This is a genomic window from Kitasatospora sp. NPDC051853, assembly GCF_044452665.1.
In the GTDB taxonomy this organism is placed as follows: domain Bacteria; phylum Actinomycetota; class Actinomycetes; order Streptomycetales; family Streptomycetaceae; genus Kitasatospora.
Window position 1 is genome coordinate 115344 of record NZ_JBITBY010000007.1, and the last position, 57671, is coordinate 173014.

Below are 57671 nucleotides of genomic sequence, written 5' to 3' on the forward strand. Positions count from 1 at the left end.
TGGACCCCGGACTACGCGGACGCGGACAACTTCGTCGGCCCGCTGCTGGTCGACGGCGGCGCCTTCCACAACGGCTGGGACGACCCGAAGATCAGCCAGAAGCTGCTCCCGGAGAGCATCAAGCAGACCGACCGCAGCGCCGGCGGCGCCTACGGCCAGGTGCAGAACCTGGTCGCCGAGGCCGTTCCGATGCTCCCGATCTTCCAGAACAAGGCCTTCTACGCCTCCCGCACCGACATCACCGGCGTGGACAGCACGGTGGACACCACCGGCGTGTTCCGCTTCTGGGAGATCGGCCGCACCAAGAAGTGACGTTCCGTCACCCCTGACACGACGAAGCCCGCCCGCTCCGAGCAAGGAGCGGGCGGGCTTCGTCGTGCCGGGAGGGAGCCGCTACTGGGCGCCCGGACGGACCAGGCCGCTCTCGTAGGCGTACACCGCGGCCTGCACCCGGTCCCGCAGTTGGAGCTTGGTCAGCACGTGGCCGACGTGGGTCTTCACGGTGGTCTCGCTGACGTACAGCTCGCCGGCGATCTCCGCGTTGGAGAGGCCGCGGGCGACCAGCTTGAGCACCTCCAGCTCACGCTCCGTCAGGGCGGTGAGTGCCTGCGGCGGGGCCTCGTCGCCGGACGGCAGCTTGGTGGCGTACATGTCCAGCAGCCGGCGGGTGATCGAGGGCGCCAGCATCGCCGCGCCGTCGGCCACCACCCGGATCGCCTGCACCAGCTCCTCGGCCGGGACGTCCTTGAGCAGGAAGCCACTGGCCCCCGCCCGGAGCGCCTCGACCACGTACTCGTCCAGGTCGAAGGTGGTCAGCACCAGCACCTTGGCCGGACCGTCCCGGCCGGGGCCGGCGATCCGTCGGGTGGCCTCGACCCCGTCCATCCGGGGCATCCGGATGTCCATCAGCACCACGTCCGGCTGGAGCGCGCGCACCTGGTCGAGCGCCTGCTGCCCGTCCCCGGCCTCACCCACCACCACCAGGTCGGACTCGGCCTCCAGGATCATCCGGAAACCGGTTCGCAGCAGCGGCTGGTCGTCGACCAGCAGCACTCGGATCGTCACTCGGACTCCTTGCTCGTCTCTTCGCTCGTCCGCCCCGCGGCCGGAGGCAGCTCCGGCCCGGGACCCTCGTCGGTCCGCCCCGCGGCCGGAAGCACGTCCGGCCCGGGGACCTCGTCGTCGTGCGGCCGCCGCTGGAGCGGCAGCGGGTAGGGCGGGGGAGTGCCCCCGAACTCCGGGCAGCTGGCCTTGTGGTCGCACCAGTCGCAGAGCCGGTTCCGGGTGGCCGGGAAGTCCCCGGTGGCCACTGCCCGGTTGATGGTCTCCCAGAGCGCGGTGAGCTTGCGCTCCACCGCCAGCAGGTCGGCCTCGTCCGGGTCGTAGGTGACCACGTCACCCCCGCCGCCCAGGTAGACCAGCTGGAGGCGCTTGGGCAGCACGCCCTTCCACCGCCAGACCACCAGGGCGTAGAACTTCATCTGGAACATCGCCTTGCCCTCGAAGTCCCGCGAGGGCGCGCGGCCGGTCTTGTAGTCCACCAGCCGGACCTCGCCGGTCGGGGCCACGTCCACCCGGTCGATGTAGCCGCGCAGCAGCAGGCCGGAGTCCAGCACCGTCTCCACGTAGAGCTCGCGCTCCACCGGGTGCAGCCGGGTCGGGTCCTCCAGCCGGAACCAACGGTCGATCAGCTTCTCGGCGTCGCCCAGCCAGCGGGTCAGTGCCGTGCCGTCCGGGTCGTCCGGGAAGAGCCCGGCCAGCTCCGGCCGCTCGCCGAGCAGCCGCTCCCACTGCGGGCGGAGCAGGCCGAGCGCCTGCTCCGGGGTCCGCTCCGCCGCCGGGCTGTCGAACAGCCGCTCCAGCACCGCGTGCACCACCGTGCCCCGGGTGGCCGCCGAGCTGGGCGGTTCCGGCAGCTTGTCGATCACCCGCAGCCGGTAGAGCAGCGGGCAGGTCATGAAGTCCCCCGCCCGGGAGGGCGAGAGTCCGGTCGGCGCCTGGGCCGGCCGGGGCGCGGCGGGCGCCCCGGTGGAGCGGTCGGTCTCGTGCTGCATACCCCGACCCTATTGCCCCGGGCTGCCATCCCGCCGTCACCCCACTGTCACGGCCGATCCGACGGTCCGGACACGGCTCGGCAACGACGGGGGCGGCCCGTGCGTTGACCGGGTACAGGACCGGCACGGGGCGGACGGCCGGATCCGGCCGGAGATCACGTAGCGTGGCGCGGTGGGGCCCGCACGGGCACCACGGGCACCACGGGTGCCACACGGGCGCCACGGGACGACGCGGACACCCGTACGGTGCCCGCCGCAGGACGACGACGCCCGTACGGCGGGCACCGCAGGACGACGAGGACGAAGGGACCACGGTGAGCGAGAGCAGGGGTCAGCAGGAGCGGCCGGGCGGCATCCTGATGGGCCGTCCGTTCGGCGTGCCGGTCTACGTCACCCCGTCCTGGTTCGTGATCGCCGCGTTGATCACCTGGATCTTCGGCGGTCAGCTCACCGAGGTGCTCCCCGAGCTGGGCGGCACCCGCTACCTGGTCTCCTTCTCCTTCGCGGTGGCCTTCTACGCCTCCGTCCTGGTGCACGAGCTGGCGCACACCGTGGTCGCGCTCCGGCAGGAGCTCAACCCGCGCCGGATCCAGCTCCAGTTCTTCGGCGGGGTCTCGGAGATCGAGAAGGAGGCGCCCACCCCGGCCCGGGAGTTCTGGCTGGCCTTCGTCGGCCCGCTGCTCTCGCTGGTCCTCGGCGGCCTGTTCTACCTGGCCTTCCTGGCGGTCCGGCCGGCCAGCGTGCCCGGTGTGCTGCTGGCCGGACTGTTCGTCAGCAACCTGGTGGTGGCCGCCTTCAACCTGCTGCCCGGTCTCCCGCTGGACGGCGGCCGCATCCTGCGGGCGCTGGTCTGGGGCCTGACGGGCCGTCCGATGACCGGCACGGTGGCGGCCGTCTGGGCGGGCCGGGTGCTGGCCCTGGTGGTGCTGTTCGGGCTGCCGGTGCTGGCCGCGGCCCGCGGCGGGGCGGAGCGTTCGACCACCGACAGCCTGATCGACAGCGTGCTGGCGGCGATCCTCGCCGTGATCATCTGGAACGGGGCCGGCGGCGCCCTGCGCAACGCCCGCCTCAAGCAGGCCCTGCCCGGCCTGCGGCCCGTCGGGCTGGCCCGCCGGGCGGTCCAGGTCACCGCCGACACCCCGCTCGGCGAGGCGGTCCGGCGGGCCCGGGAGGCCGAGGCCGGGGCGATGGTGGTGGTGGACGGCCGGGGCGAGCCCACCGGGCTGGTCAAGGAGGCGGCGGTGAACGCCGTCCCGGAGCACCGCCGTCCCTGGGTCCAGGTCGGCGCGCTGGCCCGCGACCTGGAACCGGGCCTGCGGCTGGGCACCGAGCTCTCGGGGGAGGAGCTGCTGGCCGCGCTCCGGAGTACCCCCGCCACCGAGTACCTGGTGGTCCGCCCGGACGGCACCGTCTACGGGGTGCTCACCCTGACCGACCTGGAGCGGTACCTCAGCACCGCGATGGGCCGCCGCTGAGCGGGAGCCGGGCAACCACGGAGCCGCCGCCGGGCAGCCGCGGAGCCGCCGCCGGGCGCCCCGGCCGACCCGCTGGTCGGCCGCGCTCCGCCGGTCCCTTAGGATTGCCGTCATGTCCGAACCGACCGGTGCCACCCGCCGACGCGGGCCCTTCCAGGTCGGGGACCAGGTCCAGCTGACCGACCCCAAGGGCCGCCACTACACGTTCACGCTCCAGGCCGGGAACCAGTTCCACACCCACAAGGGTGCGTTCCCCCACGACGAGCTGATCGGCGCCCCCGAGGGCACTGTCGTGCGCACCACGGGGAACGTCCCGTACCTCGCGCTGCGCCCCCTGCTCCCCGACTACGTCCTCTCCATGCCCCGCGGCGCCGCCGTGATCTACCCCAAGGACGCGGGGCAGATCCTGGCCATGGCCGACATCTTCGCGGGCGCCCGCGTGGTCGAGGCGGGCGTCGGCTCCGGCGCGCTCTCCACGTACCTGCTGCGCGCCGTCGGTGACACCGGCATGCTCGCCTCGTACGAGCGCCGCCAGGACTTCGCCGACATCGCGAAGAGCAACGTGGAGCGCTACTTCGGCGGGTCGCACCCGGCCTGGAAGCTGACGGTGGGTGACCTCCAGGACAACCTGGTGGAGACCGACGTCGACCGCGTCATCCTCGACATGCTCGCTCCCTGGGAGTGCCTGGACGTCGCCTCCAAGGCGCTCGTCCCCGGCGGTCTGATCTGCTGCTACGTGGCCACCACCACGCAGATGTCGAAGACCGTCGAGGCGCTCCGGGAGCACGGCACCTTCACCGAGCCGCAGGCCTGGGAGACCATGGTCCGCACCTGGCACCTGGAGGGCCTCGCGGTCCGCCCGGACCACCGGATGATCGGCCACACCGGCTTCCTGCTCACCGCCCGCCGCCTGGCCGACGGGGTCGAGCCCCCGCTGCGCCGCCGCCGCCCCGCCAAGGGCGCGTACGGCGAGGACTACGACAACGGCACCCCGGAGCCGAGCCTCGCCGAGCGCGCGGCCGCCCGGGCCGCCGCCAAGGCCGGGTCCGAGGCCGAGTCCGAGTAACGGCGCCGCCACGACGAACGAACGACCGAAGGGTGCACCCGTCCGCGGGTGCACCCTTCGTCGGTTCCGGGGGAGAAGGGTGCGGAGAGCTCCGGGGGAGAAGGACGCGGAGAGCGGGGAGCGGTGGGTCACCGCGCGCCCCCGGGCGTGGGATGATGCTCCCTCACACGCCACCCCGCCCAGGAGGGGACTGCCTGGTGGAACTCGCGGCCGAGACGGTGCAGATGACGACGGTGCAGACGGAGCAGACCGGAACGGACCACGGGCCGGGGGCCGGCCGGAGCCGGATACGTCACTGGGTGCTGGTCGCGGCGGCCACCGCCGCCGTGATCGCCGCGGGTCTGGCCGCCGGTCCGGCCGGCGGCGTGGTCCGGCCGACGGCGCACCCCGCCGGGCCCACCGCCTCGAAGGCCCCGGCCGCCCTGCCGAAGGAGTCCGCGCCGGACCCGGCCAAGGCCGCCCTGCCGCTCGACTGCGGCCCGTTCCCGGTGAAGGTCTCGCTCAGCTTCGCGGCCCTGCTCGACGGCCGCCCCAGCACCGTCCTGGCCGCCCACTGCGACGCCGGCAACGGCACCCCGCCGGACGGCGTCTACCTGCTGACCAACGGTCAGGACGGCCGCCCGCGGGTCGCCGCCACCCTGCTGGAGGACGCGGCCGGCCGCACCGTCACCGAGCTCAAGCTGCGCAGCGACGGCACCCTGACCGCCCGCGCCAAGGGCTACTCCAGCGACGAGGTGCCGCGCTACGCGCCGGACCTGCTGGTCTCCCTGGAGTGGCGCAAGCAGGCCGGTGGCGGCTGGCTCAGGTCCGAACGCACCGAGCCCGCCGCCACCGCCTGAGCCACCGCCTGAGCCACCGTCACCCGACGGCGCGTCAGGCCGCACCGCTCGCGTCAGTCCGCGTCGGGCCCGTACACCTCGACCCGGTCGCTCACCCGGCGGACGTGGATGCAGTCGCCGGGGCACTCCTTGGCCGAGTCCACCACGTCCTGAAGCAGCGTCAGCGGCACCGGTGCGGTCTCGCCCGGCTGCTGGCGCAGCTCGTCGTCGTCACCCTTCACGTAGGCCAGGCCGTCGATGTCCAACTCGAAGACCTCCGGGGCGTACTGGACGCAGATGCCGTCCCCGGTGCAGAGATCCTGATCGATCCAGACTTCCAGTGCTTCCTGGGTCTCCGACATGTCCCCTACCGCTCCTTCTGGCGAACTCCACGTACCGCGCCGGACACCGCCCGGTCACGATCGGACACCGAGCCTACCCGTCGGCCGCATTAGCGGGCCGACGGTGGGTATCCACTCAGCACGGGGGGCAGCATCCGAGCGCGAAGATCGGACACGCCCGGCCTTCTTTCTGATCTACGGGTTTACCCGGCAGGAATGAAGGTAGGTTTGGGTCGTCCAGCTCCCCCAGGAGGAGGTGAGGACCGTGGCATCCCACGATGACGACTACAACCGCAGCGCCGGCCGGCCCGCACGGGGTTCCGACGACCAGGCAGCTCAGGTCTCGTACCTCGAGCAGGAGATCGCCGTCCTGCGCCGCAAGCTCGCCGACTCACCGCGCAATTCGAGGATCCTCGAAGACCGCATCGTCGAGCTCCAGACCAACCTGGCCGGTGTGACCGCCCAGAACGAACGGCTCGTCTCCACGCTCCGGGAGGCCCGCGACCAGATCGTGGCCCTCAAGGAGGAGGTCGACCGGCTGGCCCAGCCGCCCGCCGGGTTCGGCACCTTCCTGAGCGCGAACGAGGACGGCACGGCCGACATCTTCACCGGCGGCCGCAAGCTGCGGGTGAACGTCAGCCCCAGCGTCGACCTCGACGAGCTCCGCCGCGGCCAGGAGGTGATGCTCAACGAGGCGCTGAACGTCGTGGACGCGCTCGCCTTCGAGAGCATCGGCGACATCGTCACCCTCAAGGAGGTGCTGGAGGACGGCGAGCGTGCGCTGGTCACCGGGCACACCGACGAGGAGCGGGTGGTCCGGCTCGCCGAGCCGCTGCGCGAGCTGACGCTGCGTCCGGGTGACGCGCTCCTGCTGGAGCCGCGTTCCGGCTACGTGTACGAGGTGGTCCCGAAGGCCGAGGTCGAGGAGCTGGTCCTTGAGGAGGTCCCGGACATCGACTACCGCCAGATCGGCGGTCTGGGGAACCAGATCGAGCAGATCCGGGACGCGGTCGAGCTGCCGTACCTGCACGCGGACCTGTTCAAGGAGTACGAGCTCCGGCCGCCGAAGGGCGTCCTGCTCTACGGCCCGCCCGGCTGCGGCAAGACGCTGATCGCCAAGGCGGTGGCCAACTCGCTGGCCAAGAAGGTCGCCGAGGTGACCGGCCGGCCGCAGGGCAAGAGCTACTTCCTGAACATCAAGGGCCCCGAGCTGCTCAACAAGTACGTCGGCGAGACCGAGCGGCAGATCCGCCTGGTCTTCCAGCGGGCCCGGGAGAAGGCCAGCGAGGGCACGCCCGTCATCGTCTTCTTCGACGAGATGGAGTCGCTCTTCCGCACCCGTGGGTCGGGCGTCAGCTCGGACGTGGAGAACACCATCGTCCCGCAGCTGCTCGCCGAGATCGACGGCGTGGAGGGCCTGGAGAACGTCATCGTGATCGGCGCCTCGAACCGCGAGGACATGATCGACCCGGCGATCCTGCGGCCCGGCCGTCTGGACGTCAAGATCAAGATCGAGCGCCCGGACGCCGAGGCCGCGAAGGACATCTTCTCCAAGTACCTCAAGGACTCGCTGCCGTTCCACCCGGACGACCTCAAGGAGCACGAGGGCTCCGTCGAGGCGACCGTCGGCGGCATGATCCAGGCCGTGGTCGAGCGGATGTACACCGAGACCGAGGAGAACCGCTTCCTGGAGGTCACCTACGCCAACGGTGACAAGGAGGTCCTGTACTTCAAGGACTTCAACTCCGGCGCGATGATCCAGAACATCGTCGACCGGGCGAAGAAGATGGCCATCAAGGCCTTCCTCGACACCGGCCAGCACGGCCTGCGGGTGGCGCACCTGCTGGCCGCCTGCGTGGACGAGTTCAAGGAGAACGAGGACCTGCCCAACACCACCAACCCGGACGACTGGGCCCGGATCTCCGGCAAGAAGGGCGAGCGCATCGTCTTCATCCGGACCCTGGTCACCGGCAAGCAGGGTGCCGAGTCCGGCCGCTCGATCGACACCGTGGCCAACACGGGTCAGTACCTGTAAGACGCCCGTCCCACCGTCCGGCTGCGGTGCCCCCACCCGGGGCCCGCAGCCGGACGGCGCGTCTTGGGACACCATCGGAACCCGGGCAAGGAGGGCCGCATGACCGTACGGCGCGTGATGGGGATCGAGACCGAGTACGGCATCTCGGTGCCGGGCCACCCGAACGCCAACGCGATGCTCACCTCGTCCCAGATCGTCAACGCCTACGCGGCCGCGATGCACCGGGCACGGCGGGCCCGCTGGGACTTCGAGGAGGAGAACCCGCTGCGCGACGCGCGCGGCTTCGACCTCGCGCGAGACGTGGCGGACGCCAGCCAGCTGACCGACGAGGACATCGGCCTGGCCAACGTCATCCTCACCAACGGCGCCCGGTTCTACGTGGACCACGCGCACCCCGAGTACAGCTCCCCGGAGATCACCAACCCGCGGGACGCGGTGCTCTGGGACAAGGCCGGCGAGCGGATCATGGCCGAGGCGGCCGCCCGCGCGCTGGAGCTGCCCAACGGCCAGCGGATCAACCTCTACAAGAACAACACGGACAACAAGGGCGCCTCCTACGGCACCCACGAGAACTACCTGATGCAGCGGTCGACGCCGTTCGCCGACATCGTCCGCCACCTCACCCCGTTCTTCGTCTCCCGCCAGGTGGTCACCGGCGCCGGCCGGGTGGGCCTGGGCCAGGAGGGCGGCGCGGACGGCTTCCAGATCAGCCAGCGGGCGGACTACTTCGAGGTCGAGGTCGGCCTGGAGACCACCCTCAAGCGCCCGATCATCAACACCCGGGACGAGCCGCACGCGGACGCCGAGAAGTACCGCCGGCTGCACGTGATCATCGGCGACGCCAACCTCTCGGAGATCTCCACCTACCTCAAGCTGGGCACCACCGCGCTGGTCCTGACGATGATCGAGGACGGCTTCATCACCGCCGACCTGGCCGTCGACCAGCCGGTCCGGACCCTGCACCGGGTCTCCCACGACCCGTCCCTGCAGTACCTCGTCCACCTGCGCAGCGGACGGAAGCTGACGGCCGTTCAGCTCCAGATGGAGTACTTCGAGCTGGCCCGCAAGTACGTCGAGGACCGCTACGGCCAGGACGCCGACGAGCAGACCGTGGACGTGCTGCTGCGCTGGGAGGACGTGCTCAACCGGCTGGAGAACGACCCGATGAGCCTGTCGAAGCAGCTCGACTGGGTCGCCAAGAAGGAGATCCTGGAGGGCTACCGCCAGCGCGACGGCCTGGACTGGGACAACCCCCGGCTGCACCTGGTCGACCTCCAGTACAGCGACGTGCGCCCCGACAAGGGCCTCTACAACCGCCTGGTGGCCCGCGGCCGGTTCGACCGGCTGGTGACCGAGGAGGACGTCACCCGGGCGGTCTCCAAGCCGCCGGAGGACACCCGGGCGTACTTCCGCGGCCGCTGTCTGGAGCAGTACGCCGACCACGTGGCGGCGGCCTCCTGGGACTCCGTCATCTTCGACCTGCCGGGCCGGGACTCGCTCCAGCGGGTGCCGACCCTGGAGCCGCTGCGGGGCACCCGCGGCCACGTGAAGGACCTGCTGGACCGCTGCCGGACGGCGGAGGACCTGCTCCGGGTCCTGTCCGGCGGGTAACGTCTCGATCACCAGGGGTGAACTTTCCGCGAAAAGGGAATCATCCTGACGAGGCGCGGACGTTGTACGGAAACCGGAAGCGGATGTCGTGGCCGGTGGATAGTGTCGGACCAACCGAGCGAGCGGGGTGAGGGAAATGGCCAGCAAGGACACCGGCGGTGGTCAGCAGCGGGCGAACCGTTCCTCCGAGGAGGTCGAGGAGCAGGCGGTAGACGCGCAGGCCGCCGAGGACCTCAAGGAGCGCCAGGAGAAGCTCAGCGACGACGTCGACGCGGTGCTCGACGAAATCGACGACGTCCTCGAGTCGAACGCGGAGGACTTCGTCCGTCAGTTCGTGCAGAAGGGCGGCGAGTAGCCGTCCGCCCGTAGTTCCGCCGCGCGCGGCAATCCCGTGGGAATTCCCCCGGGGTTGCCGCGCGCGGACCATCTGACGGCCGTTCCGACGCCCCGGAGAACCACCTGTCGCCGACGAGGTGGTTGAGGGGCGAAGAACGGGTAGTCTCCGGTTCACACAGCGCCAGTTGATCTACCTGGAAGGAATCGAGTGGAAGCCAACACTGGTGGCACCGGGCGTCTACCGGCTGCCTTCCTGACCCCGGGTTCGTCGTCGTTCATCGACTTCCTCGCGCAGCACTCGCCGGAGATGCTGCCCGGCCGCCGCGCGCTGCCGGAGGGCCTCACCATCGAGGCGCCGCACGGCACCACCATCGTCTCGGCGGTCTTCGACGGCGGCGTGGTGCTCGCCGGCGACCGCCGCGCCACCATGGGGAACGTGATCGCCCAGCGGGACATCGAGAAGGTGTTCCCGGCCGACGAGTACAGCGCGGTGGGCATCGCGGGCACCGCCGGCCTGGCGGTCGAGATGGTCCGGCTGTTCCAGCTGGAGCTGGAGCACTACGAGAAGATCGAGGGCACCGTCCTCTCCCTGGAGGGCAAGGCCAACCGGCTCACCACGATGATCCGGGGCAACCTCGGGATGGCCATGCAGGGCCTGGCCGTGGTCCCGATGTTCGCCGGCTACGACCTCAACCTCGGGCGCGGCCGGATCTTCACCTACGACGTCACCGGCGGGCGCTCCGAGGAGCGCGGCTTCGCCGCCACCGGCTCCGGCTCGGTCTTCGCCCGGGGCTCGATGAAGAAGCTCTACCGCGAGGACCTGACCGCCGAGCAGGCCTCCACCCTGGTGGTGCAGGCGCTGTACGACGCCGCCGACGACGACTCCGCCACCGGCGGCCCGGACCTGGCCCGCAAGATCTTCCCGATCGTCTCGCTGATCACCGAGGACGGCTTCCGCCGCCTCTCCGAGGACGAGGTCTCCGAGATCGCGGTCTCCATCACCGACCAGCGCCGCGAGCACCCCAACGGGCCGCAGGCCCCGCTCCTCTAGTCCGCCACCACCTCCCAGGAAGGGGACGGCCAGGTGTCCACACCGTTCTACGTCTCGCCCCAGCAGGCCATGGCGGACCGCGCCGAGTACGCCCGCAAGGGCATCGCCCGCGGCCGCAGCGTGGTCGTGCTGACCTACGCCGACGGCATCGTCTTCGTCGCGGAGAACACCTCGCGGGCGCTGCACAAGGTCTCCGAGATCTACGACCAGATCGCCTTCGCCGCGGTCGGCCGCTACAACGAGTTCGAGAACCTGCGGATCGGCGGCGTGCGCTACGCCGACCTGCGCGGGTACTCCTACGACCGGGCCGACGTGACCGCCCGCGGGCTGGCCAACGTCTACGCCCAGACCCTCGGCACCATCTTCTCCTCGGTCGGCGAGAAGCCGTACGAGGTGGAGCTGATCGTGGCCGAGGTCGGCCGCACCGCCGAGGACGACCAGATCTACCGGCTCACCCCCGACGGTTCGGTGGTGGACGAGAAGCACGCCGTGGTGGTCGGCGGGAACGCGGACTCGATCGGCAACTACCTCGGCCAGAAGCACCAGCCCGGGCTCAGCCTGGCCGGGGCGCTCAAGCTGGCGGTGGACGGCTTGGCCAGGGACCCGAACGGCGGCACGCCGCGGACCCTGACGCCGGACCAGCTGGAGGTCGCGGTCCTGGACCGCACCCGCTTCCAGAAGCGGAAGTTCAAGCGGGTGCTGGGCGGGCAGCTGAGCCGTCTGCTGGCCGGCGACGAGTCGGCCGCCGCCGAGGAGAGCACCGAGGAGTAGGGAGCAGCGGGAGCCGTCCGGCGCGGCGGCTCCCGCTCCACCGCGGCGAACTGACGGACCGTCGGCCGCCCGGGGTTTCGCAAGGCCCTCGAACAGAGAAGAGATGCCTTCATGGACCGCCGAATTTTCGGGCTGGAGAACGAGTACGGCGTCACCTGTACCTTCCGTGGGCAGCGTCGGCTGTCGCCGGACGAGGTGGCCCGGTACCTCTTCCGCCGCGTTGTCTCCTGGGGCCGCAGCAGCAACGTCTTCCTGCGCAACGGCGCCCGCCTCTACCTGGACGTCGGCTCCCACCCCGAGTACGCCACCCCCGAGTGCGACGACGTCACCGAGCTGGTGACGCACGACAAGGCCGGCGAGCGGATCCTCGAAGGCCTGCTGGTCGACGCCGAGCGGCGCCTGCACGAGGAGGGCATCGCCGGGGACGTCTACCTGTTCAAGAACAACACCGACTCGGCCGGGAACTCCTACGGCTGCCACGAGAACTACCTGGTGGCCCGGCACGGCGAGTTCTCCCGGCTGGCCGACGTGCTGATCCCCTTCCTGGTGACCCGTCAGCTGATCTGCGGCGCGGGCAAGGTGCTGCAGACCCCGCGCGGCGCGGTCTACTGCGTCAGCCAGCGGGCCGAGCACATCTGGGAGGGCGTCAGCTCCGCCACCACCCGCTCCCGCCCGATCATCAACACCCGGGACGAGCCGCACGCGGACGCCGAGCGGTACCGCCGGCTGCACGTGATCGTCGGCGACTCCAACATGTCCGAGACCACCACCCTGCTCAAGGTGGGCTCCACCGACCTGGTGCTGCGCCTGATCGAGGCCGGCGTGGTGATGCGCGACCTGACGCTGGAGAACCCGATCCGGGCCATCCGCGAGGTCAGCCACGACCTCACCGGCACCCACCAGGTCCGGCTCGCCAACGGCCGGGAGGCCAGCGCGCTGGACATCCAGGAGGAGTACTACTCCAAGGCGCTGGAGTTCGCCGACCGCAAGGGCATCAACACCGGCACCATCGCCAAGGTGCTGGAGCTCTGGGGCCGCACCCTGGAGGCCGTCCGCAGCGGGAACTTCGACAGCGTCTCCACCGAGATCGACTGGATCATGAAGCACCAGCTGATCGAGCGGTACCGGGCCAAGCACAACATGGGGATGTCCAACCCCCGGGTGGCCCAGATCGACCTGGCGTACCACGACATCCACCGCCGCCGGGGCCTGTTCTACCTGCTCCAGAACAAGGGCCAGGCCGAGCGGATCACCACCGACCTCAAGACCTTCGAGGCCAAGTCGGTGCCCCCGCAGACCACCCGGGCCCGGTTGCGCGGCGACTTCATCCGCAAGGCGCAGGAGCAGCGCCGCGACTTCACCGTCGACTGGGTGCACCTGAAGCTGAACGACCAGGCGCAGCGCACCGTGCTCTGCAAGGACCCGTTCCGCTCGGTGGACGAGCGGGTGGAGAAGCTGATCGCGGGGATGTAGGCGGTGCCTGCGGGGCGGCGGGCGGATCGGGCAATACGCTGCGGGCAGGCACCGCCCCGTACTTGACCGACAGTTAGGAACACCGTGCGTCGCACCGCCGGTCTGCTCGCCGTCCTGCCGCTCCTCCTGCTCACCGCCTGCGGCAGCGACGGCTCGCCGTCCCAGGGGGCCTCCGGCACCGCCTCGGCCTCCGCCACGGCGGTGCCGAGCCCGGTGGCCTCGGCCTCCCCGATGCCCACCGTCTCCGGCAGCTTCGGCAGCAAGGCGTCCATCACGCTGCCGGCCGGGCAGCCCAGCGGCCAGTTCGTGGTGAACACGGTGATCGAGGGGGAGGGCGCCACCGTCGCCAAGAACGACTGGGTGACCGTCAACTACACGGCCAAGGACTGGACCACCGGCAAGGACCTCACCAGCTCCTACGACTCCGGCCAGAAGCCCCAGCTCTACCAGGCGGCCAGCGGGCAGCTGGTGCCCGCCTTCGACCAGACCGTGCTGGGCAAGAAGGTCGGCACCCGGCTGCTGGTGGTGGCCCCGCCGGCGGCCGGCTTCGGCGCCACCGGCAGCGCCACCCTGGGCATCGGCGGCGGCGACACCGTGGTCTTCGTGCTGGACGTGGTGGAGGACCTGCCGCAGGACTCCACCATCGGCGGCGCCATCACCCAGCCGCCGGCCGACCTCCCGCAGGTCAAGGACAACGGCAAGGCCGCCCCCACCATCACCGTCCCGGCCGGGCCGCCCGCCCCGCCGACCGAGCTGAAGACCTCGGTCCTGGTGAAGGGCGACGGCAAGCCGGTGCAGTCCGGCCAGACCCTGGTGGTGCAGTACACCGGGGTGCTCTGGGCCACCGGCCAGCAGTTCGACTCCTCCTGGTCGCACGGCGGGGCCCAGGCGCTCCAGGTCGGCACCGGCAGCCTGATCAAGGGCTGGGACCAGGGCCTGGTCGGCCAGACCGTCGGCAGCCGGGTGGAGCTGGTGGTGCCGCCCGCCCTCGGCTACGGGGACAAGGAGCAGTCCTCGGTCCCGGCGAACTCCACCCTGGTCTTCGTGATCGACATCCTCGAAGCCGTCTGAGGCTCTGACACCGAATCGAAGCTCGCGGCTCTTACCGCGCCCTCATGTCCACCTGACATACTGTCGCGCACTGTGGCAGGTGTCCGTCAGGACCCGGTGAGGGCGCGGCCCGCGAGATGGATGGGGAGTCATGACTGAGAAGAGCGTCGGGGACCCGACGGCCGCACGGCCCGGTGGGCCGCTGCCGGGTGACGGCGAGTCGATCGTTGTCCCCCCGGCGATCCTGAAGCAGCAGGCCGGCTGGGGCCAGGAGGAGGCCCGCGCGGCCGGGGCGGCGAAGGACGACGAGCCCCAGGTCTTCGCCTCCACGGTGCGCCGCAGGGACCTGGACGAGTCCGGCTACGACGAGAACCCCGGCTCGGCCGGCAAGCTCGGCGTCATCCTGGGCACGGTGCTCGCGGTCCTGCTGGTCGGCAGCGGGGTCACCCTGTACATGGTCAACAAGCCGGACTCGGACAAGAAGGCGGCCGCCGACTCGGCGCCCACCGCCCCGGCCCAGCCGACCCCGACCCAGGCCCCGGTGCCGCCGATCAAGAACGACGCCAAGGTGCTGCCCGCGGTCAGCGGCGACTTCGGCGCCAAGGCCAACATCGAGCTGCCCAAGGACGCGCCCGACGGCAACTTCGTGGTGAAGACGCTGACCGAGGGCACCGGCGCCGAGGTCAAGAAGAACGACTGGGTGACGATCGACTTCACCAGCAAGGTCTGGGCCAGCGGCAAGGACCTGGCGAACTCGTTCGACAAGAACAAGCCGCAGCTCTTCCAGGCCGGCGCGGGCAAGCTGATCCCCGCCCTGGACGACGCGGTGACCGGCCACAAGGCCGGCAGCCGCCTGCTGGTGGTGGCCCCGCCGGCCGCCGCCTTCGGCGACCAGGGCAACACCCAGATGGGGGTCGGCCCGAAGGACAACCTGGTCTTCGTGATCGACATCAAGCAGGGCACCGCGCCGGACGCGGTGCTCGGCGGTGAGATGGCCGCCCCGGCCGAGGGCATGCCCAAGGTCAAGGACAACGGCAAGAAGCCGGCCACCATCACCCCCGTCCCGGGCGTGGCCGCGCCGACCGAGCTGAAGACCTCGGTGCTGATCCAGGGCAAGGGCCGCAAGATCGAGTCGGGCGAGAAGGTCATCGTCCAGTACACCGGCGTGACCTACGCCGACGGCAAGCAGTTCGACTCCTCGCTCGAGCGCGGCCAGGCCTTCGGCTTCGTCACCGGTGGCGGCGGCGTCATCGAGGGCTGGGACAAGGCCGTCACCGGCCAGACCATCGGCAGCCGGATCGAGGTCGTGATCCCGCCGGCGATGGGCTACGGCGACAAGGCCTCGGAGAAGATCCCGGCCAACTCCACCCTGGTCTTCGTGATCGACATCCTGGACGCGGGTGTCGGCGGCGCCGACTAGTCGTCGCGTAACGTATCCCTGTTACATCACCGAACGAGAAGAGCTGTGCTGTGAGCCTTACCAAGCCGGAGATCGACTTCCCGATCGGCGACGCGCCGGCCGACCTGGTCATCGAGGACATCGTCGAGGGCACCGGCGCCGAGGCCAAGGCCGGCGCGATGGTCGAGGTCCACTACGTGGGCGTCACCTTCGAGACCGGCGAGGAGTTCGACGCCTCCTGGAACCGCGGCCAGACCTTCCGCTTCCCGCTGGGCGGCGGCCGGGTCATCAAGGGCTGGGACGAGGGCGTCCAGGGCATGAAGGTCGGCGGCCGGCGCAAGCTGACCATCCCGGCCCACAAGGCGTACGGGAACCAGTCCCCGAGCCCGCTCATCCCGGCCGGTTCGACCCTGATCTTCGTGGTCGACCTGCTCGGCGTCTGACACCGCGTCACCCCAGGCCCCACCCCGCCGCGAGCGGGGTGGGGCCTCGGCTTTCCCCGGAACGGCCGTACCCGGTACGGTCAGCCACAGTTCGTGAAGCAGCGCAGTAGAGATGCACCTCGTTACGGAAAGGTCCGCGATGGCGATCGCCAAGGCAGAGCGGCTGATGAACCTCGCCCTGTGCCTGATGAACACCAGACGTCCGCTCTCCAAGAAGGAGCTCCGGGAGTCCGTCGAGGCGTACCGGGAGGCCTGGCAGTCCGGCAGCGAAGAGGCCTTCAACCGGATGTTCGAGCGGGACAAGGACGACCTGCGCGAGCTCGGCCTGGTCATCGACGTGGACGAGAACGGCCTGGACGGCGAGGTGGGCTACCTGGCCCGCAAGGACCGCAACCGGCTGCCGGAGATCGCCCTGGACGCGGAGGAGGCGGCCGCGCTCACGCTGGCCGCCCGGGTCTGGCAGCAGGCCAAGATGTCCGGCGCGGCCAGCGGGGCGCTGCAGAAGCTGCGCGCCGCCGGGGTGCCGTTCACCGAGGAGCGCGAGCACTCCGCGCTGGAGCCGCGGATCCCCGCCCGGGAGGCGGCCTTCGAGCCGCTGCTCACCGCGGCCCGGGACCGACGGCCCGTCACCTTCGAGTACCGCAAGGCCGGTGCGGCCGCCGTCGAGCTGCGCTCGGTGGAGCCCTGGGCGCTGGAGTGCTGGCGCGGCCACTGGTACCTGGCCGGGTGGGACCGGGACCGCGGCGCGGCCCGGGTGTTCCGGCTGAGCCGGATCACCGGCCGGGTGAAGTCCCGGGCCGGGCGGTTCACCGGCACGGTGCCCGAGCACGTGGACGTGCGCGCCGTGGTGGCCCGGTTCGGCGGCGAGGGCGCGACCGCCTCGGCCACTGTCCGGCTGCGGCAGGGCAAGGGCTTCCCGCTGCGGACCAAGGCGCTGAGCGTGGCCGAGGGCGCGGACGGCTGGGACGAGCTGGAGATCCCGTACGGCCCCGGGCTCGGGGCCGAGGTGGCCGAGTTCGGCCCCGACCTGGTGGTGCTGGCGCCCGAGGAGCTGCGGGCGGACGTCGTCGACCGGCTGCGAGCGGTGGCCGGTCTCCTTGAGGGGCAGAGTTGAGCAACGCGATCGACCAGACCCGGCGGATGCTGTCGCTGGTCACCTACCTGCGCGAGCGGCCCGGTGCCGAGGTGGCCGAGGTGGCCCGGGCGTTCGGCATCACCGAGCGCGAGCTGATCAACGACCTGAACGTGCTGCCGATGTGCGGCACCAGCTTCCGCGGCGGCGACCTGCTGGACATCGACACCGACGGCGAGCGGATCTGGTGGCACAACGTCGACGACGTGGCCCAGCCGCTGCGCCTCGCCGCCGACGAGGCCACCGCGCTGCTGGTGGCCGCCCGCGCGGTGGCCGGCCTGCCCGGTCTGCGCGAGCGGGACCGGCAGGCGCTGACCCGCGCGGTCGCCAAGATCGAGGACGCGGCCGGCGAGAGCGCCGAGTCCTCGGCCCGGGTCGGCGTGACCTTCGAGGCCGAGGGCCAGGTCTTCGCCGACATCGACCGCGCGCTGAGCGAGGGCCGGCTGATCTGGCTGCGCTACTGGTCGCACGGGCGCGGCGGCATGACGGAGCGTCTGGTCGACCCGATCCGGCTGGTCACCGAGGGGCACACCTACCTGGAGGGCTGGTGCCGCACCTCGGAGGACCGCCGGGTGTTCCGGCTGGACCGGGTGGCCGAGATCAAGGTGCTGGACGAGCCGGCCGACCCGCCGCGGCTGGAGCCGCGCGACCTGTCCGCCGGTCTGGTCACCCCGGCCGCCTCCGACCCGGAGGTGGTGGTCGAGGTCGGCCCCGGCGGCCGCTGGGTGGCCGAGTACTACACCCACGACTCGGCCGAGGAGCTGCCCGACGGCGGCCTGCGGATCACCCTGCGCAGCGCGGACCCGGCGGGCCTGCGCCCGCTGGCCCTGCGGCTGGGCCGGGACGGCCGGATCGTCTCCCCGCCGGAGCTGGCCGAGTCGGCGCGGGCCGCCGCGCTCGAGGCGCTCCGGGGATACGAGGGCTGAGCCGATGACCGCGGAGGGCACCAGATTCAAGGTCTACTGCTCTCACTGCCGGGAGAAGGTGGAGCTGCCGGCCGAGGCCTTCCGGCTGGCGCTGGGCGCCACCCGGGAGCGCACGTTCTACAGCTTCAGCTGCCCGTCGTGCGGCCGGGCGGTCCGCAAGACCGCGGGGGACTCCATCGTCGAGGCGCTGACCAGGGCCGGGGTCAGCACCATGCGCCTGCTGCCGGTCGACTGACGCGGTACCACCCGAGAACCACCCCGTAGGAGAAGCCAGTGCCCTGGACCGTCGTCGCCGCCGTCCTGCTGTCCACCGCCGGACTGCTGGTGCTCGGGGTGCTCGCCTGCCGCCTCTGGCTGGACGTCAGGGCGCTGGCCCGGGAGGTCGGTACGGCCTCCCGGGCGGTGACCGAGGCGGCCGAGCGGCTGACCGGCTGAGCGGGGGCCGCCCCGGGCCGTTCGCCGAGGCCAGGTAGCATCCGGTCGTTGTCGCAGCGTCACCCGCAGGGGCTACCATCGCCGGGAGCGGGGGAGTGCTGCCCCTGGGAGAAAGGTGGTCGCACATGCGGATCGGCACGATCCTCATCATCGTCGTCCTCGCCCTGCTGCTCTTCGGCGCGAAGCGGCTGCCCGGCCTCGCCAGGTCGCTCGGCAAGTCCGCGCGGATCCTGAAGGCCGAGGGCAAGGCGCTCAAGGAGGAGGGCAAGTCCCTCAAGGACCGGACGGTGGCCGCCGCCAAGGAGGGCGCCGCCGAGCCGATCGACCCGGTGGAGCCGGCCCGGGTCGTCAAGTCCGCCCCCGGTGAGACCGCACGGGGCGGGGACCGGGCTTGAGCAAGACCGAGAAGGCCGTCAAGACGGCCAAGGACCCCGAGGGCCGGATGGCCCTGGCGGAGCACCTGCGGGAGCTCCGCAACCGGCTGGTCAAGTCGATCCTGGCGATCCTGCTGTTCACCATCGTGATCGCGGTGTTCTACCGCCCGGTGATCGACTTCCTGATCGCGCCGCTGCCCGCCTGCGGGCCCGACAACAAGCCGCCGCCGGGCGAGAACAAGTGCGCCCTGGTGGCGAACATCGGTCTGATGACCGCCTTCACCGTGGTGCTGAAGGTCGCGTTGACCGGTGGCGTGGTCGCGGCGACCCCGGTCTGGCTGTTCCAGCTGTGGCGCTTCGTCGCGCCCGGCCTGCACAAGGGCGAGCGCCGGTACACCGTGGCCTTCATGGGCTTCGGCATCCCGCTGTTCCTGGCCGGCGCCGCGTTCGCGTACCTCATCATGCCGATGACCGCCGCGATGCTGATCCACTTCGCCGGCACCGACGTGACCTCGATCCTCACGGTCGAGGACTACCTCGACGTGGTGACCAGGATGGTGCTGGTCTTCGGCCTGGGCTTCGAGTTCCCGCTGCTGCTGGTGATGCTGAACTTCGTCGGGGTGCTCACCGGCAAGCGGCTGCTCGGCTGGTGGCGCGGCATGGTGATGGCGATCACCGTCTTCGCCGCCTTCGCGACCCCGTCGGCCGACCCGGTCAGCATGATCCTGCTGGCCCTGCCGATCATCGCCCTGTACTTCATCGCGGTCGGCGTGGCGCTGCTGAACGACAGGCGCAAGCTGCGGAACAATCCGGACGCGGGTCTGGACGACGAGGAGGCCTCGCACCTCGACCTCTCGGTCGAGTCCGTCGACGGCGCCGAGGCGGTCACCGCCTCCGCCGCGCCGGAGCTGCCCTCCGCCGTCCCGCCCGCCCGCCGGGAGCAGTTGGACGACATCACCTGACACTGTCGCGGCTGACCCGCCGTCAGTTCGCCCGAACGGCCCCGGCCTGCTGGTTCTTCCAGTGGACCGGGGCCGTTCCGTCATGTCCACGGCCTTGGCAGGGCGAAAACCATGTGACATATTACTGCCGTGTCCACGAGATCCCCCCACGATGTCCTGGTGGTCGGCGCCGGTGTGGTCGGCGCCGCCTGCGCCTACTACGCGGCCCGAGCCGGCCTGAGCGTCACCGTCGTCGACCGCGGCCCGGTGGCCGGCGGCACCACCGGAGCCGGGGAGGGGAACCTCCTGGTCTCCGACAAGGAGCCCGGCCCCGAGCTCGACCTCGCCCTGTACTCCACCGGCCTGTGGCGCGGCCTCGCCGAGGAGCTGGGGGAGCGGATCGAGTACGAGCCCAAGGGCGGCCTGGTGGTCGCCTCCACCGAGGCCGGGATGACCGCGCTGCGGAGCTTCGCCGCCGAGCAGACCAAGGCCGGGGTGGAGTCCTCCGAGGTCCCCGGTGACCGGCTCGCCGAGCTGGAACCGCACCTGGCCGCCGGGCTGGGCGGCGGCTTCCGCTACCCGCAGGACGCCCAGGTCCAGCCCGCGCTGGCCGCCGCTCACCTGCTGCGGGCCTCCGGGGCGCGCCTGCGGCTCGGCGAGACGGTCACCGGCATCCGCACCGCGCCCTCCGGCGAGGTGCTCGGGGTGACGACGGACCGGGGCCGGATCGACGCCCCCGTGGTGATCAACGCGGCCGGCACCTGGGGCGGCGAGCTGGCCGCGATGGCCGGCGTCGAGCTCCCGGTGCTGCCCCGGCGCGGCTTCGTGCTGGTGACCGAGCCGCTGCCGAGGATCGTCCGGCACAAGGTGTACGCCGCCGACTACGTGGCCGACGTGGCCAGCGGCTCGGCCGCGCTGCAGACCTCCGCCGTGGTCGAGGGCACCCCGGCCGGCCCGGTGCTGATCGGCGCCAGCCGGGAGCGGGTCGGCTTCGACCGCACCCTCTCGGTCGAGGTGCTCCAGCGCCTGGCGGCCAACGCGGCCCGGCTCTTCCCGGTGCTGCGCACCGTCCAGGTGCAGCGCGCCTACCGGGGCTTCCGCCCCTACCTGCCGGACCACCTGCCGGCCATCGGCGCGGACCCGCGGGTGCCCGGGCTGTACCACGCCTGCGGCCACGAGGGCGCGGGCATCGGCCTGGCCCCCGCCACCGGGGAGCTGATCGCCCGTCAGCTCACCGGCGAGGCCCCCGGGCTCGACCTCACCCCGTTCCGAGCCGACCGCTTCCCGCACCCTGGAGCCGCCGCGTGAGCGCCCGTACCCCCGCCGAACTGGTCGGCGCCCGGCCCCAGCCGGGGCACACCATCGACTTCGACGGCCGCCCGATCCCGGTGCTGCCCGGCCAGACCATCGCGGCCGCGCTCTGGGCCAACGGCATCCTGGCCTGGCGCACCACCCGGGTGAACGGCCGCCCGCGCGGCGCGTTCTGCGGCATCGGCGCCTGCTTCGACTGCCTGGCCACCGTGGACGGCGCACCCAACCAGCGCACCTGCCTGATCCCCGCCGAGCCCGGCACCACCGTCACCACCCAGGAGGGCCACGGCCGTGCCGACCTCGCCGTCTGACCCCCAGGACCCGTACGACCTCGCCGTGATCGGGGCCGGCCCGGCCGGCCTGGCCGCCGCCGTCACCGCCTCCGCCCTCGGTCTGCGCTGCGTCCTGCTGGACGCCGGACCGCGCCCGGGCGGCCAGTACTACCGCCACCCCGCGCCGGAGCTGGGCGCGGCCCACCCGGAGAAGCTGCACCACGGCTGGTCCGCCTTCGCCGGGCTGCGCGACAGGCTGGCGGCGAGCACCGTCGCCCACCTGACGGAGCACCAGGTCTGGACCGTCGAGCGCAGCACCGAGGGGCGGCCCTGGCGGCTGCACGCGCTGCACGCCGGGGAGGCCGTGACGGTCGAGGCCGCCGCGGTGCTGCTGGCCACCGGCGCCTACGAGCGCCAACTGCCCTTCCCCGGCTGGACGCTGCCCGGCGTGGTGACGGCCGGCGGCGCGCAGGCCATGCTCAAGGCCGGCCTGGTGCTGCCCGGCCGGCGGATCGTGGTGGCGGGCAGCGGCCCGCTGCTGCTGGCCGCGGCCTCCTCGCTGGTCTCCGCCGGGGCCACCGTGCCCGCGGTGGTCGAGGCCTCGAACTACCTCGGCTACGCCCGCGGCCTGGCCACCCTGGCCGCCAACCCGGCCAAGCTGGTCGAGGGCGCCGGACACGGCACCAACCTGCTGCGCGGCAGGGTCCGGCTGCGCCGCTCCAGCGCGGTCGTCGAGGCGCACGGCACCGACCGTGTGACCGCGGTGACGGTGGCGAGGCTGGACGCCGAGTGGCGCCCGGTGCCCGGCACCGAGCGGCGGATCGAGTGCGACGCGGTGGCGGTCGGGCACGGCCTGCTGCCGCAGATCGAGCTGGCCACCGAGCTGGGCGCCGAGACCGTCACCACCGCCGACGACACCGTCGCGCTCAAGGTGGACGACCAGCTGCGCACCTCGCTGCCGGGCCTGTGGGCGGCGGGGGAGACCTGCGGCGTCGGCGGCGCCGACCTGGCGATCGCGGAGGGCGCGCTGGCCGCCCGGGTGATCGCCGGGGCGCCGGTGCCGGCCTCGCTGCGCACCCGCCGGGAGCGCCGCCGGGCGTTCGCCGGCCTGATGGCCGCCGCGCACCGGCCCGGCCCGGGCTGGACCGACTGGCTGCGCGAGGACACCGACGTCTGCCGCTGCGAGGAGGTCCCGGCCGGGGCGATCCGCACCGCGGTGGAGGAGCTCGGCGCGGCCGACCCACGGACCGTCAAACTGCTCACCCGGGCCGGGATGGGCTGGTGCCAGGGCCGGATGTGCGGCCCGGCGGTGGCCTGCCTCTCCGGGGCCTCCGCCCTGAAGCCCGACGCCCGCCCGCTGGCCTGCCCCGTCCCGCTCGCCCGGCTGGCCGAGGGCGAGCCGCGCCCCTGACGTGTCCGCTCAGGTGGTCCACGCCCTTGTGGTCCACCGCCCGCTCTAATAAAATGTCACACCTCACCACTCAAGGAGACCCCCAAGTGTCCGCAACGCACGAGCCCACCCGTCCCTGGCGCGGCATCATGGTCGCCACCACGCTCCCCCTGCGTGACGACCTGTCCGTCGACTACGACGCCTACGCCGAGCACGTCCGCTGGCTGATCGCCAACGGCTGCGACGGCGTGGTCCCGAACGGCTCGCTCGGCGAGTACCAGGTCCTCACCGCCGAGGAGCGGGCCCGCGTGGTCACCACCGCCGTCGAGGCGGCCGGCGACGGCTCCCGTGTCATGCCGGGCGTCGCCGCCTACGGCTCCGCCGAGTCCCGCCGCTGGGCCGAGCAGGCCGCCGAGGCCGGCGCCGGCTCCGTCCTGCTGCTGCCGCCGAACGCCTACCGCGCCGACGCCGCCGCCGTCCGGGCGCACTACGCCGAGGTGGCCAAGGCCGGTCTGCCGATCGTGGCCTACAACAACCCGATCGACACCAAGGTGGACCTCGTCCCCTCGCTGCTCGCGGACATCCACGCCGACGGCAACATCGTCGCCGTCAAGGAGTTCAGCGGCGACGTCCGCCGGGCCTACGAGATCGCCGAGCTCGCCCCCGGCCTGGACCTGCTGATCGGCGCCGACGACGTGCTGCTGGAGCTGGCCGTGGCCGGCGCCGTCGGCTGGATCGCCGGCTACCCGAACGCCCTGCCGGAGGCCAGCGCCAAGCTGTTCCACGCCGCCGTCTCGGGTGACCTGGAGACCGCCGTCCCGCTGTACCGCTCGCTGCACTCGCTGCTGCGCTGGGACTCCAAGACCGAGTTCGTCCAGGCCATCAAGCTCTCCATGGACATCGCCGGCCGGCACGGCGGCCCCGTCCGTCCGCCGCGCTTCCCGCTCACCCCGGAGATCGAGGCGGCCGTCCGCACCGCCACCGAGCAGGCCATCGCGGCCGGCCTGGTCTGACGGGGCGTCAAGCCCCGAGCGTCACCCCCAGAGAAGTGACAGAGGCCGGCTGCGGCGGCAGCCGGCCCTCTCCCCGAGGAGAATCCCCCCCATGCGCAGCCGTCACGTGTTCCACGCCGTGGACTCCCACACCGAGGGCATGCCGACCCGGGTCATCACCGGCGGCTTCGGCACCATCCCCGGGGCCACCATGGCCGAGCGCCGGGTGCACTTCCAGCAGCACCTGGACGACTTCCGCACCCTGCTGATGTACGAGCCCCGCGGCCACGCGGCGATGAGCGGCGCCATCCTCCAGCCGCCGACCCGGCCGGACGCCGACTTCGGCGTGCTCTACATCGAGGTCTCCGGCCTGCTGCCGATGTGCGGGCACGGCACCATCGGCGTGGCCACCGTGCTGGTCGAGACCGGCATGGTCCCGGTGGTCGAGCCGGTCACCACCGTCCGCCTGGACACCCCGGCCGGTCTGGTGATCGCCGACGTGCACGTCCAGGACGGCGCGGCCAAGGCCGTGACCATCCGCAACGTGCCCTCCTACTCCGTCGCCCTGGACCAGAAGATCGAGGTCCCCGGCTACGGCACGGTGACCTACGACCTGGCCTACGGCGGCAACTTCTACGCGATCCTGCCGCTGGCCGAGTTCGGCATCCCGTTCGAGCGCGAGCGCAAGCAGGAGATCCTGGACGCCGGCCTGGCCATGATGGACGCCATCAACGAGGCCGACCGGCCGGTCCACCCGGAGGACCCGTCCATCCACAGCTGCCACCACGTGCAGCTGCTGGCGCCCGGCTCCACCGCCGAGCACTCCCAGCACGCGATGGCCATCCACCCCGGCTGGTTCGACCGCTCGCCCTGCGGCACCGGCACCTCGGCCCGGATGGCCCAGCTGCACGCCCGCGGTGAGCTCCCGCTGGACCGGGACTTCCGCAACGACTCCTTCATCGGCACCACCTTCACCGGCCGCCTGGTGGAGGAGACCACGGTGGCCGGCCGTCCGGCCGTGGTCCCGACCGTCACCGGCCGGGCCTGGGTCACCGGCACCGCGCAGTACTTCCTCGACCCGAGCGACCCGTTCCCCGCGGGCTTCCTGCTCTGACCCAGTGCCGGGGCCGCGGCGCACCGCTCCCGTCCGCGCGGGCCGCGCCGCCGCCCCGGCCCCCTGACCGACCGTCAGGACCGACCCACCGCCAGACCGCCGTCGAAAGGCATCCCGTGATCACCTCGTACAACCCCGCAGACCCGTCCGACCTGGTGGTCGAGGTCGAGAGCCCCGGCGCGGCCGGGGTGGCTGCGGCCATCGAGCGGGCCCGGGCCGCCCAGACCGGCTGGCGGGCCCTCGGTGCGGCGGGCCGCTCGGCCGCCCTCACCAAGGCCGCCGCCGCGATCGAGGCGCACGCCGACGAGCTCACCGAGCTGATCGTCCGTGAGGTCGGCAAGCCCGCCGTCGAGGCGCGCGGCGAGGTCGGCCGCACCGTGGCGATCTGGCGCTACTACGCCCAGGCCCCGTTCGCCCCGGCCGGTGAGGTGCACGAGCCCGCCGCCGGCGAGGGCCTGCTGCTCACCCGCCGCCGCCCGTACGGCGTGGCCGGCCTGGTCACCCCCTGGAACTTCCCGCTCGCCATCCCGACCTGGAAGGCCGCCCCGGCCCTCGCGGTCGGCAACGCGGTGGTGCTCAAGCCCGCCCCCGAGGCCACCGCCTGCGCGCTGCGCCTGGCCGAGCTGGCCGGCCTGCCGGAGGGCGTGCTGACCATCGTCCCCGGCGGGGCCGAGGAGGGCGCCGCCCTGGTGGCCGGCGCCGACGTGATCTCCTTCACCGGCTCCACCGGCGTCGGCCGGGCCGTGGTGGCCGCCGCCACCGGGCGCGGCGTCCCGGTGCAGGCCGAGATGGGCGGCCTGAACGCCGCCATCGTGCTGCCCGACGCCGACATCGCCCAGGCCGCCGCCCACCTGGCCGCCGCCATCGCCGGCTACGCCGGCCAGAAGTGCACCGCCACCAGCCGGGTGATCGCGGTCGGCGACGCCTACGAGCCGCTCGCCGAGGCGCTGGCCAAGGCGCTCACCGGGATCGCCGCGCCCGGCGCCCTGACCGACGTCTGCGGCCCGGTCATCAACGAGCCCGCGCTGGAGCGCCTCACCACCGCGATCGACTCCGCCGTCGAGGCCGGTGCCACCGCACTGGCCGGCGGCCGCCGGATCGACCGGGACGGCTGGTTCATCGAGCCCACCCTGCTGGAGCAGGTCCCGGCCGAACACCCGCTGCGCACCGAGGAGTTCTTCGGCCCGGTGGCCGTGCTGCTGCCCGCCGCCGACCTGGACGAGGCCATCGCGGTGGCCAACGACACCGCCCAGAGCCTCTCCACCTCGGTGCACAGCCGGGACCTGGACACCGCGCTGGCCGCCGCCGACCGCCTGGACGCCGGCATGGTCCGGGTCAACGCCCCCTCCAGCGGCGTGGACTTCCACCTCCCGTTCAGCGGCGCCAAGGGCGCCGGCTACGGCGCGCGCGAGCAGGGCCAGGCCGTGCTCGACTTCTTCACCGCCCAGCGCACCGTCACCCTGCTCCCCGCCGGGACGCCGCGATGAGCCCGAGCGTGGACACGGTCGACTACCACACCGCCGGCGAACCCTTCCGGATCGTCACGGCCGGCCTGCCGCCCATCCCGGGCGACTCGGTCGCCGAGCGCCGGGCCATCGCGCTCGGCGCCGGCGGCACCGCCACCAACCCCCGGCCGAGCACCCTGGACACCGTCCGGCAGCTGCTCACCCGGGAGCCGCGCGGCCACGCCGGGATGTACGGCGGCTTCGTGGTGCCGGCCGACGACAGCGAGGCCCACTTCGGGGTCCTGTTCTGGCACAAGGACGGCTACTCCACCGCCTGCGGCCACGGCACCATCGCGCTCGGCGCCTGGGCCGTGGACTCCGGCCTGGTGGAGGCCCCCGCGGACGGCGACGCCCGGGTGCGGATCGACGTCCCGTCCGGCCGGGTGACCGCCACCGTGCACCGCTCCGGCGGCGCCACCACCGGCATCACCTTCCGGAACGTGCCCACCGCGGTCTCCGCCCGGGGCGTCAAGGTGGAGACCTCGCGCGGCCCGGTCTCCGTCGACCTCGCGCACTCCGGCGCCTGCTACGCCTCGGTCCGCGCCGCCGACCTCGGCCTGACCGTCACCACCGACCGGCTGCCCGAACTCACCGCCCTCGGCCGGGAGATCCGGGCCGCCCTGGCGGACCACCCGGCCACCCGGCACCCCTCGGACCCGCTGCTCTCCGGCGTCTACGGCGTGATCCTGCACGAGGACCTGTCCGAGGACACCCCGTCGGGCCCCGACCAGCGCAACGTCACCGTCTTCGCCGACGGCCAGATCGACCGCTCCCCGTGCGGCTCCGGCACCTCCGCCCGGCTCGCCCTGCTGGCCGCCGAGGGCCGCCTGACCCCCGGTCAGGAACTGCGGCACGAGTCGGTCATCGGTACCGTCTTCACCGGACGGCTGGCCGGCGAGCACCCCGACGGGGTGATCACCGAGGTCACCGGCACCGCGCACCGCACCGGCGAGCACCGCTTCCTGCTCGACCCGGCCGACACCCTCGGGACGGGATTCCTGCTCTGATGACCGCTCAGCTCCCCTTCGTCCCGCTGACCCTCGGCCCGGCCGAGGCGGTGGACGCGCTGGCCGCCGTGCTGGTGGACGGCCTCGACGTCGAGGCCGCCCCGGCCCGCAGCAACATCCCCGTCCCGGCGGGAGAGCTGCTGCTGATGCCGGCCGCCTCGGCCCGGTTCACCGGCGTCAAGATCGCGGGCGTGGTCCCGGGCAACGCCGCCCGGGGCCTGCCCCGGATCACCGGCAGCTACCTGCTGCTGGACGGTCCGACCCTCCAGCCGCTCGCCCTGCTGGACGGCGTCGCGCTCACCTCGCTGCGCACCCCCGCCGTCACCGCCCTGGCACTGCGTCAGCTGGCCGAGCCGGACGCCTCCCACCTGGTGCTCTTCGGCACCGGCCCGCAGGCCTTCGCCCACCTGGACGCGCTGCTGGCGATCCGCCCGCTGACCAGGGTCACGGTGGTCGGGCGCTCGCCCGAGCCGGCCGCCGCGCTGGTCGCGTACGCCGCCTCGCTCGGGCTCGCGGCCGCACTCGGCACGCCGGAGGCGGTCGCGGAGGCGGACCTGGTGGTCTGCTGCACCACGGCGCGCGAGCCGCTCTTCGACGGCGCGCGCGTCCCGGGCCACGCCGCGGTGGCGGCGGTCGGTTCGCACGAGCCGGTGGCGAGGGAGGTCGACTCGGCACTGGTGGAGCGCTCCGCGCTGTACGTGGAGTCGCGGGCGGTGGCACTGCGGGAGGCCGGGGACCTGCTGATCCCTTCTGTGCCCGGGGACCGCCTTGCTAACCTGTCAGAACTGGTGAACGGCAAGGCAGTTGTCCCGACGGACCGGCCGCGCTTCTTCAAGAGCGTCGGCATGGCCTGGGAGGACCTGGCGGTCGCCTCCGCGCAATTCACCGCAGCTGATCCGAAGCAGTTCAGGTAATTCACAAATCAACGTAACGTGACATTGTACAATGGTGTCCTGCTCAGCCCCCACCGGAGGAACACCATGGCGGACCTCAAGCCCCGCGCCCTCATCTCCGTCCAGGAGCGCCTGCGCGACCAGGTCGCCCACGCCCTGCGCGCTGCCCTGATCTCCGGCGAACTCCGCCCGGGCGTCGTCTACTCGGCCCCCGCGCTCGCCGCCGACTTCGGTGTCTCCGCCACCCCCGTCCGGGAGGCCATGCTCGACCTCGCCCGCGAGGGCCTGGTCGAGGCGGTCCGGAACAAGGGTTTCCGGGTCACCGAGCTGACGGAGCGTGACCTCGACGACTACACCGAGATCCGTGCCCTGATCGAGGTCCCCACCGTCGGCCGGGTCACCCGCACCGCCACCCGCGAGCAGCTCGAAGCCCTCCGCCCCGAAGCCGAGGCCATCGTGGTCGCCGCCCGCAAGCACGACCTCATCGGCTACCTGGAGGCGGACCGCCAGTTCCACCTCTCGGTGCTGGGCCTGGCCGGCAACGCCCGCCTGGTCGAGGTGGTCGGCGACCTCCGCAAGCGCTCCCGCCTCTACGGCCTCACCCGCCTCGACCAGCGCGGCGAGCTCGTCTCCTCGGCCGAGGAGCACCTGACCCTGCTCGACCTGATGATCTCCGGCGACGCGGCGGCCGCGGAGCGCTGCATGGCCGAACACCTCGGCCACGTCCGCTCCCTCTGGGCCGCCAACGAAGAGGCCATCGACGAGCGCCCGGCCCTGCGGCTGGGAGCTCGCTGAGGTCGTACGTCCTCACCCGTTCCGGTGGTTGGCGGCAGTACCGCTTGCCGCCGGAACGGCGGGCCTACGATGGTGTTCTCGACACCGGCCAGCCGGGAGGAACTCCATGTCCGCAGTAGCGATTGAGCAGCCGGATCCCACCCTGCTCGAAGCCGCCGACATGATCTCTGACCGGTTGTCCGGCCACCGGGTCGAGATCATCGGGGGCCAGATCACCGTGACACCTCCTGCCAGCGGTGCGCATGCCCGCTCGCTCACCAACATCATGATCCCGTTCCTGGCCGCGGGGTTGCACGGTGAGCAGTCGCAGGTGCTGCAGGCGGTCGGACTGTGGCTGCCCGACGGGCCGTACGACTTCGTGATCCCCGACCTCGCCGTGGTGGACGCTGATTTCGAGGAACACAAGCTCGAGTACAGCTGCTACGACCCGGCAGTCTTCCGGCTGGTCCTCGAAGTGACGTCGAGCAACCTGAGCGACGACCTCAAGAAGAAGCCCGCTGCCTACGCCGGCGCGGGCGTGCCCGTCTACGTGATCGTCGACCGGACGAACCAGAAGGTCCTGGTGCTCACCGATCCGTCCGACGGGGAGTACCGGGTCCACGCGGTCCGTCACCGGGGGCAGTCCTTCACACTTCCCGAGTCGGTCGGCGCTGCCGTGACGCTCTCCGTGGACGCGATGCTCGGGCCGGTTTCGTAGTCCGCCCCTATCCGTCGACCACACACCGGTAGCGTCTTGCGCGCAGTCCGTGGTCGGGCGAGGGGGCGGGGATGGAGCGGCGTCGGTTCTGGTTCTGGGGGCGGCGGCCGAGCTCGGAGGTGCGGGTCGAGGTCGGGGGTGCCCAGGCGGTCGGTGTGGGCCGGGACGTGGTGCACAGTGCGATCGGTGAGCACGCCACGGCGGTGCACAACGAGTACAAGGTGTACGTCGCCGAGGGTGCGGCCGCCGTGCCGACGGACGGTGAGGCCGAACAGGCGCTCGCCGCGTACCTGGCCCGGGTGCGGGCGAGCCTGCGGCGGCTGAACCTGGACGTGCTCGGACCGGGGGACGCAGCCGGGGAGCTGCCGCAGATCGAGCTGCGCCAGGTGTTCATCCCGCAGCTCAGCCGTCCGTTCGAGATCAGGCTCCCGGACGACCTGCGCCGACTCCTCACCGAGGCGGGCGAGTTGGTGGACGGCCCGCTGCCGCCTGGGCTCGATTCGACGGTGGCGCAGCAACTGGCCGACGCGCAGCGGGCGGTGCCGCCCCGGCCGGTCCTTGAGGTGCTGGCGGACGGCGCCGTGCAGCGGTTGGTGGTGCTGGGCGACCCGGGGGCGGGGAAGTCGACGCTGGCGAAGTACCTGGCCCTGGCATTGGCCGGCGGGTTGGAGCAACTACCGGAGGAACTCGCCCCGTTGGAGGGGTACGTCCCGCTGATCGTGGAGCTGCGGGAGTACGCGCAGGAGCGTTGGCACGAGCGCGGCTTCGAGGACTTCCTGGACCACGTGCATGGACAGAGCCGGATGGTGCTGCAGGGGCCGGTGCTCACACGCGTTCTGGAACACGGCCGGGTGGTGGTGGTCTTCGACGGCCTGGACGAGGTGTTCGATCCGGAGGCGCGCGCGGAGACTGCCCGCAGGATCGCCGCCTTCGCCGGCAGCCGCCCGCAGGTGCGGGTCGTGGTCACCTCGCGCGAGTACGGCTATCGCTCGCACGAGTTCAGCGCGGCGGGCTTCTCCCAGGTGATGCTGCAGAACCTGGAACGGGCCCAGGTAGAGGAGTTCGTCCGCAGCTGGTACGCGGCCGCGCACCGGGACGAGCCGGACCATGCCCGCCGGCTCACCCGGCGCCTGCTGGACGCGGTGAAGGAGGTCCGGGCGGTCGGTGAACTTGCCGCCAACCCGCTGCTGTTGACGATCCTGGCCTCGATCGGCCTGGGTCGGACCATTCCCCGGGAGCGGCGGAAGGTCTACGAGCACGCCATCGAGGTCCTGATCGGACGGTGGGACAGGGACGCGAAGTTCCTCAAGCTGCCCGGTCCGGTGGACACCGAGGCCGCCCGGGCGGTGGAGTGGCTGACCACGGCACGCCGGTTCCGGCTCCTCGAACGCATCGCCCGCCGCATGCAGGACAGCACTGACCGCCAGTCAGGCACCTACATCCGCCATGACGAGCTGATCGAGATCGTGACGGGCTACCTGACCGACCACAACATCGGCGCCACCGCCGCCGACATCGCGGCCCACCACGTGGTGGACCACCTGCGTACCCGCAACTTCATCCTGGCCCACTTCGGCGGCGGCATCTACGGCTTCGTGCACCGGACCTTCCTCGAGTACCTCGCGGCGAGCGACATCCTGCGGCGCCGCAGTGAAGAGGATTGGGAACGCCAGGAGTTGCTCGACCACCTGGGTCGGCACATGGCGGATCCGGCGTGGCACGAAGTCATCCTGCTCACCGTCGGGGGACTGCGCCAACGGGACGCGGCCGCCTTCCTCCAGCACCTCCTGCGGCACGCCAAGGGCCGGGCGCGACGGGAGGCCGCGATCCAGCTCGGAGTGCGTGCCCTCGCCGAGCGGGACGACTTCGACACGGCGCCGCCGGTGGGGGCGCCGGGCCGCCATCTGTCGCTGACCGTGCAGGGCAACGCGGTCGTGGATGCGATGGTTATGGCCCTGTTCGAGGACCGTTGCACGAGCACTCCGGAGACCGGGGCGGCGCTTCGGTCGGCCAGCTGTTTCTGGCAGGGCCGCACCCGCTACTTGAGGTGGTACTACGCGTTGGCCGGTACCGGCTCCGACGCGGCAGCAGCCGAAGTCGCAGTCCTGATGGCGCGGGGCATGGACGAGCTCCGGGTCCAGGCGAGGATTCCCTGGGCGCCCGAGCTCCGCGAGGCGGCGATCGAGGCCATCGGTGTTCACTGGTCGGGTCACGACGAGGCGTTCTCCGAGTTGCTCGAAGCGGCCGGTCGCGAGTGCCCGGGAGACCGACGCGCTGCCCTGTATGCGCTGGGTCGCTCCTGGCCTGACCGTGAGGAGGCCTTCGCCGCAGTCCTCGCCGCTGTGGCCGATGCGCACCCCGTGGTGCACCGCGCTGCTCTGGACACGCTCGTCCTTCAATGGCCCGCCCGTACAGAGGTCTTCGAGGCGGTGTTGGGAGCGGTCATGGACAGGAACGCTCCTGCTCGTCGGGAGGCGATCCGCGCCGTGGGCCGGTGGGCGGGTCGTGAGGACATCGTCCCGGCACTGATGGCTGCCGCCTCGGACGAGTCTGTCGAGATTCGGATCCGGGCGTTGATGACCCTCGGGTTCCACTACTCCGACCGTCCGGAGGTGCGGCGCCTCGTACGGGCCGTCGTTCTCGGCGAGGTTCCCGAAGTCAGGCAGGACGTCCTGGGCCTCCTCGACCGGTTCTGGCCCGATGCCGAGGAGGCACTCGACCTGCTCCTGTCTGCTGCGGAGGACGACTTTCCAGCGGTCAGATCAAGCGCCGTGTACAGCTTGGCCAGCGCTTGGGGAGACCGGCAGGCCGCTTTGAACACGGTGGTCCGTGTCTGCGCCGGCAGCAAGGAGGGATCGGCGGAGCTCGCCCTCTACGGACTCGGCCGGGAGTGGCGTGACCGCCCGGAGGCTCTGGAAGCGGTGCTGGCGGTGGCCGCCACCGGGAACCCGTCGGCGCGAAGGACGGCGTTCCGAGTGCTGGGCCGTTCCTGGTCGGACCGTCAGGAGTCGTTCGACACCGTGCTGGCTGCTACGGCTGGTAGGGACCTGGAGGATCGGTGCACAGCGGTCTTCCTGCTGGCGGAGTGCTGGGGCGACCGGGAGGCCGCCTACTCGCCCGTGCTCGCTGCGGTGGAGGCCGGGGACAGTACGGAGCGCATCGAAGCGGTCTACGCCCTGGCACGGACCTGGGCTGCGCGAGAGGCGGTGATGCCGGCCCTGCTGGCAGCCACGACGGATGGTCACCACGAGATCCGCGGCTGGGCCTTGAGGGTGTGTGCGTTGAACTGGTCGGAGCGGGACGAGGTGACGACGGCCCTGCTGGCAGCCACGACGGATGGTCACCACGAGGTCCGTGCCTCAGGGCTGCGCTTGCTGGGAGTCGCCCGACCGGAGGCCGCGCCCACCCGAGACCTGATGTTGGCAGGGGCTGATGACGAGCACCCCGAAGTGAGGGCAGTTGCGCTCGGAGTCCTGACCGCACTCAGCCCGGAGGAATCTTTGCCGTTGCTCCTGGAGCGTGCGCGGACAGACGAGTCGGCCGGTGTACGGGTGACGGTAGTGCGGCTGACGGCGAGTGTCCTGCCGCATGCCCCGCAGACCAGGGCGCTTCTCACCGAGCTGGCCGAGGACGCCGACCCGGAAGTGGCGGACGCCGCGCGTGAAGCTCTGCCGTTGCTCGACCTGCCGCGGCCGTCACTGCTGCCCTGACATCCCGTCAGCGGCCGTCCGGAGGTGGGGGAGGAAGGCCGTGACCGCCGGGGGGAGGGCGTGGCCGCGGCGGGTGGCGGTGTGGACGTGGCGGGTGGGGGTGTCGTCGGGGTGGAGGGGGACGAGGGCGAGGTCGGGGCGGGTGGCGGGGGCGGAGAGGGAGGGGAGGAGGGTGACGCCGAGGCCGGCGGCGACCAGGCCGAGTTTGGCGGTCCATTCGGCGACGGCGTATTCGATGCGGGGGTGGAAGCCCTGGCGGAGGCAGGCGGCGAGGAGGGTGGAGCCGGGGTCGCGGGAGGCGGCGATCCAGGGGGCGTCGGCGAGGTCGGTGAGGTGGAGCGACTCGCGGGAGGCGAGGGGGTGGTCGCGGGGGAGGGCGACCAGGAGGGGGTCGGTGGTGAGGGGGGTGAGGTCGAAGGTGTCGCCCTCGTGGGGGTGGCCGGGGTAGGTGGCGATGACGGCGAGGTCGATGTCGCCTGCGTGGAGGCGGTCGAGGAGGGTGGCGGAGAGGCCTTCGGTGACCGTGACGGAGATGGAGGGGTGGGCGGCGCGGAGGCGGGCCAGGGCGGTGGGGACGAGGACGGCGTTGGCGCTGTCGAAGGAGCCGATGCGCAGGTGGCCGCCGGTGAGTGAGGTGAGGGCGGTGAGTTCGCGGGTGGCGGTGTCGAGGCGGTCGAGGACGGCTTCGGCGTGCGGGAGCAGGGTGCGGCCGTGTTCGGTGAGGCGGACGCCGCGGGGGAGCCGGTCGAACAGCGGGGCGCCGAACTCGGCTTCCAGGGTGGAGATCTGACGGGATACCGCGGACTGGGTGTAGCCGAGTCGTTCGCCGGCCGCGGTGAAGGAGCCCAGGCGGGCGGCGGTGCGGAAGACTTCGAGCCAGGCCATGTCCATTGCGCATGGATAGCATGCGGGACATTCGTTTGTCGCCTGGCTGCGGGCTGCCTACGGTGAACGGCATGGAGAAGATCGCATTCCTCGGGCTGGGCCGGATGGGCCTGCCGATGGCCAAGCGCCTCAACGGAGTTGGGTTCGACGTCCGGGTGTGGAACCGCACGCCGGGCAAGGGGGACGGGCTGGAGGAGGTGGCCGACGCGGTGGAGGCGGTGCGCGGGGCCGGGGTGGTGGTGACGATGCTGGCCGACGGGGCGGCGCTGCGGGCGGTGGCCGGGCGGATCACGGCCGGGTTGGAGCCCGGTGCACTCTGGGTCGACATGTCCTCGGTCGGACCGGTGGCGGTCGCGGAGCTGAGGGAGCAACTGCCGGACGGGGTGGGCCTGGTGGACGCCCCGGTGCTCGGCAGTGTCGGCCCGGCCGCGAATGGTGGCCTGACCGTGCTGGCCGGGGGCCGGGCGGAGGACGTGGAGCGGGCGCGGCCGGTGCTGGAGGCGCTGGGCACGGTGGTGGACTGCGGCGGGCCGGGGGCGGGCGCCGCGCTCAAGGTGGTGGCGATCGGCGCGATCGTCGGGGGAGTCGCGCTGCTCGGGGAGGCCTTGGCGGTGGCCGACGGGTACGGCCTGCCGCAGGAGTTGACCGCGAAGGTGCTGGGGGCGGGCCCGCTGGCGGGGCTGCTGGCCCGGGCCACCAGTACGGAGGCGGACTTCCCGGTGCGGCTGGCCGCCAAGGACGTCGCCCTGGCGGGCGGCGGTCCGGTGCTCGCGGCGGTGGTGGCGGGTCTCGGCTCCCGCCCGGAGCTGGCGGACCAGGACCTGGCCCGTTACGTGGACGCGCTCCGCGCCGAAGCGGCCGCCCCGGCGCGGTAGGTAACACCGGGGCGGCCGACGGGACGGGCAGGGCCCGGCCCGGAGCGCGTGAAGGGTCAGCGCAGCCGGCCGTCGTGCATCTCCAGGACGCGGTCGACCCGGCCGAGGAGGTCGCGGTCGTGGGTGACCATGACCGTCGCGGTGCGGTGCTCGCGGGTGATGCCGGCGAGCAGGTCGACGATCTGGGCGCCGCGTTCGTGGTCGAGGGCCGAGGTGGGCTCGTCGACCAGCAGGACCGAGGGGGAGCCGAAGAGCGCGCGGGCGATGTTGACCCGCTGGCGTTCGCCGCCGGAGAGCTGGTGCGGGCGGCGGCGCTGCTTGGCCGGGTCGAGGCCGACCGAGGCGAGCAGCTCCTCGGCCCGGGCCCGGGCGGCCCGCACCGCGCCGCCGCGGACGGACTCCAGGACCAGCAGCTGTTCGACGGCGGTGAGCGAGGCCAGCAGGTTGGACTGCTGGAAGACGATGCCCAGGCGCTCGCGGCGCAGCGCGGCCCGGGCCTTCTCGCCCAGCGAGCCGACTTCCTGACCGTCTATCAGCACCCGGCCGGAGTCCGGCCGCAGCAGGGTGGCGGCCACCGCCAGCAGCGAGGACTTGCCGGAGCCGGAGGGCCCGGCGACGGCGGTGAACTCGCCGGGGGCGACGGTCAGCGAGACGGAGTCCAGGGCGGTCAGCCGGGCCTCGCCGTCGGGGTAGGTGAGGGTGACGTCCTCCAGGGCGAGGCCGGTGCGGAGGGCGGTGGCGGTGGTGGAGGCGGTGGTCATCGGTTGGCTCCAAGCGCGGCCAGCGGGTCGACGGAGGTGATGCGGCGGACGGCGAGCACGGCCCCGAGCAGGCCGAGCAGCACCATCGCGGTGACGGGCACGAAGACGCTCAGGAAGCTGACGTCGAAGGGCACGGCCGAGGCGGCGAACAGCCCGCCGACCCCGCCGAGCAGCCCGCCCAGCAGCGCCCCGGCGAGCAGCACGGCGGCCGCCTGGGCGAGCGCGTCCCGCACCAGGTAGGCGCTGCTGGCGCCGACCGCCTTGAGCACCGCGATGTCGGGCTTGCGCTGCACCGTCCAGACGGTGAAGAAGGCGCCGACCACCAGCGCGCTGACCGCGAACAGGAAGCCCTGGATCATCTGGAGCGACCCCTGCTCGGCCGAGTAGCCGTTGATCCCGGCCAGCGCGTCGGAGAGGGGGACCGTCTCGGTGCCCTGGGCCGCGTCCACCGCGGAGAGGCCGGCGCCGCCGGTCACGTCCAGGGCCAGCGCGGTGGGCTGGGTCTGGCCGCTGACCCGCTCCCAGATGGGCACGGTGGTCCACACGCTGGGCGCGTGACTGTACGAGCGGGGCGCGGTGATGCCGGAGACGGTGACCTGGACGGGGCCCAGCTTGACCTGCTGACCGACCGTCAGGTGGTACTCCTCGGCGGCGTCCGAGCCGACCGCGACCTGGCCGTCCGCCGGGTAGGCGCCGGACTCCAGCGGCGGCAGCAGCGCGCCGGGCGCACCGACCACGCTCACCGAGGCGGCGGCCTCGCTGCCGGTCAGCCTGGTCATCGAGATGCCCAGCGGCTGCGCGGACTTCACGCCCGGGGCGGCGGCCAGCGCGGCGGCCTGCTCGGGGGAGACGGTGGAGTTGCTGAACGAGACCGTGGCCGCGGCCCCGGCCGGGGCGCCGAAGACGATCCGGTCCGCCGGGAGCTCGGCGATCGTGGAGGAGGCGGCCGAGGCGAGCCCCCCGGTCAGGCCGTAGAGGAAGACGACCAGAGTGGTTATCAAGGTGACCACCGCGCCCATCAGGGCGAAGCGCCCCTTGGCGAAACGGATGTCCCGTAGTGCGACGAACACGGCGACCCTCTCGGGGAAGAACGGAGTGGTTCAGACTCCTCCACCCTGTCGGCGCGCGGGCTCCGTTCCATCAGGGAGAGGAGGGGGAGTCCACTCCTGCGTGGGATGCACCCCGGAATCCATCGAACGGTTGATGCCGTGGCGGCCGGAGCGGCCACCGTCACCCCGTACCCTCGGAAGGCGTGACCGCCACCGAACCCCACCCCGGAGAGACGCCCGCGCTGCGGCTGATGAACCTCGCCCTGCACGGGCTGTTCGTCGCCCTGCTCGTGGTGCTGCTCGCCCGCGGCCTCGCGGTCGGCAACCTCGGGCCCGGCGCGCTGCTGACCGCGATGGTGCTGGCCGCCGTCTACCTGAGCGGCGGGGCGGTGGAGGCCGTCCGCACCGACAGGCGCTGGGCCGGGGTCTGGTTCGGCGTGGTGCTGCTGCTCTGGATCGTGCTGACGCTCCAGCACCCCGAGTTCTGCTACCTGGCGTTCCCGCTGTACTTCGTCTGCCTGCACCTGATGCCGGTCCGCTGGGCCGTCCTCTCGGTGGCCGGGCTGACCGGCGTGGTGATCGCCGCCCAGGCCGGGACGGACGGCGGGCTGACCACCGCCAAGGTGCTCGGCCCGGTCGCGGGCGCGGTGGTCGCGCTGCTCACCGCCTACGGCTACGCCGCCCTCTACCGGGAGAGCCGGGAGAAGCAGCGCCTCATCGACGACCTGGTCCGTACCCGCGGCGAGCTCGCCGCCACCCAGCGCGAGGCCGGACGGCTGGCGGAGCGTCAGCGGCTGGCCCGGGAGATCCACGACACCCTGGCGCAGGGCCTGTCCAGCATCGTGCTGCTCGCGCGCTCGGCCGAGTCGGCCCTGCCGGAGGGCGCGGAGGCGGCCCGGGAGCGGATCGCCGAGGTCGGGGCCACCGCCTCGGCGAACCTGGCGGAGGCGCGCAGGTTCGTGCAGGCGCTGACCCCGCCCGCGCTGGACGACGCCACCCTGTGCGAGGCGCTGCGCCGGCTGACGGCCGGTCAGGGTGCGGCGTTCCACCTGGACGGCGAGCCGTACCCGCTGCCGGTGGAGGCGGAGGTGGCGTTGCTCCGGCTCACCCAGGAGGCGCTGGCCAACGCGGTGCGGCACGCCCGGGCCCGGGCGGTCGCGGTGACCCTGACCTACCTGGACGACGAGGTGACGCTGGACGTGTTCGACGACGGGGTGGGCTTCGACCCGCAGGCCCTGCCGGAGGCGGGGCGGGCCCGGTTCGGGCTGCACGGGATGCGGGAGCGGATCGCCGCACTGGGCGGCAGCCTGACGGTGGAGTCGGCGCCGGGCGAGGGGACGGTGGTGGCGGTGTCGCTGCCGCTGCGGGCGATCGAGACGGCGGAGACGGTCATGAGGGATGTCGCTCGGGCGGAGGCGTCGTGATCAGGGTGCTGTTGGTCGACGACCATCCGGTGGTGCGGCGGGGCCTGCGGGCGATGGTGGACGAGCTGCCGGAGCTGGAGGCCGTGGGGGAGGCGGCGGACGGGGCCGAGGCGCTGCGGGTGCTGGAGGGGCTGGAGGCGGAGGGCACACGGCGGCCCGATGTGGTGCTGATGGACCTTCAGATGGGGACGGGCATGCACGGGGTCGAGGCGACGCGGCGGATCACCGCGCTGCCGGACCCGCCGGCGGTGCTCATCCTCACGACGTACAGCACGGACGCGGACATCCTGTCGGCGGTCGAGGCCGGGGCGACGGGATACCTGCTGAAGGACGCTCCGCCGGAGGAGCTGGTGGCGGCGGTGAAGGCCGCCTCCCGCGGGGAGACGGTGCTGGCGCCGCCGGTCGCGGCGCGGCTGCTGGGGCGGGTGCGGGCGGGGCGGCCGACGCTCTCGCCGCGCGAGGCGGAGATCCTGCAGCTGCTGGCGGAGGGGCTGGCGAACCGGCAGATCGCCAAGCGGCTGTTCATCAGTGAGGCGACGGTGAAGACGCACCTGGTGCACATCTACGACAAGTTGGGCGTCGACAGCCGCACGGCGGCGATCGCCTCGGGGCTGGCCAGTGGGCTTATCAGGCCGTGAGGCCGGGGGCGCGGGGCTCTGCTGATCTGCGGCTCCGCCGTGTGGGCACGCGGGGGAACACGGAGCGGGTGTGGCTGGCGGAAGTGGTCAGCCCGGGGGCGCGGGGAACTGCGCGCGGGGGAACGGCACGTGCTGCAACTGGCTCGCCTGCCCCGACCTAGCACTGGTCCGCCTTCCGTACTCGCGCAGTTCCTCGCGCCCCCGGGATAACGTGGGGCCATGGACGTTCCGTCGATCGTTGCCGCTCCGATGGCCGGGGGCGGGTCCACGCCCGCGTTGGTGGCCGCCGTCAACGAGGGGGGCGGGCTGGGGTTCCTGGCGGCCGGGTACAAGACGGTCGGGGCCCTCGGGGAGCAGATCGCCGAGACCCGGAAGCTGACGGACCGTCCGTTCGGGGTGAACCTGTTCGTGCCGGACGTGCCCTCCGATCCCGCGGTGGTGGCGGCGTACCGGGAGGTGCTGCGCGGGGAGGCCGAGCGGTACGGGGTGGCGCTGCCGGAGGAGATCGGGGCGGACCGGGACGGGTGGGAGGAGAAGACGGCGCTGCTGCTGGCGGAGCCGGTGGCCGTGGTGTCGTACACCTTCGGGCTGCCGGGCGCCGCCGAGGCGGCGGCGTTCCGGGCGGCGGGCACGTACCAGGTGGCCACCGTCACCACCCTTGAGGAGGCGCGGGCGGCGGCCGCGCTGGGGATGGACGCGCTCTGCGTGCAGGGGCCGGAGGCCGGCGGGCACCGCGGCACCCACCGGGCGGACGCGGTGCCGGGCACCACCCCGCTGCCCGTGCTCCTCCGGCAGATCGAGGTGGTCGGCCTGCCGATGGTCGCGGCGGGCGGTCTGGCCGACGGTCCGTCACTCGCCGCCGTCCGCAGGGCCGGCGCCGTCGCGGCGCAGATCGGCACCGGCTACCTGCGCACCGACGAGTCCGGGGCGAACGGGCACCACCGGAAGGCCCTGGCCGGGCACCCGGGCCCGACCACCGTGACCCGGGCGTTCACGGGACGCCCGGCCCGCGGGCTGCGCAACGCCTTCATCGACCGTTACGGCCCGCTCGCCCCGACCGGCTACCCGGAGGTGCACCACCTCACGGCGCCGCTGCGCGCGGCCGCCACCGCCCGGGGTGACCTGGAGGCGATGCACCTGTGGGCCGGCACCGCCCACCACCTGGCCCGTACCGGCCCGGCGGCCGCCCTCACCCGCGAGTTCACCGCCGCCTTCGAGCAGCGGACCTGACGGTGTCTCAGAGGACTTCGCGGTAGTAGGCGATCTTGTCGCGGATCGCCTGCCGCTGCCGCTGGAGTTCCCGGATCCGGGCCTCGACCTGTTCGTCGTGGGCCTCCAGGATCGCCAGCCGTTGGGTGACCGTGCCGTCCCCGGCCCGGACCAGTTCCGCGTAGTCGAGCATGTCGGAGATCGGCATCCCGGTGTCCCGCAGGCAGCGCAGGACGCCGAGCCAGGCCAGGTCGTGGGCGGTGAAGCGGCGGTGGCCGCTGGCCGAGCGGCGGACCTCGCCGAGCAGGCCGATCCGCTCGTAGTAGCGCAGGGTGTCGAGACTGAACCCCGACTCGGCGACTGCCTGAGCCGGGGTCAGTACAACGTCGGTGTCCGTCATGGAGCCATCATGGCAAGGAGGTTCAGCCGAGCAGGGTGCCCATCCACTCCTCGATACCGGCCACCGAGCGGGGCAGTGCGCCGGACATCAGGCGGGCGCCGTCGGCGGTGATGACGAGGTCGTCCTCGATCCGGACGCCGATGCCGCGGAGCTCGGCCGGGAGGGTCTCGTCGTCGGGCTGGAGGTAGAGGCCGGGCTCGACGGTGAGGACCTGGCCCTCCTCCAGGGTGCCGTCGAGGTAGGTCTCGGCGCGGGCCTTGGCGCAGTCGTGGACGTCCAGGCCGAGCATGTGGCCGCTGGAGCAGAGGGTGTAGCGGCGGAACAGGCCGCTGTCCTCCCGCATGGCCTCGTCCGCGCTGATCTTGAGCACGCCCCAGTCGGCCAGGCCCTCGGCGATCACCCGCATGCCGGCCCGGTGGAAGTCGCGGAAGCTGGCGCCGGGCTTGAGGGTGGCGATGCCGGCGTCCTGGGCGGCGAGCACCAGCTCGTAGACCTGGCGCTGGACGGGGGAGAAGGTGCCGCTGAGCGGGAGGGTGCGGGTGATGTCGGCGGTGTAGAGGGAGTCGGTCTCCACGCCGGCGTCGAGCAGCAGCAGCTTGGAGGGGTCGAGGGCGCCGTCGTTGCGGATCCAGTGCAGCACGCAGGCGTGGGCGCCGGAGGCGACGATGGTGTCGTAGCCGGTGCCGTTGCCCTCGGCGCGGGCGCGGAGGTTGAAGGTGCCCTCCAGCCAGCGCTCGCCGCGGCCGTGCTTGAGCGCGAGCGGCAGGGCGCGGACGACGTCCTCGAAGCCGGTGGTGGTGAGGTCGACGGAGAGCTGGAGCTGCTCCACCTCCCAGGCGTCCTTGACCAGGCGGAGTTCGGAGAGCACCGAGGCGAGCTGCGCGTCGGCCGGCAGCAGGGCGTCCAGCAGCGGGTCGACGCCGCCGAGCAGGCGGGTGGGGACCTGAGGACCCTTCAGCAGGTCCTCCAGCTCGTCCAGGTGGGCGGTGCGGACGCCGGTGAGCTGGGCGGCCTCGTCCAGGTCGGGGCGGCGGCCGACCCAGAACTCGCCGTAGCGGCGGTCGCGGTAGAACTCGGAGCCGTACGGGCTGCCGCCGCCGCGGGGGGAGCGCGGGCGCAGGTAGAGGACCGGCTCGCCGCCGGGCTCGACCACCAGGACGTGGCCGACCTGCTCCTCGCCGGTGAGGCCGGTGAGCCAGGCGTAGGCGCTGTGCGGGCGGAAGCGGTAGTCGCAGTCGTTGCTGCGGACCTTCAACTGGCCGGCGGGGACGACCAGTCGCTCGCCGGGGAAGGCGGCGGCCAGCCTGGCCCGGCGGGCGGGCATGAACGCGTAGCCGTTCACCCGGTCGGTGGCGGGCAGCGGGGTGGCCGCCCAGCCGGTGCCCATGAAGGCGTCCAGGGCGGGGGAGACGGGCAGGTCGTGGCTGCCGGTGTTGAGGGGGCGGGGGTCGGTCACGGCTGCGGCTCCTTCGCCGAACTGGACGGTCGTACTGGTCTGACGTGCAGTGTTTCCTTGCACCGGGCGGGAGTTGAGGGGCTGGAGGGACACAGCTCGGTAACGGCCCGCTCCATCTCTTGCCAGTGCAATTTCACATTACTATGTTACGGGTCACACCTTGGAGCGGCTAGACCCCGGCGGGCGGCACTCCTGGTGGCCCCGGATCAGCCCCGGGGCGGACCAAGGCCGCGACTGCGGCCTCCCACTGCGGAGTTGCACATGACCAGGCGCATCCACGCCGCGCTCGCGACCGCGATCACGGCAGCACTCACCCTCGGCCTCGGGGCCTGTTCGAGCACCGGCTCGTCCGACGACATGGACAAGCCGGTCGTCACCGGCGGCGACGGGATCATCGGCGGCACCCCCGTCAAGGGCGGCACCCTGAACCTGCTGTCGAACACCGACTTCGACCAGCTGGACCCGGCCCGCAACTGGACCATGCCGGTGATGGACTTCGGCGTCCGCGTCCTCTACCGGACCCTCACCACCTTCAAGGCGGCGCCCGGCGCCGAGGGCCTGAAGATCGAGCCGGACCTGGCCACCGACCTCGGCCAGTCCAGCGACGGCGGCAAGACCTGGACCTTCAAGCTGAAGGACGGCCTCAAGTACGAGGACGGCACCCCGATCGTCGCCGACGACATCAAGTACAACGTCGAGCGCTCCTACTCGCCGGAGCTCCCCGGCGGCCCGGACTACGCCCGGGTCTACCTGAACGCGCCCGAGGACTACAAGGGCCCGCTCACCGGCCAGCGCCTGGGCAAGGAGTCCATCGAGGTCCCGGACGAGAAGACCATCGTCTTCCACCTCAAGCGCCCGGTGGCCGAGTTCGGCTACACCGTGACGCTGCCGACCTTCGCCCCGGTGCCGAAGGCCAAGGAGACGGGCGCCAACTACAGCAACCACCCGGTCTCCTCCGGTCCGTACAAGATCGAGAGCTACGACCGCGGCAAGCGCATGGTGCTGGTCCGCAACACCTTCTGGGACGAGAAGACCGACACCGTCCGCAAGGCGTACCCGGACAAGATCGTGGTCGACCAGACCCTCAAGGGCACCGGTGTGGCCGAGCGCCTGATCGCCGACCAGGGCGAGGACAAGAACTCGCTGTCCTACGTCGACCTGGTCGCGTCGAAGATCAGCGAGGTGCTCACCAACCCCGAGCTGAAGGCCCGTCTGATCTCCGAGAACGCGGGCTGCACCACCTCGCTGCAGATGGACAACAGCAAGGCCCCGTTCAACGACCCCAAGGTCCGCCTCGCGATGCAGTACGCGGTGGACAAGGAGTCCTTCCAGGCGGCCCAGGGCGGTCCGGCCTTCGTCGACATCGCCACCACCTACCTGCCGCCGCTGCTCACCGACGGCAAGACGGTCGACCACTTCAAGATCAAGCCGGGCGGCGACCTCGACAAGGCCAAGGCCCTGCTGGCCGAGGCGGGCCAGGCGGCCGGCTTCAAGACCGAGCTCACCACCTCCACCGGTGGCAAGCAGCAGGCCGAGGCGGTCCAGGCCGCGCTGAAGAAGGTCAACGTCGACGTCACCATCAACGTGGTGGACCCGACCGCGGTCAGCTCGATCGTCGGCGACAAGAGCAAGCAGACCGGTCTGTCCATCAGCGGCTGGTGCCCCGACTACCCGTCGGCCGCCACCTTCCTGCCGATGATCTACGACGGCAAGATCATCAAGGACAAGGGCAACTTCGGCAACGTCACCCGCTTCAACGACCCGGCCACCAACGCCGAGCTGGAGCGGATCGCGGGCCTGAGCGACAAGGCCGAGGCCGACAAGGCGTGGCTCGCGCTGGACGCCTCGATCATGGACAAGTCGCCCGCCGTGCCGCTGGCCTGGGCCAAGAAGCCGCTGCTGGTCGGCTCCAACATCGCCGGCGCCTTCGCCCACCCGGTGTGGGCGGGCCAGGTCGACTACGCCGTCATCGGCCTGAAGTCCGTCAAGTAACCGGGAGTCCGCATGACCGCCCCGCTCTCTCCGTCCCGGGCCGGTGCCGACGGCACCGACGGGACCGGGGGAGCGGGGGCGGCGGCCAGTCCCGCTGCCCCCGCCTCCACCACCGCTCAACCCCCCGCCTCCCCTTGGCGGTTGGCCTGGCAGCGGCTGCGCCGCCAGAAGGCCGCGCTGACCGGCTTCGGCATCATCGCCTTCTTCGTCCTGGTCGCCCTGCTCGCCCCGCTGATCACCATGATCAGCGGCCACGGCCCGGCCGACACCGACAAGAAGGCGATCAACTCCTACCTCGGCGGCCTGCCCAAGGGCGACTTCGGCGGGATGAGCCCCGACCACTGGCTGGGCGTCGAGCCCGGCCTGGGCCGGGACATCTTCGCCCGCCTGCTCTACGGCGCCCAGATCAGCCTGCTGGTGGCCTTCGCCTCGGCGGCCCTGATCACCGTGATCGGGGTGACCCTCGGCATCCTGGCCGGCTACTTCGGCGGCCGGGTGGACACCGTGATCAGCCGGTTCATGGACGTCATGATGTCCTTCCCCACCCTGATCTTCATGATCGCGCTGCTCTCGGTGGCCCGGGACGTCAACCGGGTGCTGCTGCTGATCATCGTGATGGGCGTGTTCAGCTGGCCCTACATCGCCCGCGTCATCCGGGCCCAGACGCTCTCGCTCAAGCACCGCGAGTACGTCGAGGCGGCCCGGGCCAGCGGCACGAGCTCGGGCCGGATCCTGCTCACCGAGATCCTCCCCAACCTCTCCGGCACCGTCATCGTCTACGTCACGCTGGCCATCCCCGGCCTGATCGGCACCGAGGCGGCCCTCACCTTCCTCGGCGTCGGCGTCCGGCCGCCCACCCCGTCGTGGGGCCAGATGATCGCGGACTCGGTGCAGTACTACAAGGTCGACCCGATGTTCTTCGTCCTGCCGAGCCTCTGCCTCTTCCTGGTGGTCCTCGGCTTCACCCTGATCGGTGACGCGCTCCGCGACGCCCTGGACCCGAAGGGCGGCAAGGCGTGATCTGGTTCCTGATCCGCCGTCTGGTCGGCATCGCCGCCACGCTGTTGGTGATCTGCGCGCTGACCTTCGCGGTGTTCTACCTCTTCCCGGCCGACCCGGCCGCGCAGTTCTGCGGCAAGGACTGCTCCACCGAGCGGATCGAGATGGTCCGTCAGCAGCTCGGCCTGAACGATCCGTTGATCGTCCAGTTCGGCCGCTACCTGGTCGGCATCTTCGCCGGCCAGACCCTGGGCAGCGGGCCGTACGCCATCCAGTGCGAGTTCCCCTGCTTCGGCTACTCCTTCCAGAGCGCCCAGCCGGTCTGGGACCTGATGATGGACCGCTTCCCGGTCAGCGCCTCGCTGGCGCTGGGCGCGGCGGTCTGCTGGCTGGCCCTGGGCATCTCGGCCGGCGTGGTCTCCGCCCTCAAGCGGAACACCTGGATCGACCGCACCGTGATGGTGGCCACCATCGGCATCGCCGCGCTGCCGGTCTACTTCACCGCGATGATCCTGCTCTACGTGGTGGTCTCGGTGCTGGGCCTGATGCCGCTGCCCCGGTACATCGCCTTCGGCGAGGACCCGGTCGGCTGGCTGCGCAACCTGATCCTGCCCTGGATCACCCTGGCCCTGCTGTCGGCCGCGCTCTACGCCCGGATGACCCGCAACTCGGTCATCGAGACCATGGCCGAACCCTTCGTGCGCACCGCCCGGGCCAAGGGCCTGAAGGAGCGCCGGGTGGTCGGGCGGCACGGGCTGCGGCCCGCGCTCACCCCGGTGGCCACCATGCTCGGCCTGGACCTCGGCGGCCTGCTGGCCGGCGCCCTGATCACCGAGCAGCTGTTCAGCCTCCCGGGCGTCGGCAAGCTCTTCGCCGACTCGCTCAACAAGGCGGACCAGCCGGTCATCATGGGCGTCACCCTGCTGGCCTCGTTCTTCATCGTCACCTCCAACCTGGTGGTCGACCTGATGTACGCCTGGATCGACCCGAGGGCGAGGCTCTCATGACCGCACTGCTCGAAGTCACCGACCTCGAGGTCGAGTTCAACACCGCCGAGGGGATCGTCAAGGCGATCAAGGGCGTGGACTTCACCGTCGAACGGGGGAGGACCCTCGGGATCGTCGGCGAGTCCGGCTCCGGGAAGTCCGTCACCTCGCTGGCCGTGATGGGCCTGCACCGGGGCGCCAAGGTCACCGGCTCGGTCAAGTTCGACGGCACCGAGCTGATCGGTGCCCCCGACGAGACCGTGCGCAAGCTGCGCGGCCGCCGGATGGCGATGGTCTTCCAGGACGCGCTCACCTCGCTGCACCCGTACTTCACCATCGGCGACCAGATCTCCGAGGCGTACCGGGAGCACTTCGGCGGCAGCCGGAAGGCCGCCTGGGCCCGGGCCGTCGAGGTGCTCGGCGACGTGGGCATCCCGGAGCCGGCCCGCCGGGCCGGGGAGCACCCGCACCAGTTCTCCGGCGGTATGCGCCAGCGCGCGATGATCGCGCTCGCACTCTCCTGCGAGCCGGACCTGATCATCGCCGACGAGCCCACCACCGCCCTGGACGTCACCGTCCAGGCCCAGGTGCTGGAGCTGCTGATGAAGCTCCAGCAGGAGCGCGGGCTCGGGGTCGTGATGATCACCCACGACCTCGGGGTGATCGCCCGGGTCGCCGACGAGGTGCTGGTGATGTACGGCGGCGCCGCCGCCGAACAGGCGCCCGCCGACACGCTGTTCACCACCCCGCGGCACCCGTACACCCGGGGGCTGCTGGACTCGCTGCCGCGGCTGGACGCCCCGGAGGGGGAGGCCCTGCGCTCCATCCCGGGCTCCCCGCCCTCGCTGCTCAACCCGCCGCCCGGCTGCGCCTTCCAACCGCGCTGCCAGGTCTACGCGAAGGACCCCAGCGCGCTCTGCACCGACGGCCGCCCGCCGCTGCGCCTGGTCGCCCCGGAGCACCGCAACGCCTGCGTCCGTGACGCGGCCGACCTCGACGGGGTGACGGCATGACCACCACCGAAGTGACCACCCAGGCCACCCGGACCATCCTGACGGCCGAGAACCTGGGCATGACCTTCCCCGGCCCGCGCTCCGGCCTGCGCCGCAGCGCCGGGATCAAGGCGGTGGACGGCGTGACCTTCGACGTCCGGGCCGGGGAGACCCTCGGCCTGGTCGGCGAGTCCGGCTGCGGCAAGTCCACCACCGGGCGGATGCTGGTCCGGCTGCTGGACCCGACGGCCGGTCAGGTCAGCTTCCAGGGCAAGGACATCACCCGCACCGGGCAGCGCGAGCTGCGCCCGCTGCGCAGCAAGCTGCAGATGATCTTCCAGGACCCGTTCGCCTCGCTGAACCCGCGGCAGACCGTCCAGCAGATCGTCTCGGCCCCGCTGCGCGCCCAGGGCATGGCCACCGCGGCGATCCAGCGCGAGGTCCGCGACCTGGTCGACCTGGTCGGGCTGGCCCCCGAGCACCTGGAGCGCTACCCGCACCAGTTCTCCGGCGGCCAGGCCCAACGCATCGGCATCGCCCGGGCGTTGGCCACCCGCCCGGAGCTGGTGGTGGCGGACGAGCCGGTCTCCGCCCTGGACGTCTCGATCCAGGCGCAGATCGTCGGCCTGATGGAGCGGCTCCAGCGCGAGCTGGGCGTGGCCTACGTGTTCATCGCGCACGACCTGGCGGTGGTCAAGCACATCAGCCACCGGGTCGCGGTGATGTACCTCGGGCGGATCGTCGAGATCGGCGACCGGCAGGACGTCTACGACAGGCCGGCCCACCCGTACACCAAGGCGCTGCTCTCCGCGGTGCCGCTGCCTGACCCGGCCGCCGAGCGGCGCCGGGAGCGGATCGTGCTGCTCGGTGACCCGCCGAGCCCGGCCAACCCGCCGAGCGGCTGCACCTTCCACCCGCGCTGCCCCAAGGCGCAGGAGATCTGCCGCACCGAGCGGCCGCTGCTCCAGATCACCGCCACCGGCGGCGGCCGGCAGGCCGCCTGCCACTTCCCCGAGGCCTGACCCCGCGTCAGCCCCTCCGCTCCGGGGCCCGACCCCGCGTCAGCGCCCCGGCACCACCCCGGCCCGCGCCGCCGTCATCCTCCCCATGGGACGCCGGCGCGGGCCGGGACCTCCGCTCCACCTCCACCCCCCACTGGAGTCCCCCGTGCGAACCTCCCCCCGAACGGCGCGCAGAGCGCTGCTCGCGGCCGCCCTGGCCGCGACCCTCACGCTTCCGGCCGTCCAGACGGTGCAGGCGGCCACCCGGCCCGCCCCCGTCACGGCCCCGGCCACCTTCCAGGCCGACCCCCAACTTCCGAGCGGCTACGACGAGTTGGCGCACCTCGGCGACGCGGTGGCCCGCACCGGCGCCTCCGCGCCCGCCCCCGGCGGCGGCTCGCTGGGCGACACCCCCTTCCCGGGCGCGCTGCCCGAGCGGGTCGGCGCCCCAGCCCCGACCGCCGCCGAACTGGCCGCCCCCACGGCCGCGGCGCGCACGGCGGCCGGGGTGCCCTGCACCCTGGACGGCCTGACCGGCCTGGGCCCGGCCCAGCTGGCGGACTTCCTCACCGACCCGGCGGTCAAGGGCGACGACTGCCTCAAGTCCCTGCTCTGGACCTGGGATTCCCGTTTCGCCACCACCATGGACGACGCCCACGTGCAGGCCGTCGCCGACCGCGTCGTCCAGCTGGTGCCGACCGAGGACGGCAGCGGCCGGGCCCACCTGTACGAGCTGTTCTACTTCCTGCACGCGGTGGCCTTCCACGACTTCACCCGGGCCGAGATCGACGTCACCGACACCGCCACGGCCGCCGCCGTCCGGCGCGCGGTGGACGCCTGGGCCGCCTCCCCGCTGGCCTTCGCCGACACCGACTCGGCCGCGCTGACCACCCGGGAGATGACCATCACCGCCGGGTCCACCGGCCAGCGGCAGTACCACCTGGGCCTGGTGAAGCGGGTGCTGGCCAAGTTCGGCCCCGGCACCGCGGTGGCCGACAGCTGGGCCTGGGGCACCGCGGGGCTGGCCGCGCTGAGCCTGAACTACCTGGGCGTCAACAACCGGGACGCGGCCTTCCTCCAGCAGGTCACCGCCGACGCCCCCTACCGCACCGCGTTCCGCGACTTCGCCGGGTACGGCCACCTCAAGGGCACCCAGAACGAGTGGATGGCCCGGGACGCGATGGCCGAGTACGGCCGCTTCGGCGAGGTGGCCGAGCTGAAGGCCGGCGTGGTCGGCGAGCTCGGGTGGCTGCTCTCCACCACCCGCCAGGTCTTCGGTGAGCTCTCCGGCCCCTGGGTCAAGGTGGTCGGCTGGGCCAACGCCTTCGGGGTCTGCGGGCAGTACGACGTCTGCGCCGCCAAGTACGAGGCCCAGGTGTTCCCCTACACCTACAGCTACGACAACGGCGCGATCCAGGTCCGCACCTCGCTGGACCGGGCCACCGTCGACCGGATGTACTACGCCAGCAAGCAGGTCAAGACCCAGTTCCTGCGGGTGCTCGGCACCGACGCCCCGCTCGACGGGGACCCGAACGCCACCCTCAACATCCGGCTCTACCCGACCCGTTCGTCCTACGAGCTCTACCACCCGCTGCTCACCGGGATGGGCACCGCCAACGGCGGCATCTACATCGAGCGCGGCGCCACCTTCTACACCTACCAGCGCACCAGCGCCGAGTCGTACCTGACGCTGGAGGAGCTGTTCCGGCACGAGTACGTCCACTACCTGAACGGCCGCTGGGCCACCCCCGGCTACTTCGGTGACCAGCGCTGGTACGCGGGCGACCGGCTGACCGCGATGGACGAGGGCACCGCCGAGTTCTTCGACGGCTCCACCCGGGACGCCGGGGTGAAGGTCCGTCAGGCCCTGGTCGCCGCGCTGGCCCGGGACGAGGCGGCCGGCATCCCCCGGCTGAGCGTCAAGGAGCTGCTGCACGCCCGGTACGACGACTCCCCGGCCTTCCACTTCTACAACTACGCCGGGACCTTCTTCGAGTACCTCTGGGCCGAGCGCCCCGCCGAACTGCGCACCATGTACGGGCTGATGCGGGCCGACGACCCGGCGGGCTTCGACGCCTGGCGCGACCGGCTGGGCGCCGACCAGGCGCTCCAGGCGGGCTACGACGCCTTCCTGACGGCCCAGATCGCCCGGGTCCAGGACCTCTACGTGCCGAGCACCTCGTTCACCGCCAACGGCTACCTGCGCTACGCCTACGCCTCGGAGGTGCAGGCGGCGATCGCCTCGGCCACCGCCAACACGCCGACCTGCAAGGACAACGGCGACTGGGCCAACAAGCCGATGCGCTTCGTCTGCGAGGGCCGGATCACCGCCAACCTGGCGGACGCGGCCGACCCGAACCGGCTCTTCAAGGACATGTCCTCGACCGTGGACTACTTCATCCTCACCCGGACCAAGGGCGTCGCCAACAACCTGGACGACATGAACTGCTGGTTCGGCCCGGTCGAGGTCTGGCCGGGCGGCAGGGCCGGCACTTCCAGCTACACCTGCGAGGGACCCCTGCGCAGGTGACCAGACCCCCGGTCGGACGTGGCGGGGAACCGTGACGGCGGGCCACGTCCGACCGGGTCCAACCCATCAACTCCCGCGCGGGGCAGCCGCCCTACCGCTTCCGCGGCCGCCCCGCGCGGGTCCCACGAAAGGCACGACTGACGTGACTCAGGCACCCCAGCCGCTCAGCTGGGACGGCAGCGCCCACCCCTCCGGCCGGACCGAGACCGTGGCGGAGGTCGACCTCGGCCTGCCCGGGGTCCGGGCCAGAGCCGTCGCGGTCGGCGCCGCCCACCTGGCGGTCCGGGTCGTCCCGCAGGCCGAGCCCGGCGTGGTGGTCGTCGAGGCCGCGCCCGAACTCCCCACCGACGACGGGCCGGTGCGCACCCGGATCGAGTGGCGGCTGCCCTGCACCGGCGCCACCGGCTACTGGACCCCGCTGACCGGCGCCCGCTGGCTGCCGCCGTCCTGGGCGCTGCCCCGGATCGCCTCGCTGCCCAAGGGCGCCCCGGTCGGCAGCCTGGTCGGCACCGCCGACGCCGCGCTCTGCACCTTCGCGGTCGGCGAGACGGTGCTGCCGGTCTCGATCGGCGAGGGCGCGGTCGAGGAGACCGGCGACTTCAGCTTCTGGGTCGAGCACGAGGGCCCGATCCGGCTGCGGCTGGACCTGAGCGGCCGTCACTTCGCCGACACCGTCCGGGGCTGCGCCGACTGGTGGGCCGAGTCGCTGCCCGCCTCCACCGTCCCGGACGCCGCCTTCGACCCCATCTTCTGCACCTGGTACGCGCTGCACCTGACCATCACCGCGCCCGAGGTGGAGCGGCTGGCCGCGCTGGCCGCCCCGCTCGGTTTCGGTGCGCTGATCGTGGACGACGGCTGGCAGACCGACGAGGTCGGCCGCTCCTACGCCACCACCGGGGACTGGCAGCCCGCCCCGGCCGGCTTCCCGGACTTCGCCGAGCACGTCGCCCGGGTCCGCAAGCTGGGCCTCGACTACCTGCTCTGGCACGCCCTGCCGTTCCTCGGCGACCGCAGCGCCGCCCAGGCCGAGCTGGCCCCGCACACCCTGGCCCACCTGCCGATGCTGGAGACCTCGGTGCTCGACCCGCGCAGCCCGCTGGTCCGGGCCCACCAGGTCGAGCGGCTGGCCGCGGCGGTCGAGCAGCACGGGGTGGACGGCCTGAAGATCGACTTCATCGACACCTTCCTGCGCGAGGCCACCACCGCCTCGCCCGACCCGGACTGCGCCGAGGTCGCCGAGGGCGTCCGCCGCCTGCTGGAGGAGCTGGACACCCGGCTGCGGGCCACCCGCCCCGAGGTGCTGATCGAGCACCGCCAGCAGTACATGGGCCCCGGCCTGTGGCCGTACGCCACCATGGTCCGGGCCACCGACTGCCCGCACAACGCCACCGAGAACCGGGTCCGCTGCGCCGACCTGCGGCTGACCGCCGGCCCGCTGGCCGTGCACGCCGACCCGCTCACCTGGCACCCCGAGGAGGCGCCGGAGCAGATCGCGGTCTTCCTGATCTCGGTCCTGTTCGCCACCGCGCAGGTCTCGGTGGACCTGGCCGCCCAGAGCCCGGAGCAGCTGGCCGCCGTGCGGTTCTGGCTCTCCGTCATGCGCGAGCACCGCACCCTGCTGCAGCGCTCCGGGTTCCGCCCGCACCGCCCCGAGCTGGGCTACCCGCTGATCGAGGCCCGGGACGGCGGGGCACTGGCCTTCGGCCGCTACGCCGCGCTGCCGGTGCGGGTCGCGGGGGAGTGGGAGTCGCTGCTGCTGGCCAACGCCGAGGCGGACACCCTGGTCCGGCTGGTCTTCGACCGGGTGCCGGGCCGGTTCTCGGTGCTGGTGCAGGACGCGCTGGGCGGGACGGTCGCGGAGACCACCGCCGCGGTGGAGGGCCCGGAGTTCACCGTGCACGTGCCGCTGGGCGGTCTGCTGACGCTCCGTCGGGGCTGACCCCGGCCCCGTCGCCCGGTTCGGAGGGTGGGGGACCTCCGGACCGGGCAGCCCCGTGGTCCACCGGGCGGGGTGGTGCCCCCGCCCGGTGAACACCTCGTGCACCAGGCGGGTCCGACGGAGGGAACCGTAGCAGCGGGACCCGCCTGGTGAGCTCGTGTCCCCGACGCTACGCCCGCCGGCACTCCGTCAGGTACCGCACGAGTGCACGGTCCCCGCCGCGGCGGCTGTCACCTGTGCACGGTCGCCGCCCCGGCCGGCTCCGGCAGCGCCAGTTCGCCGAGCGCGGCGAAGGCCAGCACCACCTCGTACACCCCGCCGCCGCCGGCCAGAAGCTGACGCTGCAACAGCCGCTCGGCGGTCCGCAGGTGCTCCCGGACGGTCTGCGGGTGCAGCCCCAGCTCCCCGGCCGCCCGCTCCACCCCGAGGTTGCCCCGCACCCAGGCGAGCAGCGTGGAGCGCAGCTCCCGGCCGTCCTCGGCCAGCCGCCCGAGCAGCTCGCCCGCCCAGTCCGCCACCGGTCCGGCGGCCAGCAGCTCGCCGAGCCCCGGGGCCGGGACGCCCGTACCGGGGGGCACCGCACAGGCGGTGACCGAGGTGGAGGCCTGGAGCGCCAGGTGCAGCACCGTGCGGCCGGTCACCCCGGCCAGGTCGAGGCCGAGCCGCACCGCCGCCCGGTCCAGCCGGGCCTTCACCGTGTTCCGGCTCACCCCGAGGATGCGCCCGGCGCTGACGGCGGGGAACTCCAGGCCCAGGTGCAGGGTGCCGAGCAGCTGGTCCCGCCCGCTCAGCGGCAGCGCGTGCAGCGGCCGCAGCACCTCCTCGGCCCAGCGCGCCGCGTCCCACGGGTCCAGCACCTGGCCGAGCCGGCTCTCGGCGGCGTACAGCGCCGCCCGGCCGGGCCGCAGCCGGGCCACCGCCAGCGCCCGGGTGGCGTCCCCGTACGAGCCGGCGGTCTGCGCCAGCGGCAGCCGGCCGCTGCCGCCGAGCGAGCGGTCCGGGCGGCCGGAGACGAACTCACGCAGCGTCAGACCGACCCGGTCCCAGCCGCCCTGCTCCGCATCCGTGCCGTCCTCCCGCAGCGGGGCGACCACGATCAGGTGCTGCTCGTACGCCGGGCAGCGCACCACCAGCGCGGTGGGGCCCAGCGCCTCCCGGCACCGCCGGGCCAGCTCGTCGCGCTCCGGCGCCGGGCCCTCCAGCACGTAGACCCGCTGCTCCTCGGCGTCCAGCAGCCCGGGGGAGAGGCCCTCCCCGGTGCGCTGGGCCAGCGTCACCTCACCGCCCATCAGCAGCTGGAAGACCGCCACCCGCAGCGCCGCCTTGACCTCCTCCAGCCGCTCCCGCTCCGCCTCGGCCTGTCGCACCCGCACCAGCGGGGCGATCAGGTCGGCCGCGTGCGCGACCAGCGCGGCGGCCCGGGCGTCGAAGGGCTCGCTGCGGCCCACCGTCAGGACGGGGTAGGGGCGGCTGCCGCCGACGGTGGTCAGCCGCAACCGCAGCGGGCCCTCGTCCAGGGCGGCGGCCCGCAGCCGGCCGTCGGTCAGCTCGCGCTCGGTGGGCCCGGCCGCGGCCAGCAGGTGCTCCGTCCCGGCCGGGGCCGCCACGGCGGGCTCCCCGGGCCGCCCGGTGGTCAGCCGCACCGGGCCGCCGACCGCCCGGGCCAGCCACTCCACCAGCCGCTCCAGCCGCCGGTCGGCCCGCCCCCCGGGATCCCGCAGGTGGGTCAACAGCTGTGCCAGCTCGGCCTGTTCGCCCTGCACCTCGCGCAGCCGGGCGTCGCCGATCCGGCGTGCCACCAGCAGCCAGCTCCGCTCGTCCGCCACCGCCAGCAGGGCCAGCCCGTGCCGCGCGGCCCCGGCCCGGTGCCCCTCGCTGGGTTCCGCGGCGGTCACCGCCACGGCCGCCGCCCGTCCGGCGGCCAGCCGGGCGAAGTCCCGCTCGGTCGCCTGCGGCGGCACCCGCACCAGCCGGTCCGCCACCTCCTCGTCCGGTTCGGCGACCCCGGTCACCGAACGTTCCGCTCCCGTCCCGCCGATCAGCCGCAATCCCGGCACATCGGTCAGTGACCCCACAGTGGGCAAGGCCCCTCCTCGGTACACGCGCTGCTACGTGAGCCACCGGCCGTGCCTGCCGTCGAGTCGACGTTCCCTCAGGCCGCCGACCCCCCGATCGACCTGCGCCGATCGTACGCACAACGGCCGGAGCCCCGATCCGCAGGGTGTGCGGACCGGGGCTCCGGTACGGGCTGCTGACGGGTGGTCAGCACGGGTGGTGCGAAGGGGTGGTCAGGAGGCGGGGCCGACCCGGACGGTGGTCAGCTTGCCGCCCTGGGTCTCCCGGACGACCTCGATCTTGGTGTTGGTGTCCGGGACGGCCACCGCGTGCTGCGGGAGCGCCGGGTCGCTGTAGACCCCGGTGCGGTCGTTGAAGACCGGGACGGCCGGCTTCGACGGGAAGGCGTTCAGCACACCGGCCTTGTGCAGGGTGAACTCGGTGGTGGGCTTGAGCGAGAAGGTCGCGTCGTAGGTCTGGGCGCGGCCGTTCACCAGGGAGCCGTCGGAGAACCTCATCGGCTGCGGGTGGGCGTCGATCGGGAGGATCAGGCCGCCGCCCGGGTGGTCCTTGGTGTTGTTGTCCAGGTAGCTGGTGTCCCACAGCCAGATCAGGACGCCCTCCTGGTACGGGTAGGTGTCGATGACACCGGTCTTGCCGGTCACCCCGGAGTACCCGAAGTTGTACGGGCCGGTCTTCAGGAAGGCGCCGTAGCCGACGTAGCGGCGGTTCTCCACCACGTAGGCGCGCGGGTGCTCCTTGACCGAGTCCTTGCCCTTGAGCGGGGTGAAGCCGTTCAGCACCCAGTCCTGGTTGCCGTTCTCCGCACCGTCGTTCAGCAGCACCGCACCGTCGGCGGTGATCCTGACGGCGTCGACCAGCACGCCCTTGCCGTGGGTGTTGCTGTCGGAGGTGACGTGGAAGCGCAGCTGCACCTTCTGGCCCAGGTAGGCGGTGAGCGGGATGCTCACCTGACGCCAGGCGTTCGACGTGCCGCTGAAGCCGGGCACGTTGGCGACCGTGTCGGTGATCGGCGAGCCGTCCACCGTGCCGCCCAGGGCCTTCCAGTTCTTGCCGTTGTCGGTGCTGGCCTCGACGGTCAGGAAGTCGTAGTCCTGCTCGACGTCGTACCAGGTGGCCGCGGTGAGCTCGGCGCTGCCGCTCTTCCCGGTCAGGTCGACCGTGCGGGAGAGCGAGTTGTCCAGGTAGTCACCGGTGCCGCTGTACCACTGCGAGGCGCCCTCGAACGGGTCGGCCAGCGTGGTGGTCCTGGTGACCGGGGGCAGGTGCACCAGCACCGCCTGGGCCTGGTCGGTGTTGTAGCCGCTCACGCCGAGCGCGTGGCTGGACCGGGTGGCGGCCTGCGCGTCGTCGTAGTTGAGCCAGCCGAACTGCAGCTTGCTCCAGGCGTCCAGGTCACCGGGGTACTCGCCGGTGGTGTTCTTGCCCTTGCCCAGGTACGAGGCCGAGGACATCAGCGACCAGAAGTTGACGCTGTTGTCGCCGCCGGTCGTCGGGTACAGGTCCGGCAGGCCGAGGTTGTGGCCGTACTCGTGCGAGAACAGGCCGACGCCCGAGTTCTCGCCGCCCTGCACGTAGTCGTAGGCGAAGACGCCGGAGTCGCCGAGCGGCGCGCCGCCGATCTTGTTGCCCTCGGGGCCGACCTGGCCGGACGGGTCCGGCAGGGCCCAGGCGCGGTGCGCCCACATGGCGTCGCCGCTCTGCGCGCCGCCGCCCCAGGTCTCGTCGACGCCCGCGTGCACCAGCACGAGGTTGTCGATGTACCCGTCGGGCTCGTTGAAGTTGCCGTCCTTGTCGAAGTCGTACCGGTCGTAGACGTCGTACTGCTTGATCTCGTCCTTGACCGACTGCGCGGTGCGGCCCTTGGCGATCTCGCCGTCGTACCAGGCCTTGGTGGCGTCCCGGACGAACTCGTGCGCCTGGGTCCAGGCGCCGCCGCCCTGCGGGCCCTTGTTGGAGCCGTAGCGGGCCTCGTTCCAGGGCAGGGTCACCCAGTCGGAGACGGTGCCCTCGATGTCGTACCGGCCGGAGGACTGGGTGCGGTAGTAGTTCCGCATCGAGTTGGCGCCGGCCGTGTCGTCGAAGAACATCTGCTGGTAGTACGACCGGGAGAAGTCGTTCTTCCAGAAGGTGTGGGTGTCGCTCTTGTCCGGCTTCGGGATCGCGTTGTGGAGCGGGCCCGGGGTGCCGGCGTAGCGGGGGACACCGTTGTGCAGCGTGGTGGTGTCGACCTGGTCGCCGAACTGGGCGAGGATGACGAAGACCTTGTCCTTGCGCTCCTGCGCGAGCTGGACGTAGTCGTTGCCGATCTTCACCTGCTTCGGCGCGGTCTTCGCCGAAGTCTTCGCCACGGCGCCCTTGTTGAGCTGCTCCAGCGCCTTGGTGCGCAGCGCCTGCCGGACCTTCTCCTGCGGGGCGAGCGGCGCCTGCGGGGCCTCCTTGGCCTCCAGCCCGCCACCGGCCTGGGCATCCTGCGACTGGACGGGGGGAGTGGGCAGCGGGGCGGCGGCGGCGAGGCCGCTGCCGAGCAGCGAGGCCGCTATCGCGCTGGTGGTCAGTGCAGCGAGGGCTGCTGCGGTCATTCTGCGCAACTGACCGGTCCTTTCCGGACGGGGGTGGTCGGGTGAGCGCAGGTAATATTTCACATGTCATCCATCACACGGAACCCCTCTGACTACCCGAATTTCCCACCGGTCACACAACAGGGCCCCGCCGCACCCGGAGGTGCGACGGGGCCCTGACGGGCCGTCAGGCCGGTAGCCGGTCGAGCAGTTCGGGCAGCCGCTCGATCAGAGCGGTCGCCCCGGCCCCGGTCAGGCGCGGCCCGGGCGTCAGCGCGGTGTAGCCGAGCACGTCCATCCCCGCCGCGCGGGCGGCCAGCACGCCGTTCGGGCTGTCCTCGACCACCAGGCAGTCGGCCGGCGCCACGCCGAGCGCGGCCGCCGCGTGCAGGAAGAGGTCCGGGGCCGGCTTGCCCACGCCGCCCACGTCCTCGGCGCTGAACACCGACCCGGCCGGCAGCTGGGGCCGCAGCCCGGTCCG

At 72.6% G+C, this 57671-nt stretch carries 52 protein-coding genes (2 of these 52 cut by a window edge); 41 read left to right on the forward strand and 11 right to left on the reverse strand.

Annotated features, from left to right (window positions below; genetic code table 11):
* On the forward strand, positions 1–312 hold the 3' end of the coding sequence (locus ACIA8O_RS20945) for an ABC transporter substrate-binding protein (protein ID WP_396295430.1). 1290 nt of this gene lie to the left of the window's left edge; the window shows 312 of its 1602 coding nt (coding positions 1291–1602); its start codon lies beyond the left edge, outside the window; it ends in the stop codon at positions 310–312.
* An 81-nt stretch (positions 313–393) separates the two neighbouring features.
* Here ACIA8O_RS20945 and ACIA8O_RS20950 read toward each other — a convergent pair whose 3' ends face one another.
* Both ACIA8O_RS20950 and ACIA8O_RS20955 read right to left on the reverse strand, forming a co-directional pair.
* Positions 394–1065: a response regulator gene (locus tag ACIA8O_RS20950; RefSeq protein WP_396295431.1), complete on the reverse strand. Its 672-nt coding sequence runs from the start codon at positions 1063–1065 to the stop codon at positions 394–396.
* On the reverse strand, positions 1062–2054 hold the full coding sequence (locus tag ACIA8O_RS20955; protein WP_396295432.1) for a RecB family exonuclease: 993 nt from the start codon (positions 2052–2054) through the stop codon (positions 1062–1064). Before ACIA8O_RS20955 ends, ACIA8O_RS20950 begins: the two co-directional genes overlap by 4 nt.
* A 314-nt stretch (positions 2055–2368) precedes the next feature.
* Here ACIA8O_RS20955 and ACIA8O_RS20960 point away from each other — a divergent pair, with 314 nt between their 5' ends.
* The 3 genes from ACIA8O_RS20960 (at position 2369) to ACIA8O_RS20970 (ending at position 5434) form a co-directional block, all read left to right on the forward strand.
* On the forward strand, positions 2369–3529 hold the full coding sequence (locus ACIA8O_RS20960) for a site-2 protease family protein (protein WP_396295433.1): 1161 nt from the start codon (positions 2369–2371) through the stop codon (positions 3527–3529).
* 112 nt (positions 3530–3641) lie between these two features.
* Complete coding sequence (locus tag ACIA8O_RS20965) at positions 3642–4595, forward strand: tRNA (adenine-N1)-methyltransferase (protein WP_396295434.1); 954 nt, start codon at positions 3642–3644, stop codon at positions 4593–4595.
* Positions 4596–4792: 197 nt separating this feature from the next.
* Entirely contained in the window at positions 4793–5434 is a 642-nt protein-coding gene (locus ACIA8O_RS20970) for a hypothetical protein (protein ID WP_396295435.1), read from the forward strand.
* Between the two features lie 53 nt (positions 5435–5487).
* Here ACIA8O_RS20970 and ACIA8O_RS20975 read toward each other — a convergent pair whose 3' ends face one another.
* Positions 5488–5775, reverse strand: coding sequence for a ferredoxin (locus ACIA8O_RS20975; protein WP_396295436.1), 288 nt, complete (start codon positions 5773–5775; stop codon positions 5488–5490).
* 244 nt (positions 5776–6019) lie between these two features.
* Between ACIA8O_RS20975 and arc the strand changes: the two genes are divergently transcribed.
* The 26 genes from arc (at position 6020) to ACIA8O_RS21105 (ending at position 33417) form a co-directional block, all read left to right on the forward strand.
* Positions 6020–7789 (forward strand): proteasome ATPase, encoded by a 1770-nt coding sequence (arc, locus tag ACIA8O_RS20980; RefSeq protein ID WP_396295437.1) that lies wholly within the window; start codon positions 6020–6022, stop codon positions 7787–7789.
* A 99-nt stretch (positions 7790–7888) separates the two neighbouring features.
* Positions 7889–9400, forward strand: a complete 1512-nt coding sequence (dop, locus tag ACIA8O_RS20985; RefSeq protein WP_396295438.1) for a depupylase/deamidase Dop — start codon at positions 7889–7891, stop codon at positions 9398–9400.
* Between the two features lie 136 nt (positions 9401–9536).
* Positions 9537–9755 carry a ubiquitin-like protein Pup gene (locus ACIA8O_RS20990; RefSeq protein WP_396295439.1) on the forward strand — a complete coding sequence of 73 codons (219 nt, stop codon included), beginning with the start codon at positions 9537–9539 and terminating at the stop codon, positions 9753–9755.
* Between the two features lie 189 nt (positions 9756–9944).
* On the forward strand, positions 9945–10787 hold the full coding sequence (prcB, locus tag ACIA8O_RS20995; RefSeq protein WP_396295440.1) for a proteasome subunit beta: 843 nt from the start codon (positions 9945–9947) through the stop codon (positions 10785–10787).
* A 33-nt stretch (positions 10788–10820) separates the two neighbouring features.
* The gene (gene prcA / locus ACIA8O_RS21000) at positions 10821–11558 is read left to right on the forward strand and encodes a proteasome subunit alpha (protein WP_396295441.1); all 738 of its coding nucleotides are present in this window, start codon (positions 10821–10823) and stop codon (positions 11556–11558) included.
* Positions 11559–11669: 111 nt separating this feature from the next.
* Entirely contained in the window at positions 11670–13031 is a 1362-nt protein-coding gene (pafA, locus tag ACIA8O_RS21005) for a Pup--protein ligase (protein ID WP_396295442.1), read from the forward strand.
* A gap of 84 nt (positions 13032–13115) precedes the next feature.
* Positions 13116–14102 (forward strand): FKBP-type peptidyl-prolyl cis-trans isomerase, encoded by a 987-nt coding sequence (locus ACIA8O_RS21010; RefSeq protein ID WP_396295443.1) that lies wholly within the window; start codon positions 13116–13118, stop codon positions 14100–14102.
* 130 nt (positions 14103–14232) lie between these two features.
* Positions 14233–15501 (forward strand): FKBP-type peptidyl-prolyl cis-trans isomerase, encoded by a 1269-nt coding sequence (locus ACIA8O_RS21015; RefSeq protein WP_396295444.1) that lies wholly within the window; start codon positions 14233–14235, stop codon positions 15499–15501.
* Positions 15502–15551: 50 nt separating this feature from the next.
* Positions 15552–15923, forward strand: coding sequence for an FKBP-type peptidyl-prolyl cis-trans isomerase (locus ACIA8O_RS21020; protein ID WP_345289774.1), 372 nt, complete (start codon positions 15552–15554; stop codon positions 15921–15923).
* A gap of 139 nt (positions 15924–16062) precedes the next feature.
* Positions 16063–17037, forward strand: coding sequence for a helix-turn-helix transcriptional regulator (locus ACIA8O_RS21025; protein WP_396295445.1), 975 nt, complete (start codon positions 16063–16065; stop codon positions 17035–17037).
* 26 nt (positions 17038–17063) lie between these two features.
* Positions 17064–17981 carry a helix-turn-helix transcriptional regulator gene (locus tag ACIA8O_RS21030; RefSeq protein WP_396295733.1) on the forward strand — a complete coding sequence of 306 codons (918 nt, stop codon included), beginning with the start codon at positions 17064–17066 and terminating at the stop codon, positions 17979–17981.
* Positions 17982–17985: 4 nt separating this feature from the next.
* Positions 17986–18216 carry a hypothetical protein gene (locus tag ACIA8O_RS21035; protein WP_396295446.1) on the forward strand — a complete coding sequence of 77 codons (231 nt, stop codon included), beginning with the start codon at positions 17986–17988 and terminating at the stop codon, positions 18214–18216.
* A gap of 38 nt (positions 18217–18254) precedes the next feature.
* Positions 18255–18416 carry a hypothetical protein gene (locus tag ACIA8O_RS21040; protein ID WP_396295447.1) on the forward strand — a complete coding sequence of 54 codons (162 nt, stop codon included), beginning with the start codon at positions 18255–18257 and terminating at the stop codon, positions 18414–18416.
* A gap of 125 nt (positions 18417–18541) precedes the next feature.
* Entirely contained in the window at positions 18542–18811 is a 270-nt protein-coding gene (gene tatA / locus ACIA8O_RS21045; RefSeq protein ID WP_396295448.1) for a Sec-independent protein translocase subunit TatA, read from the forward strand.
* A 47-nt stretch (positions 18812–18858) separates the two neighbouring features.
* Positions 18859–19752 (forward strand): twin-arginine translocase subunit TatC, encoded by an 894-nt coding sequence (gene tatC, locus ACIA8O_RS21050; RefSeq protein WP_396295734.1) that lies wholly within the window; start codon positions 18859–18861, stop codon positions 19750–19752.
* A 129-nt stretch (positions 19753–19881) separates the two neighbouring features.
* Positions 19882–21039: an NAD(P)/FAD-dependent oxidoreductase gene (locus ACIA8O_RS21055; RefSeq protein WP_396295449.1), complete on the forward strand. Its 1158-nt coding sequence runs from the start codon at positions 19882–19884 to the stop codon at positions 21037–21039.
* Positions 21036–21353 carry a (2Fe-2S)-binding protein gene (locus ACIA8O_RS21060; protein WP_396295450.1) on the forward strand — a complete coding sequence of 106 codons (318 nt, stop codon included), beginning with the start codon at positions 21036–21038 and terminating at the stop codon, positions 21351–21353. Before ACIA8O_RS21055 ends, ACIA8O_RS21060 begins: the two co-directional genes overlap by 4 nt.
* On the forward strand, positions 21334–22725 hold the full coding sequence (locus ACIA8O_RS21065) for an FAD-dependent oxidoreductase (RefSeq protein ID WP_396295451.1): 1392 nt from the start codon (positions 21334–21336) through the stop codon (positions 22723–22725). Before ACIA8O_RS21060 ends, ACIA8O_RS21065 begins: the two co-directional genes overlap by 20 nt.
* A 128-nt stretch (positions 22726–22853) precedes the next feature.
* Entirely contained in the window at positions 22854–23717 is an 864-nt protein-coding gene (locus tag ACIA8O_RS21070; protein ID WP_396295735.1) for a dihydrodipicolinate synthase family protein, read from the forward strand.
* A 91-nt stretch (positions 23718–23808) separates the two neighbouring features.
* Positions 23809–24810, forward strand: coding sequence for a proline racemase family protein (locus ACIA8O_RS21075; protein ID WP_396295452.1), 1002 nt, complete (start codon positions 23809–23811; stop codon positions 24808–24810).
* A 116-nt stretch (positions 24811–24926) separates the two neighbouring features.
* A complete protein-coding gene (locus tag ACIA8O_RS21080) occupies positions 24927–26297 on the forward strand; it encodes an aldehyde dehydrogenase family protein (protein WP_396295453.1) in 1371 nt (456 codons plus the stop codon).
* Positions 26294–27322, forward strand: a complete 1029-nt coding sequence (locus ACIA8O_RS21085; protein WP_396295454.1) for a proline racemase family protein — start codon at positions 26294–26296, stop codon at positions 27320–27322. Before ACIA8O_RS21080 ends, ACIA8O_RS21085 begins: the two co-directional genes overlap by 4 nt.
* Positions 27322–28236, forward strand: a complete 915-nt coding sequence (locus tag ACIA8O_RS21090) for an ornithine cyclodeaminase family protein (RefSeq protein WP_396295455.1) — start codon at positions 27322–27324, stop codon at positions 28234–28236. Before ACIA8O_RS21085 ends, ACIA8O_RS21090 begins: the two co-directional genes overlap by 1 nt.
* 66 nt (positions 28237–28302) lie before the next feature.
* A complete protein-coding gene (locus tag ACIA8O_RS21095) occupies positions 28303–29010 on the forward strand; it encodes a GntR family transcriptional regulator (RefSeq protein ID WP_396295456.1) in 708 nt (235 codons plus the stop codon).
* 106 nt (positions 29011–29116) lie between these two features.
* Positions 29117–29707 (forward strand): Uma2 family endonuclease, encoded by a 591-nt coding sequence (locus ACIA8O_RS21100; RefSeq protein ID WP_396295457.1) that lies wholly within the window; start codon positions 29117–29119, stop codon positions 29705–29707.
* A 71-nt stretch (positions 29708–29778) separates the two neighbouring features.
* On the forward strand, positions 29779–33417 hold the full coding sequence (locus ACIA8O_RS21105) for a HEAT repeat domain-containing protein (protein ID WP_396295458.1): 3639 nt from the start codon (positions 29779–29781) through the stop codon (positions 33415–33417).
* Here ACIA8O_RS21105 and ACIA8O_RS21110 read toward each other — a convergent pair.
* Positions 33403–34308, reverse strand: coding sequence for a LysR family transcriptional regulator (locus tag ACIA8O_RS21110; RefSeq protein ID WP_396295459.1), 906 nt, complete (start codon positions 34306–34308; stop codon positions 33403–33405). The genes ACIA8O_RS21105 and ACIA8O_RS21110 overlap by 15 nt on opposite strands.
* A 65-nt stretch (positions 34309–34373) precedes the next feature.
* On the opposite strand from ACIA8O_RS21110, the gene ACIA8O_RS21115 reads away from it, so the two are divergent.
* The gene (locus tag ACIA8O_RS21115; RefSeq protein WP_396295460.1) at positions 34374–35177 is read left to right on the forward strand and encodes an NAD(P)-dependent oxidoreductase; all 804 of its coding nucleotides are present in this window, start codon (positions 34374–34376) and stop codon (positions 35175–35177) included.
* A gap of 56 nt (positions 35178–35233) precedes the next feature.
* On the opposite strand, the gene ACIA8O_RS21120 is transcribed toward ACIA8O_RS21115, so the two are convergent.
* Together ACIA8O_RS21120 and ACIA8O_RS21125 are read right to left on the reverse strand one after the other, a co-directional pair.
* Positions 35234–35938, reverse strand: a complete 705-nt coding sequence (locus ACIA8O_RS21120; protein ID WP_396295461.1) for an ABC transporter ATP-binding protein — start codon at positions 35936–35938, stop codon at positions 35234–35236.
* Entirely contained in the window at positions 35935–37008 is a 1074-nt protein-coding gene (locus ACIA8O_RS21125; RefSeq protein ID WP_396295462.1) for an FtsX-like permease family protein, read from the reverse strand. The genes ACIA8O_RS21120 and ACIA8O_RS21125 overlap by 4 nt, the downstream gene beginning before the upstream one ends.
* A 182-nt stretch (positions 37009–37190) precedes the next feature.
* Here ACIA8O_RS21125 and ACIA8O_RS21130 point away from each other — a divergent pair, with 182 nt between their 5' ends.
* The 3 genes from ACIA8O_RS21130 to ACIA8O_RS21140 all read left to right on the forward strand — a co-directional run bounded on the left by ACIA8O_RS21130 (position 37191) and on the right by ACIA8O_RS21140 (position 40279).
* Positions 37191–38411: a sensor histidine kinase gene (locus ACIA8O_RS21130; protein ID WP_396295463.1), complete on the forward strand. Its 1221-nt coding sequence runs from the start codon at positions 37191–37193 to the stop codon at positions 38409–38411.
* Positions 38408–39049, forward strand: a complete 642-nt coding sequence (locus ACIA8O_RS21135; protein WP_396295464.1) for a response regulator — start codon at positions 38408–38410, stop codon at positions 39047–39049. The genes ACIA8O_RS21130 and ACIA8O_RS21135 overlap by 4 nt, the downstream gene beginning before the upstream one ends.
* A 219-nt stretch (positions 39050–39268) precedes the next feature.
* Entirely contained in the window at positions 39269–40279 is a 1011-nt protein-coding gene (locus ACIA8O_RS21140) for a nitronate monooxygenase (RefSeq protein WP_396295465.1), read from the forward strand.
* Between the two features lie 7 nt (positions 40280–40286).
* Here ACIA8O_RS21140 and ACIA8O_RS21145 read toward each other — a convergent pair whose 3' ends face one another.
* Positions 40287–40658, reverse strand: coding sequence for a MerR family transcriptional regulator (locus ACIA8O_RS21145; protein ID WP_396295466.1), 372 nt, complete (start codon positions 40656–40658; stop codon positions 40287–40289).
* Between the two features lie 22 nt (positions 40659–40680).
* On the reverse strand, positions 40681–42114 hold the full coding sequence (locus ACIA8O_RS21150) for an aminopeptidase P family protein (RefSeq protein WP_396295467.1): 1434 nt from the start codon (positions 42112–42114) through the stop codon (positions 40681–40683).
* 261 nt (positions 42115–42375) lie between these two features.
* Here ACIA8O_RS21150 and ACIA8O_RS21155 point away from each other — a divergent pair, with 261 nt between their 5' ends.
* The 7 genes from ACIA8O_RS21155 to ACIA8O_RS21185 all read left to right on the forward strand — a co-directional run bounded on the left by ACIA8O_RS21155 (position 42376) and on the right by ACIA8O_RS21185 (position 52553).
* Positions 42376–44106 (forward strand): ABC transporter substrate-binding protein, encoded by a 1731-nt coding sequence (locus tag ACIA8O_RS21155; RefSeq protein WP_396295468.1) that lies wholly within the window; start codon positions 42376–42378, stop codon positions 44104–44106.
* 12 nt (positions 44107–44118) lie between these two features.
* Complete coding sequence (locus ACIA8O_RS21160) at positions 44119–45126, forward strand: ABC transporter permease (protein ID WP_396295469.1); 1008 nt, start codon at positions 44119–44121, stop codon at positions 45124–45126.
* On the forward strand, positions 45123–46112 hold the full coding sequence (locus ACIA8O_RS21165; protein WP_396295470.1) for an ABC transporter permease: 990 nt from the start codon (positions 45123–45125) through the stop codon (positions 46110–46112). Before ACIA8O_RS21160 ends, ACIA8O_RS21165 begins: the two co-directional genes overlap by 4 nt.
* Positions 46109–47104: an ABC transporter ATP-binding protein gene (locus ACIA8O_RS21170; RefSeq protein ID WP_396295471.1), complete on the forward strand. Its 996-nt coding sequence runs from the start codon at positions 46109–46111 to the stop codon at positions 47102–47104. The genes ACIA8O_RS21165 and ACIA8O_RS21170 overlap by 4 nt, the downstream gene beginning before the upstream one ends.
* Complete coding sequence (locus ACIA8O_RS21175) at positions 47101–48105, forward strand: ABC transporter ATP-binding protein (protein WP_396295472.1); 1005 nt, start codon at positions 47101–47103, stop codon at positions 48103–48105. Before ACIA8O_RS21170 ends, ACIA8O_RS21175 begins: the two co-directional genes overlap by 4 nt.
* A gap of 145 nt (positions 48106–48250) precedes the next feature.
* On the forward strand, positions 48251–50614 hold the full coding sequence (locus tag ACIA8O_RS21180) for a collagenase (RefSeq protein ID WP_396295473.1): 2364 nt from the start codon (positions 48251–48253) through the stop codon (positions 50612–50614).
* Positions 50615–50756: 142 nt separating this feature from the next.
* The gene (locus ACIA8O_RS21185) at positions 50757–52553 is read left to right on the forward strand and encodes a glycoside hydrolase family 36 protein (protein WP_396295474.1); all 1797 of its coding nucleotides are present in this window, start codon (positions 50757–50759) and stop codon (positions 52551–52553) included.
* 230 nt (positions 52554–52783) lie between these two features.
* On the opposite strand, the gene ACIA8O_RS21190 is transcribed toward ACIA8O_RS21185, so the two are convergent.
* From ACIA8O_RS21190 to ACIA8O_RS21200, 3 genes are all read right to left on the reverse strand, one after another.
* Positions 52784–54565 carry a helix-turn-helix domain-containing protein gene (locus ACIA8O_RS21190; protein ID WP_396295475.1) on the reverse strand — a complete coding sequence of 594 codons (1782 nt, stop codon included), beginning with the start codon at positions 54563–54565 and terminating at the stop codon, positions 52784–52786.
* 276 nt (positions 54566–54841) lie between these two features.
* On the reverse strand, positions 54842–57211 hold the full coding sequence (locus ACIA8O_RS21195; protein WP_396295476.1) for an immune inhibitor A domain-containing protein: 2370 nt from the start codon (positions 57209–57211) through the stop codon (positions 54842–54844).
* Positions 57212–57377: 166 nt separating this feature from the next.
* Positions 57378–57671 carry the 3' end of an HAD family hydrolase gene (locus ACIA8O_RS21200; protein ID WP_396295477.1) on the reverse strand. The gene runs 363 nt beyond the window's last position, so the window shows 294 of its 657 coding nt (coding positions 364–657); its start codon lies beyond the right edge, outside the window; it ends in the stop codon at positions 57378–57380.

Bases quoted from the DNA above. Each gene is read 5' to 3' on its own strand.
- ACIA8O_RS21155 (WP_396295468.1), top strand. From the start codon at position 42,376: ATGACCAGGCGCATCCACGCCGCGCTCGCGACCGCGATCACGGCAGCA.
- ACIA8O_RS21170 (WP_396295471.1), top strand. From the start codon at position 46,109: ATGACCGCACTGCTCGAAGTCACCGACCTCGAGGTCGAGTTCAACACC.
- ACIA8O_RS21015 (WP_396295444.1), top strand. From the start codon at position 14,233: ATGACTGAGAAGAGCGTCGGGGACCCGACGGCCGCACGGCCCGGTGGG.
- tatC (WP_396295734.1), top strand. From the start codon at position 18,859: ATGGCCCTGGCGGAGCACCTGCGGGAGCTCCGCAACCGGCTGGTCAAG.
- ACIA8O_RS21075 (WP_396295452.1), top strand. From the start codon at position 23,809: ATGCGCAGCCGTCACGTGTTCCACGCCGTGGACTCCCACACCGAGGGC.
- ACIA8O_RS21095 (WP_396295456.1), top strand. From the start codon at position 28,303: ATGGCGGACCTCAAGCCCCGCGCCCTCATCTCCGTCCAGGAGCGCCTG.
- ACIA8O_RS20990 (WP_396295439.1), top strand. From the start codon at position 9,537: ATGGCCAGCAAGGACACCGGCGGTGGTCAGCAGCGGGCGAACCGTTCC.
- ACIA8O_RS21035 (WP_396295446.1), top strand. From the start codon at position 17,986: ATGACCGCGGAGGGCACCAGATTCAAGGTCTACTGCTCTCACTGCCGG.
- pafA (WP_396295442.1), top strand. From the start codon at position 11,670: ATGGACCGCCGAATTTTCGGGCTGGAGAACGAGTACGGCGTCACCTGT.
- ACIA8O_RS20965 (WP_396295434.1), top strand. From the start codon at position 3,642: ATGTCCGAACCGACCGGTGCCACCCGCCGACGCGGGCCCTTCCAGGTC.
- ACIA8O_RS21120 (WP_396295461.1), bottom strand. From the start codon at position 35,938: ATGACCACCGCCTCCACCACCGCCACCGCCCTCCGCACCGGCCTCGCC.
- ACIA8O_RS20955 (WP_396295432.1), bottom strand. From the start codon at position 2,054: ATGCAGCACGAGACCGACCGCTCCACCGGGGCGCCCGCCGCGCCCCGG.
- ACIA8O_RS21030 (WP_396295733.1), top strand. From the start codon at position 17,064: ATGCTGTCGCTGGTCACCTACCTGCGCGAGCGGCCCGGTGCCGAGGTG.
- ACIA8O_RS21175 (WP_396295472.1), top strand. From the start codon at position 47,101: ATGACCACCACCGAAGTGACCACCCAGGCCACCCGGACCATCCTGACG.
- tatA (WP_396295448.1), top strand. From the start codon at position 18,542: ATGCGGATCGGCACGATCCTCATCATCGTCGTCCTCGCCCTGCTGCTC.
- dop (WP_396295438.1), top strand. From the start codon at position 7,889: ATGACCGTACGGCGCGTGATGGGGATCGAGACCGAGTACGGCATCTCG.
- ACIA8O_RS21105 (WP_396295458.1), top strand. From the start codon at position 29,779: ATGGAGCGGCGTCGGTTCTGGTTCTGGGGGCGGCGGCCGAGCTCGGAG.
- ACIA8O_RS21090 (WP_396295455.1), top strand. From the start codon at position 27,322: ATGACCGCTCAGCTCCCCTTCGTCCCGCTGACCCTCGGCCCGGCCGAG.
- ACIA8O_RS21085 (WP_396295454.1), top strand. From the start codon at position 26,294: ATGAGCCCGAGCGTGGACACGGTCGACTACCACACCGCCGGCGAACCC.
- ACIA8O_RS21110 (WP_396295459.1), bottom strand. From the start codon at position 34,308: ATGGACATGGCCTGGCTCGAAGTCTTCCGCACCGCCGCCCGCCTGGGC.
- ACIA8O_RS21140 (WP_396295465.1), top strand. From the start codon at position 39,269: ATGGACGTTCCGTCGATCGTTGCCGCTCCGATGGCCGGGGGCGGGTCC.
- ACIA8O_RS21160 (WP_396295469.1), top strand. From the start codon at position 44,119: ATGACCGCCCCGCTCTCTCCGTCCCGGGCCGGTGCCGACGGCACCGAC.
- ACIA8O_RS21115 (WP_396295460.1), top strand. From the start codon at position 34,374: ATGGAGAAGATCGCATTCCTCGGGCTGGGCCGGATGGGCCTGCCGATG.
- ACIA8O_RS21100 (WP_396295457.1), top strand. From the start codon at position 29,117: ATGTCCGCAGTAGCGATTGAGCAGCCGGATCCCACCCTGCTCGAAGCC.
- ACIA8O_RS21195 (WP_396295476.1), bottom strand. From the start codon at position 57,211: ATGACCGCAGCAGCCCTCGCTGCACTGACCACCAGCGCGATAGCGGCC.
- ACIA8O_RS21145 (WP_396295466.1), bottom strand. From the start codon at position 40,658: ATGACGGACACCGACGTTGTACTGACCCCGGCTCAGGCAGTCGCCGAG.
- ACIA8O_RS20975 (WP_396295436.1), bottom strand. From the start codon at position 5,775: ATGTCGGAGACCCAGGAAGCACTGGAAGTCTGGATCGATCAGGATCTC.
- ACIA8O_RS21070 (WP_396295735.1), top strand. From the start codon at position 22,854: ATGGTCGCCACCACGCTCCCCCTGCGTGACGACCTGTCCGTCGACTAC.
- ACIA8O_RS21025 (WP_396295445.1), top strand. From the start codon at position 16,063: ATGGCGATCGCCAAGGCAGAGCGGCTGATGAACCTCGCCCTGTGCCTG.